This window comes from Burkholderia sp. BDU5 (genome assembly GCF_001522845.1).
GTDB classification, from domain to species: domain Bacteria; phylum Pseudomonadota; class Gammaproteobacteria; order Burkholderiales; family Burkholderiaceae; genus Burkholderia; species Burkholderia mayonis.
Window position 1 is genome coordinate 1 of sequence record NZ_LOWC01000053.1, and the last position, 57,386, is coordinate 57,386.

The window sequence follows — 57,386 nt, forward strand, 5'->3', positions numbered from 1 at the left end:
CTACCGCGGCGCCGTCAGATAAAAAACTGGGGAAAATTACTTCGACGAAAGTGGGGAGTATCTATCCGACGCTGACAGGGGCCAGAGGGCTGCAGCGATGTACAGCCTGATCGGCACGTGCAAGCTGAACGGGATCAACCCGCGCGCTTACCTCGAATATGTGCTGACCCATATCGCTGACCACCCCATTAACCGCATCGACGAATTACTACCGTGGAACGTGGCAAGTAAGCTGCCAGGCAAGCCTTGCCCGCCTGCCTCCACGGGCTGATTGCCAGCGGGCGAACCCGAGCGACCGATACCCAATCATGCCTCACGTGCGCGTCGCATTGCGAACGGCCTTCGCGAGGTGCTTACTTTATACACGACCTCTTGGAAGGCGAAATTTCAGGAGAAGCTCAGCCTATTCGACATCCGGCCTCGAAAATTTTTGTTCTTTCCAAGCGTAAAATCGCCAAATCGACAAAAATCAGCGCGATAAAACATGAATCCCATCGCACAATTCGCTCGAGCCGTTTGTCCGCACGATTGTCCCGATACGTGCGCCATTCGTGTCACGGTCGAGAACGGTAAAGCCACCAAAATTGCTGGCGACCCCAATCATCCGCCGACGCAAGGCGTTCTCTGCACGAAAGTGAGCAGATATGCGGATCGTGTCCATCATCCGGAGCGGCTGACGATGCCGCTCAAGCGAGTCGGACGGAAAGGAGAGGGGCGATTCGAGCCGATCAGTTGGGACGAGGCGAACCGACTGGCGGCGGAGCGGCTCGCGGAAATTGCCCGCCGAGCTCCGGAAGCCATCGTCCCCTACAGCTATGCGGGAACAATGGGACTGATCCAGGGGGAGAGCATCGCGCAGCGCTTCTTCAACATGCTCGGTGCGTCGCGTCTCGAAAGAACGATTTGCTCGGCGGCCGGCGCCGCGGGGCTGCGTTATACGTACGGCGCCAGCGTCGGGATGCATTTCGAATTCTTCGAAGAAAGCGAATTGATCCTGATCTGGGGTGGGAATCCGATTGCCTCGAATCTTCACTTCTGGACGCGCGCTCAAGAAGCCAAGCGACGCGGCGCACGCTTGATCGCAATCGATCCGTACCGGTCGCTGACGGCGGAGAAATGCCATCAGCACATCGCACTGAAGCCGGGTACGGATGGCGCGTTTGCGCTCGGAATGATGTATGTGCTGATCAACGAGAACCTCCTCGATCAGAACTATATCCGCGACCATACGCTCGGTTTCGATGCGTTGAAGGCGCGCGCGATGACTTTTCCACCCGAACGCGCGGCCGACATCTGCGGCGTGACGGCTGAATTGATCGTCGAACTGGCTCGCCTTTACGGGCACACACGCAAGGCGTCGATCCGTCTTAATTACGGCATGCAGCGTGTGCGCGGCGGCGGCAATGCGGTTCGCGCAATCGCCAGCTTGCCCGCGCTAACCGGAGCGTGGCGCGACCGTGCGGGCGGGCTGCTCCTGTCCTCGTCCGAATGGGCACCGGTCGATGCAGTCGCACTCGGGCGCCCCGATTTGCTGCCCGATTGGCCGAATAAGCTGCCACGATCGATCAATATGAATACAATTGGCGACGCGTTGCTGCATCCCGGCGATGCGGATTTCGGGCCGAAGGTCGAGGCGATCATCGTCTACAACTCGAATCCGGTCGCGGTTGCGCCCGACTCGGAGAAGGTCGCCGCCGGCTTCGCGCGGGAAGACCTGTTCACGATCGTTTTGGAGCAGTTCAAGACAGATACCGCCGATTACGCCGATCTTTTGCTGCCGGCCACGACTCAGCTCGAGCATCTCGACGTCCATAAATCGTACGGTCACACCTACGTGATGGCGAACTTGCCATCGATTGCGCCGATCGGCGAAGCGCGGCCGAACACGGAAATTTTCCGCGGCATCGCACGCAGCATGGAGTTCGACGAGCCCGCGCTCTACGACGACGATGAAGCGCTCGCGAAGGCGTCGCTACGCTGGGACGATTCGTCGCTGCAAAGCGACTGGGACACGCTCAAGCAAGCCGGCTGGCTCAAGCTGAAGCTCGCCGACGCGCCGTTCGCAAACGGCGGCTTTCGGACGCCGTCCGGAAAGTGCGAGTTCTACAGCAAGCGTCTCGCCGAAATGGGGCTCGATCCATTGCCGGACTACCTGCCGCCGTATGAATCGGCGGACGGCGCGCCCGAACTGGCCGCCCGCTATCCGCTTGCGATGATCTCGCCACCTGCGCGTCATTTCCTGAACAGCACGTTCGTCAACGTTGCGAGCCTGCGCGCGACGGAGGGCGAGCCGCACCTCGACATCCATCCGGCCGATGCCGCGCAGCGCGGCATCGCCGACGGCGACGCGGTGCGAATCTTCAACGACCGCGGCTCGCTGCGCGCAATGGCTCGCGTGACCGACCGCGCGCGGGAAGGGCTCGTCGTCGGCCTGTCTATCTGGTGGAAGAAGCTCGCGCCGGACGGGCGCAATGCGAATCAAGTGACGAGCCAGGCGCTGACCGATCTCGGCCGCGGCGCGACGTTCTACGATTGCCTGGTCGAGGTCGAGCGAGGGTGACGCGGTTCGCCGGCTGGCGCCCGGATATCGTTACCGGAGTTGGAAAGGAGTGTCTAACCCGGTTGTATCGAAGGGGCCGACCCGTTACGATGCCATTTTTTAGCACGACCATTCGAAAATCAATGAGGAGACGCGCCGCATGGACAGAATTTGGCTGAAATCGTATCCGCCCGGCGTCCCGGCCGAAATTGACGCGTCCCAGTATTCGTCCGTCCCCGATCTGCTCGACGAGAGCTTTCGTCTTTATCGGGACCAGAAGGCGTTCATCTGTATGGGCAAGGCGATCACGTACAGCGAGCTGGATACGCTGTCGCGCAAGCTCGGCGCGTGGCTCCAGTTCCGCGGCCTGTCGCGCGGCGCGCGGGTCGCGATCATGATGCCGAACGTGCTGCAATATCCGGTGGCGATCGCCGCCGTACTGCGCGCGGGCTACACGGTCGTCAACGTCAATCCGCTCTACACGCCACGCGAACTCGAGCATCAGTTGAAGGACAGCGGCGCCGAGGCGATCATGATCCTCGAGAACTTCGCGACGACGCTGCAGTCGGTGATCGCAAAGACGTCGGTCAAGCATGTCGTCGTCGCCTCGATGGGCGATCTGCTCGGCATGAAGGGCGTCCTCGTCGACTACGTCGTGCGCCGCGTGAAGAAGATGGTGCCAGCATGGAGCCTGCCGTCGTACACGCGCTTCAACGCGGCGCTTGCCGCGGGTGGCCGGCAAACCTTCAAGCCGGCGAAGCCGGGACCCGACGACGTTGCCTTCCTCCAGTACACGGGCGGTACGACCGGCGTCGCGAAGGGCGCGACGCTGCTTCATCGCAACATTGTGTCGAATGTGCTGCAGGCGCAGGCTTGGCACGAGCCGGCGCACGCGAAACGGTCGGAAGTGAAGCAGTTCATTACCGTGATCGCGCTGCCGCTTTATCACGTGTTCGCGCTGACGGTCTGCGGGCTGCTGACGCTGCGCACGGGCGGCACCGGGATCCTGATCCCGAATCCCCGCGACATCGCTGGCATGATCAAGGAACTGAAGGGCTACCAGATCACCACGATCCCGGCCGTCAACACACTCTACAACGCGCTGCTGAACCATCCGGATTTCGATCAGCTCGACTTCTCGAAGCTCGCGGTCGCCAATGGTGGCGGGATGGCGATCCAGGAAAGCGTCGCGAAGCGTTGGTACGAGAAGACGAAGACGCCGATCGTCGAAGGCTACGGCTTGTCCGAGACATCGCCCGTCGCGACTTGCAACCCGGTCACTGCGACCGAATATAGCGGCACGATCGGCCTGCCGTTGCCGTCGACCGAAATCGCGATTCGCGACGACGCGGGCGACGACGTGGCGCTCGGTCAGCCCGGCGAGATTTGCATCCGCGGTCCGCAGGTGATGGCGGGCTACTGGAACCGCCCGGACGAAACCGAGAAGGTCATGATGCCGGACGGCTTCTTCAAGACGGGCGACGTCGGCGTGATGGACGAGCGCGGATACGTGAAGATCGTCGATCGTAAGAAGGACATGATTCTCGTGTCCGGCTTCAACGTCTATCCGAACGAGGTCGAGGACGTCGTCGCGTCACACCCGGGCGTGTACGAAGTCGCGGCGGTCGGCGTGCCTGACGAGCATTCGGGCGAGGCAGTGAAGCTCTTTGTCGTGAAGAAGGATCCGGCGCTCACCGACAAGGACGTGCTCACCTATTGCAAGGACCGCCTCACCGGTTACAAGCGGCCGAAGTACGTCGAATTCCGCACCGATCTGCCGAAGACCAACGTTGGCAAGATCCTGCGTCGCGAGCTGCGCGACGGCAAGGCGTAACGCGCAGCCGTTGCCATCCGCTTCGGGCGGGGTGCCGTCGTCGTCCGGCTCGACGCCCCCGCGACGCGCAACGGCCTTGATTCGCTTGCTTCTTTCCTGCGCGAGCGGTTCCTCGGCTCCCCGGCAATTGCATCGATAAAAAAGGCGCCCGAGGGCGCCTTTTAAGTTACTGCAGAGAGTGTTACCCGCTTATTAGAACTTGTGGCGGATGCCGACGCGCGCAGTGAACTGGTTGCTGTTCGACGACGGCGTCAGGCCGTTGATCGCGGCGGTCGCCGGGCCGACCGTGTTGCCGTCGGCTTCGATCACGTTGCCCGAAGCATGCTGGTACACCCCGATCACGTAGACGTCGGTGCGCTTCGACAGGAAGTAGTCGACGCCGACTGAGCCTTGGTGATACTTGGCGGCCGACGAACCGGCGATCTTGCTGCCTTGCGTGTAGTCATACGCCGCGCCGGCGAGGAGCGCCGGGGTCAACTGATACTTGAAGTTGATTTCCGCGTTGTTGAACGTCGCGGTCTGGTTCGGGAACACCGTGCTCGCGAACTTCATGAACTTGATGTTCGAGTACGTGACGCCGACCGTCGCCGCGCCGAACGAGTAGGCGCCGCCCGCACCGATCACCTGGTACGTGTGGGCCGACGCGTAGCCAGCGTAGACCGGGGTCGTCACGGCAGCCGGCGTGCTCGACGTCGTGTTGTTGCCGAACAGGCCGCCAGCCGTCGACGGCGTGCGCGCGTTCAGGTAGCCGACGCCCAACACGAGCGGGCCGTTCGTGTAGCCGGCGCCGAGCGACCACGTCTGGTTGCGGCTGAAGTCGCCGGCGACGCCGCCGAAGCTGTACAGGCCGCCGAACGTAAGACCGCCGTAGTTCGCGCTCGTGAACTTGACTGCGTTGTTCACGCGATAGGCGTTGTTGAAGTTGTCGAGGTCGCCCGGGTGAGCGGCGATGTAGCCGCCCCACTGATCGCCCGCTTCAAGCGGACCGACGAAGTCGACGACGGAGTCGTACTGACGGCCGAGCGTGACGGTGCCGAAGCCGCTTGACAGGCCGACGTAGGCCTGACGGCCAAATTCGAGGCCGCCCTGGTTCAGCTTGCCAGAATTCACATCGAAGCCGTTTTCGAGGACGAACAGAGCCTTCAGGCCGCCGCCCAGGTCTTCCGTACCACGCAGGCCCCAGCGGCTACCTTGCATGACGCCGCTCGACAGGTTGTACAGGTGTTTGCCACCTGCGTTGGTGTTGATGTTGAAGCCTTCATCGATGATACCGTACAGCGTCACGCTGCTTTGCGCATGAGCCGCGCCAGCAAACGCGCTCAGCGCGACGAGCGCGAGAAGCGACTTTTTCATTAAAAGATCTCCAAGGATGACAAATTTATTGTGGCGGGGCCGGTGGTTGTTTTTGATGGCGATACCCGCTTGAACTTCGTATGAAGCCGCTCGTAATGTAGCAAAAGGACTTTTTGGGACAAAGAGAAAGCGCAGTGCGCGCGTTCCTCATGTTTCCTTTACGCAACAATGGTTAAAATCACGGGTTAACCGCTATTTTCGAGCGCTACCTTGGTGAGTAGCCGCAATAAAATTGTTACGAAATCCTTACGGCGTGCAATGTGCCCGCGCGGAGAAACGTGATGGTGTTTGACGAATTGATCAGTGAATTTGACCGGGGTCTGCGCTCCATTACGGGCGTGAGCCGGATGAGCCGCCCGGTGCCCGCGTCCGCCGCTGCGGCGCCCGCCGAGCTCACGGCTGCCGAGCGCAAGCATGCGGCAGGGCTGATGCGGGTGAATCACGTCGGCGAAGTGTGTGCGCAGGCGCTCTATCAGGCGCAGAAGCTCACGACGCCGTCGTCCGAATTGAAGGAGGTGTTCGAGCATGCCGCGCGCGAGGAAGAGGATCATCTCGCGTGGACCGCGCATCGTCTGAAGGAGCTCGATTCGCGGCCGAGCCTGCTGAATCCGCTGTGGTATGCGGGAGCGCTCGCGATCGGCGTCGTCGCCGGACGACTCGGCGACAAGGTGAGCTTGGGCTTCATGGCCGAGACGGAGCGCCAGGTCGAGAGCCATCTCGACAGCCATCTGTCGGAGTTGCCGGCGGCCGACGTCGAGTCGCGCGCGATCGTCGAGCAGATGCGCGCCGACGAGGTCAAGCACGGCAAGGCCGCGACCGACGCGGGCGGCATCGAGCTGCCGATGCCGGCGCGCATGCTGATGCGCGCCGCGTCGAAAGTCATGACAAGCACTGCATACTATCTATGAGACATACGCCGGGACGGCCGCACGCGCGGCGTCCCGGCAGACGACGGAAACCCGCCTCTTTTCCCGCGCCGTTCCCCCCGCCGAAATGCCTGCTGCCGCGCCCATCTGGGGCGCGCTTCTCATGTACCACATTCACAAGATGCACTAGCCCATTCATTTATAACGCTTTTTAGTATGAGGGTCAGTTTGAGGGGGTGAGCGTAAGTCCTTGTTCTGACTAACAAAATTCGTCAAAAAAACGAATGTCTCCCTTGACCGCCCATAGGCGTTCCTCTAAAGTGGGAGACAGTGTGAGAAAGTGTATTTTTGTGTGATTTGCCGGGTTTTTCCGGCTAGATTCGCAGCATTGGGCGGGTACTTCGGTGCCCTGATCGGGAGAGCGGAAAAGTGTTCCAAGGGGCGTCGGCGCTGACGCTCGATGCGAAAGGGCGGATGTCGGTGCCGTCTCGCTATCGCGAAGCGCTGCAAGGACAGGCAGAAGGACGGGTGACTGTGACCAAGCACCCGGACGGCTGCCTGTTGCTGTTTCCGCGCCCCGAGTGGGAGGTGTTCCGCGCGAAGATCGCTGCGCTGCCGATGGATGCGCATTGGTGGCGCCGTATTTTTCTCGGCAACGCGATGGATGTCGATCTCGACAGCGCGGGCCGGATTCTGGTGTCTCCCGAGCTGCGGATGGCGGCCGGGCTGGAAAAGGAAGTCATGTTGCTGGGAATGGGTAGTCACTTCGAGCTGTGGGACGCGCAGACCTACATCGCGAAGGAGCAGGCGGCGATGGCGCAGGGCATGCCCGACGCGCTGAAGAATTTCACGTTCTGATTGCGGTGACGGAGACGCCCGCGATGGGAAACGAATTGCAGCATCTCACGGTGCTGTTGGATGAAGCGGTCGATGCGCTCGTGACGCGGCCCGACGGCGTCTACGTCGACGGCACGTTCGGACGCGGCGGCCATAGTCGCGCGGTGCTCGGGCGCCTGGGCGCGGCGGGCCGGCTGATCGCGTTCGACAAGGATCCGCGCGCGATCGAGACGGCGAAGGGCATCGAGGATGCGCGCTTCGAGATCGTCCATGACAGCTTCGCGGCGTTGAAGGACGCGCTCGAAGCGCGTGGGGTAGGGCGAGTGTCCGGTGTGCTGCTGGACCTGGGCGTGTCGTCGCCGCAGGTCGACGACCCGGAGCGCGGCTTCAGTTTCCGCGCGAACGGTCCGCTCGACATGCGGATGGATCCGACGCGCGGCGAGTCGGCGGCGGAGTGGCTCGCACGGGCGTCGGTGCAGGAATTGACGGAGGTGATACGAGATTATGGGGAAGAACGGTTTGCTTTTCAGATTGCAAAGGCGATTGTTGCTCGCCGGGCAGAGTCCGACCGTCTCGGGCCTCTCGACAGCACGGGCGAGCTTGCCCAAATCGTGGGTCACGTCGTCAAGACCCGTGAGAAGGGCAAGGATCCGGCAACCCGCACCTTTCAAGCTATACGGATTCACGTCAATCAAGAGCTTGCGGACCTGCAAGTCGTTCTAGAGGCAGCACTGTCGTCGTTGGAGCAAGGGGGCCGGCTGGTGGTCATCAGCTTTCATTCGCTCGAGGATCGGATCGTCAAGCGATTCATGCAGACGCACGCCAGCGCGCCTGTGGTCGATCGCCGCTTGCCGATCCGCGCCGTCGACCTGCCCAGCCCGCCGCTCAAGCTGCTCGGTCGCAAGTTCCCGAGCGACGCGGAAGTCTTGGCCAATCCGCGTGCCCGTTCGGCGGTGATGCGCATCGCGGAGCGCGTCGCGCCATGAGCCGCCTCAACATCTTCCTGCTGATCATCGTGATGGGATGCGCGCTGTCGGTCGTCAATTCGACGAATCAGCAGCGGCAGATCTTCATTCAGTTGCAGCGCGCGCAATCGCAGGAGCATCAGCTCCAGCAGGACTACGCGCAGCTTCAATATCAACAGAGCGCACTGTCGAAGACGTCGCGCATCGAGCAGCTCGCGACGAGCTCGCTGAAGATGCAGTCGATCACGACAGGGCGCACGCAGTACCTCGCGCTTTCGCCTGGCGCGGCGAAGGCGGTCGACGCGCCGCTGCCGGCGTCCGCGGCATCGCAGGGGGGCGCGCGATGAAGCCCGCGTCGAAGCGCACGCAAGGCGTGAAGTTCGCATCGAGCCCGGTGCTGTCGGTCCATCTGCCGATGTGGCGCTCGAAGCTCGTCGTGTTCATGCTGTTCATGGCGTTCGTCGCGCTCGCCGTGCGCGCGTTCTGGATCCAGGGGCCCGGCAACGCGTTCTATCAGAAGCAGGGCGAAAGCCGCTATCAGCGCACGCTCGAATTGCCGGCGACGCGCGGCAAGATTCTCGATCGCAACGGTCTCGTGCTCGCGACGAGCCTGCCCGTGCGCGCGATCTGGGCGATTCCGGCCGACGTGCCCGACGACCTCGGCGCGGACAAGGTCGACGCGCTCGGCAAGCTGCTGGGGATGACGACGAAGGAGCTGAAGGCAAAGCTGTCGGAAGACAAGACATTCGTCTACGTGAAGCGCCAGGTGCCGCTCGACGTCGCCGACCAGGTCGCGAAGCTCGACATCCCCGGCGTCTATCAGCGCGGCGAATACAAGCGCTTCTATCCGGAAGGCGAAATCACCGCGCACCTGATCGGCTTCACGAACGTCGAGGACGAAGGGCAGGAGGGCGTCGAGCTCGCCGATCAGAAGCTGCTCGTCGGCACGCCGGGCAGCCGTCACGTGATCAAGGACCGCGTCGGGCACATCGTCGAGGACGTCGACGCGCAGGTGCCGCCGCACAACGGCAGCGACGTCGGCCTGTCGATCGACAGCAAGATCCAGTACATCACGTACACGAACCTGAAGGCGGCCGTCGAGAAGTTCCACGCGAAGGCGGGCGCGGCGATGGTGATCGACGTGCAGACGGGCGAGGTGCTGTCGCTCGTCAATTATCCGACGTATAACCCGAACGATCGCTCGCACCTGACGGGCGAGCAGCTACGCAACCGCGTGCTGACCGACGTGTTCGAGCCGGGCTCGATCATGAAGCCGTTCACGGTGTCGCTCGCGCTCGATTTGCATCGCGTGACGCCGAACACGCTCGTCGACACGGGCAACGGCCATTTCGTGCTCGACGGCGCGCCGATCACCGACGACTCGGGCTTCGGCACGCTGACGGTCGGCGGTGTGATCCAGAAGTCGAGCAACATCGGCGCGACGAAGATCGCGATGACGATGAAGCCCGAGGAAATGTGGAATATGTATACGAGCATCGGCCTCGGGCAGGCGCCGAAGGTCGGTTTCCCCGGCGCGGCCGCGGGCCGGCTGCGTCCGTGGAAAAACTGGCGGCGGATCGAGCAGGCGACGATGTCGTACGGCTACGGCCTGTCGGTGTCGCTGTTCCAGCTCGCGCGCGCGTACACCGCGATCGCGCACGACGGCGAGCTGATGCCCGTCACGATCTTCAAGACGAACGACGCGCAACCCGCGACCGGTCCGCGGATCTTCTCGCCGACGACGGCCCGCGAGGTACGCGCGATGCTCGAGTCCGTCGTGTCGCCGCAGGGTACGTCGCCGAACGCGGCGGTGCCGGGCTATCGCGTCGGCGGCAAGAGCGGCACCGCTTACAAGCAGGTCGGCCGCGGCTATGATCACAAGAAGTATCGCGCGTCGTTCGTCGGGATGGCGCCGATGCCGAATCCGCGCATCGTCGTCGCGGTGTCGGTCGACGAGCCGACGATGGGCGGCCACTTCGGCGGCCAGGTGTCAGGCCCCGTGTTCTCGGCGATCGCCGGCGATACGCTGCGCGCGCTGAACGTGCCGCCCAACATGCCGGTCAAGCAGCTCGTCGTGTCGGACGACACGGCGAGCGCCGCCGCCCCGCAGAAGCTGGCCGGCGCCGCGCCTGCAAAACACATGATCGTGTCGAGCACGACACACAACCGTCCTGGAGTAGTTCGATGAGCGCCGCGCGCAGTTCTCATCCGGCGCATCAACAGATCGCAGCCGCGCTCGCGTGGCTGCGCGCCCATGTCGCGTCCGGCGCGCAGTTGCACGCCGACACGCGCAGCCTGCAAGCGGGCGACGCGTTTGTCGCCTATGCGGTCGACGGCGCGGACAATCGTCCGTTCATTGCCGACGCGCTCGCGCGCGGCGCCGCCGCCGTGCTGTACCAACCCGAAGGTTTTGCGGCAGCCGGCCTCGATCCGGCGACGTCGCTCGCCGTGCCCGCGCTCGACGAACTCGCGGGCGAGATCGCGAGCGGCTGGTACGGCGATCCGAGCGACGCGCTCTTCGCGGTTGGCGTGACGGGCACGAACGGCAAGACCTCGTGCACGCAATGGATCGCCGCCGCGCTCTCCGCGCTGCATCAGCCGTGCGCGGTGATCGGCACGCTCGGCAGCGGAATGCCTGGCCAGCTCGTGCACACGGGCTTCACGACGCCCGACGCGCCGCAGCTGCAGCGCAGCCTCGCGCAGCTGCGCTGCGCGGGCGCGCAGGCGGTTGCAATGGAAGTGTCGTCGCACGCGCTGCATCAGGGGCGCGTGAACGGCACCGCGTTCGACGTCGCGGTATTCACGAACCTGACGCAGGACCACCTCGATTACCACCGCACGTTCGAAGCGTACGAGGCGGCGAAGACGAAACTCTTCGCATGGCGCGGGCTGCGCTTGGCGGTCGTTAATCGCGACGATCCGGCCGGCCGCCGCCTGCTCGCGAATCTCGCCGGGCGCGTGCGGACGATCGCATACGGAATCGACGCGCAGCCGGCTGCGTCCGATGCGGACCGTGAGCTCGTCGCGACGAGGGTCCGCGCGACCGCGACGGGCACCGCATTTCATCTGACTTCTTCGTGGGGAGACGCGGACGTCGAGGTCGGCACGCTCGGCACGTTCAACGTGAGCAATCTGCTCGCGGTGCTCGGCACGCTGCTCGCGGCCGACGTGCCGTTCGACGCTGCGCTCGCCGAAATCGAGAAGCTCGAATCGGTCAACGGCCGGATGCAGCGGCTGGGCGGGCGGCTGCAGAACGACGAGCCGCTCGTCGTCGTCGACTACGCGCACACGCCGGACGCGCTCGAGAAGACGCTCGACGCGCTGCGCCCGATCGCGCGCGCGCGCGGCGGCGAGCTTGTCTGCATGTTCGGCTGCGGCGGCGACCGCGACGCGACGAAACGTCCGCTGATGGGCGCAATCGCCGAGCGCCTCGCGGACAAGATCGTCGTGACGAGCGACAACCCGCGCAGCGAGGATCCGCAGAAGATCATCGACCAGATCGCCGCCGGCATGCAGGACGCCGCGCGGGCGCGCCGCATCGAGGACCGCGCGAGCGCGATCCTGCAGGCGGTGCGCGGCGCCGCGCGCGAGGACGTCGTGCTGCTTGCCGGCAAGGGACACGAGGCGACGCAGGAAATCATGGGCAAGAAGCGCGCGTTCTCCGATCAGGATCACGCGCGCCTCGCGCTCGCCGCGCGCACCACGCAAACTCGCGGAGGCGGCGAATGACGATGCTGACCTTGCGTGAAGCCGCAGCGATGATTCCCGGCGCGACGGTGCTCGGCGACGAGCGCGTGTCGTTCGAGCGGGTGTCGACGGACAGCCGCACGGCGGGCCCGGGCGATCTGTTCGTCGCGCTGAAGGGTGAGCACTTCGATGCGCACGATTTCGTCGGCGATGTCGCTGCGCACGGGGCGAGTGCCGCGATCGTGTCGCGCAGCCCGGCCGAATGGAATCTGCCCGCGCTGAAGGTCGCCGACACGCGCGGCGCGCTCGGCGCGCTCGCGCACGGCTGGCGGATGCGCTTCGCGCTGCCGGTCGTCGCGGTGACGGGCAGCAACGGCAAGACGACCGTGAAGGAGATGATCGCGTCGATCTTCGCGGCGGCGGCGGGCGCCGATGCGCGGCTCGCGACAGCGGGCAACTTCAACAACGACGTCGGCCTGCCGCTCACGCTGCTGCGCCTCACCGCCGCGCACCGGCTCGCGGTCGTCGAGCTCGGGATGAATCATCCGGGCGAGACCGGGACGCTCGCGCGGATCGCCGCGCCGACGGTCGCGCTCGTCAACAACGCGCAGCGCGAGCATCAGGAATTCATGGCGACCGTCGAGGCCGTCGCGCTCGAGCACGCGGCCGTCATCCATGCGCTCGGACCGGACGGCGTCGCCGTGTTTCCGGCCGACGACGCGTACGCGAGCATCTGGCGCGTCGCGGCCACCGGCAACCGGATCGTCGATTTCGCGTTGCACGGCGCCGGCCGCGACACGCCTGCCGCCGTGATGGGCGTGCTCGACGGCAGCCGGCTTGCGATCGATACGCCGGACGGCCGCATCGACGTGCAGCTCAACGCGCTCGGCGAGCACAACGCACGCAACGCGCTCGCTTCGACGGCGGCGGCGCTCGCGGCCGGCGTGCCGCTCGCCGCGATCAAGCAGGGGCTCGAGGCGTTCGAGCCGGTGAAGGGGCGGCTGCAGGTGACGCGCGTGACGGTCGGCTCGCTCGCGGGCGCGACGGTGATCGACGACACCTACAACGCGAATCCCGATTCGATGCGCGCCGCGATCGACGTGCTCGCCGTGCAGTCGGCGCCGCGTGTGCTCGTGATCGGCGAGATGGGCGAAGTCGGCGACGAAGGGCCGGCGTTCCATCGCGAGATCGGCGCGTACGCGCGCGAGCGCGGGATCGACGCGCTTTACGCGCTCGGCGCGGCGACGCAGCCCGCATGCGAAGCATACGGCGCGGCCGCGCGGCGCTTCGACGATGCAGCGGCGCTGACCGCCGCGTTGCTCGCCGCGAATGTCGGCGCGCACGCGACGCTGCTCGTGAAGGGCTCGCGATTCATGAAGATGGAGCGCGTCGTCGGCGCGCTCGCGAACGAAACCGCGTCGGGCGCAGCGCCCGGCGCACATTGAGGAAGGAAGTAAGCATGCTGCTGGCGCTGGCGCAATGGCTGCAAGGTGACGCAAGCTTTTTGCGCTTGTTCACGTATCTGACGTTCCGGGCGGTGATGGCTACCATCACGGCGCTCGTGATCGGTCTCGTCTGCGGTCCGTGGGTGATTCGCAAGCTCACGGAGATGAAGGTCGGTCAGGCGGTGCGCAAGGACGGCCCGCAGACGCACCTCGTGAAATCAGGCACGCCGACGATGGGCGGCGTGCTGATCCTGATCGGCATCGCGGTCGCGACGCTCCTTTGGGGCGATTTGACGAACCGCTTCATCTGGATCGTGATGCTCGTCACGTTCGGCTTCGGCGTGGTCGGCTGGGTCGACGATTATCGCAAGGTCGTCTACAAGGACCCGCGCGGCATGTCGTCGCGCGAGAAGTATTTCTGGCAATCGGTGATCGGCCTTTTTGCGGCCGTCTATCTCGCGTTCAGCGTGTCCGAGGCGAGCAACGTCCGCGTGTTCGATCTCTTCATGGCGTGGGTGCGAAGCGGCCTGTCGATGGGCTTGCCCGCGCGCGCCGACCTGATGCTGCCGTTCCTCAAGTCGATCAGCTATCCGCTCGGCGTGTGGGGCTTCATCGCGCTCACCTATCTCGTGATCGTCGGCGCGAGCAACGCGGTGAACCTGACCGACGGCCTGGACGGCCTCGTGATCATGCCGGTCGTGCTCGTCGGCGCGTCGCTCGGCGTGTTCGCCTATGTGATGGGCAGCGCCGTCTATTCGAAATACCTGCTGTTTCCGCACATTCCGGGCGCGGGCGAGCTGCTGATCTTCTGCTCGGCGATGGGCGGCGCGGGGCTTGCATTCCTCTGGTACAACACGCATCCGGCGCAGGTGTTCATGGGCGACGTCGGTGCGCTCGCGCTGGGCGGCGCGCTCGGCACGGTCGCCGTGATCGTGCGCCAGGAAATCGTGCTGTTCATCATGGGCGGCATTTTCGTCGCGGAGACGCTGTCCGTGATGCTGCAGGTCACGTGGTTCAAGTACACGAAGCGCCGTTACGGCGAAGGGCGACGCATCTTCAAGATGGCACCGCTGCATCACCATTTCGAGTTGTCGGGCTGGAAGGAAACGCAGGTGGTGGTGCGTTTCTGGATCATCACGTTGATGTTGTGCCTGTTCGGTTTGTCCACCCTCAAGCTGCGGTAAAGGGAAGGTAAGGATGTTTGGCGAGATGTTCGGAGATCGGCAGCGGCCGATGGTGCTCGTGCTGGGGCTCGGCGAATCGGGCCTCGCGATCGCGCGGTGGTGCGCGAGGCACGGTTGCCGGTTGCGCGTTGCCGATACGCGCGAGGCGCCGCCCAACCTTGCCGAGCTGACGGCGGCCGGGATCGACGCCGAATTCGTCGGCGGTGCGTTTTCGCCTGCGCTGCTCGACGGCGGGATCGAACTCGTCGCGCTGAGCCCCGGCCTGTCGCCGCTCGCCGAAAACCTCGCGCCGCTTCTCGCCGCCGCCCGCGAGCAGGGCATTCCCGTGTGGGGCGAACTCGAGTTCTTCGCGCAGGCGTTGAATACGCTCGGTGCGAACGGCTACGCGCCGAAGGTGATCGCGATCACCGGCACGAACGGCAAGACCACGACGACGAGCCTCGCGGGCCTGTTGTGCGAGCGCGCGGGCAAGCAGGTGGCAATCGCGGGCAACATCAGCCCGGCGATGCTCGACAAGCTCGCCGAAGCGATCGACGCGGCGGCGCTGCCGGACGTGTGGGTGCTCGAGCTGTCGAGCTTTCAGCTCGAAACCGCGCACACGTTCGCGCCCGACGCCGCGACGATCCTCAACATCACGCAGGACCATCTCGACTGGCACGGCGGTTTCGCCGCGTATGCGGCCGCGAAGGGGCGGATCTTCGGGCCGCGCACGGTGCGCGTGCTCAACCGCGACGACGCGGAAGTGATGAAGTTCGTGCCGGCCGCAGCCGCCGATGCGCCGCGCGCGATTACGTTCGGCCTGAACGAGCCTGCCGCAGATGGCGACTTCGGCCTTTTGCGCGAGAACGGGATCGCGTGGCTCGTCGAGGCGGTCGATCGCGACGCGGCCGATGCACCGACGCCGTCGCGCCGCCGCAAGCAAGAAGCGGCGCACCCGCCCGACATCGCGCTGAAGCGTCTGATGCCCGCCGACGCGCTGCGCATCCGCGGGCTGCACAACGCGGCGAACGCGCTTGCCGCGTACGCGCTCGCGCGCGCGATCGACCTGCCGGCAGCGCCGCTCCTGCACGGCCTGCGCGAGTACCGCGGCGAGCCGCACCGCGTCGAAGTGATCGCGACGGTCGACGGCGTCGATTATGTCGACGACAGCAAGGGCACGAACGTCGGCGCGACAGTTGCAGCGCTCGATGGCCTCGCGCAGCGCGCGGTGCTGATCGCGGGCGGCGACGGCAAGGGCCAGGATTTCGAGCCGCTCGCGGCGCCCGTCGAGCGGTGGTGCCGGGCGGTGATGCTGATCGGCCGCGACGTGCCCGCGATTCGCGCGGCGCTCGCCGACACCGGCGTGCCGCTCGCCGACCACGCGACGCTCGAAGCCGCGGTGCGCGCGGCGAGCGCGCTCGCTCAGCCGGGCGACGCGGTGCTGCTGTCGCCTGCGTGCGCGAGCCTCGATATGTTCCGGAATTACGCGCATCGGGCCGACGTGTTCCGCAGCGCGGTCGAAGACATCGCCCTGGAAAAAGGAACGACGCTATGAACTGGTCCGACCGCCTTGTTTCCCGCTTCAACAACGCACGAGACGCGGGCGGCGGTGCGCCGCGCACGGTCGCGCGCGCGGCGTCCGGTGCCGCGGCGGGCGGTCTCGCGAGCGTCGTCAACGGCGCGCGCCCGACCCGCTCGCGGATGCTTGACTTCGACTATTCACTGCTGTGGGTGTCGATTGCGCTGCTCGGGCTCGGCGTCGTGATGGTGTATTCGGCGTCGATCGCGATGCCCGATTCGCCGAAATACGCGTCGTATCACGATTACGCGTTCCTGCTGCGCCACGTCGTGTCGCTCGTCGTCGCGTTCGTCGCGGCGGTGATCGCGTTCCGCGTGCCGGTGTCGACGTGGGACAAGTACGCGCCGCATCTCTTCCTGATCGCGCTCGTCGGCCTCGTGATCGTGCTGATTCCGCATGTCGGCAAGGGCGTGAACGGCGCGCGCCGCTGGATTCCGCTCGGCATCACGAACATGCAGCCGTCGGAAATCATGAAGCTCGCGGTGACGATCTACGCGGCGAACTACACGGTCCGCAAGCAGGAATACATGCAGAGCTTCGCGAAGGGCTTCCTGCCGATGGCGTTCGCGGTCGGCCTCGTCGGCGCGCTGCTGCTGCTCGAGCCGGACATGGGCGCATTCATGGTGGTCGCTGCGATCGCGATGGGTGTGTTGTTCCTCGGCGGCGTGAACGGCAAGCTGTTCGGCGGTCTCGTCGCGACTGCGGTCGGCACGTTCACGATGCTCGTCTGGCTGTCGCCGTGGCGGCGCGAGCGGATCTTCGCGTATCTCGATCCGTGGGACGAGCGCTACGCGCAGGGCAAGGCGTATCAGCTCACGCATTCGCTGATCGCGTTCGGGCGGGGCGAATGGTTCGGCGTTGGCCTTGGCGGCAGTGTCGAGAAGCTCAACTATCTGCCGGAAGCGCATACCGACTTCATTCTCGCGGTGATCGGCGAGGAACTCGGCTTCGTCGGCGTGCTCGTCGTGATCCTGCTGTTCTATTGGATCGTGCGCCGCGCATTCGAGATCGGCCGCCAGGCGCTCGCGCTCGACCGCACGTTTGCGGGTCTGATGGCGAAGGGCGTCGGCATCTGGTTCGGCGCGCAGGCGTTCATCAACATGGGCGTGAACCTCGGCCTCCTGCCGACCAAGGGACTCACGCTGCCGCTCGTCAGCTACGGCGGCTCGGGCATTCTGCTCAACTGCGTCGCGCTTGCGGTGCTGCTGCGCGTCGATTACGAAAATCGCGTGCTGATGCGGGGAGGGAAGGTATGACCTCCCCGCGTCAGCACGCGATTTCGGCGAAGGCTGGCTTCGTGCGCACAGCGCGCGAAGTCAAGCGCAGCGGCCGTAGCCAAAACGTTCGTTCATTCCAGCTGATGCGAGGAGGGAAGGTATGACGTCGACTCAGCGCACGCTGATGGTGATGGCTGGCGGCACCGGGGGCCACGTGTTCCCGGGGCTCGCGGTCGCGCATCGGATGGAGGCGCAGGGCTGGCGCGTCGTGTGGCTCGGCAATCCGGCCGGCATGGAGGCGACGCTCGTGCCGAAGCACGGGATCCCGATGGAGTACGTGCGCTTCGGCGGGTTGCGCGGCAAGGGGCTGAAGACGAAGTTCGCGCTTCCGTTCAACCTGCTGCGCGCGTGCACGCAGAGCCTGCACGCGCTGCGCCGCGTGCAGCCCGACGTCGTGCTCGGAATGGGCGGCTACATCACGTTCCCGGCCGGCCTGATGACCGTGCTGACCGGCCGACCGCTCGTGCTGCATGAACAGAACTCGATCGCGGGCCTGACGAACAAGGTGCTCGCGAAGCTCGCGAAGCGCGTGCTCGTCGCGTTCCCGGGCGCGCTGCCGAACGCCGAATGGACGGGCAATCCGATTCGCGCGGAACTTGCGCACGCGGAACCGCCCCAAGCACGCTACGCGGCGCGCAGCGGGAAGCTGAAGCTGCTCGTCGTCGGCGGCAGTCTCGGCGCCGCGGCGCTGAACGAAGTCGTGCCGCGGGCGCTCGCGCTCCTCGCGCCCGACGAGCGGCCGAAGGTCGTGCATCAGGCGGGCGCGAAGCACATCGATACGCTGAAGGAAAACTACGAAGCCGCGGGCCTCGCGTGCGGCAGCGACGTGGAGCTCGTGCCGTTCATCGACGACATGGCGGTCGCCTACGCGAACGCGGATCTCGTGATCTGCCGCGCGGGCGCGATGACGGTCGCGGAGATCGCGGCAGTCGGCGTCGCAGCGCTGTTCGTGCCGTTCCCGCACGCGGTCGACGATCATCAGACGACCAACGCCGAATTCCTTGCCGAGCAAGGCGCAGCGGTGCTGGTGCAACAACGCGATCTGTCGGCCGAATTGCTCGCCGATTGGTTGCGCGGTCAGTCGCGGGAATCGCTCGCGGCAATGGCCGAACGTTCGCGCTCGCTCGCGAAGCCGGACGCCACCGACGAAGTCGCGCACGTGTGCGCGGCGGTGGCAGGCGCGAACCTGGAAGGAAAGCAATGAAACACATCGTCAAACACATTCATTTCGTCGGGATCGGCGGCGCGGGCATGAGCGGCATCGCCGAAGTGCTCGTGAACCTGGGCTACCAGGTGAGCGGCTCCGATCTCGCGCGCAACGCGGTGACCGAACGCCTCGAGGCGCTCGGCGCGTGCGTGTCGATCGGCCACGATGCGGCGAACATCGAAGGCGCGAACGCGGTCGTCGTGTCGACTGCGGTGCGCTCGGACAACCCGGAAGTGCTCGCCGCGCGCCGTCTGCGCGTGCCGATCGTGCCGCGTGCGGTGATGCTTGCGGAGCTGATGCGCCTGAAGCAGGGGATCGCGATCGCCGGCACGCACGGCAAGACCACGACGACGAGCCTCGTCGCGAGCGTGCTCGCGGCGGGCGGGCTCGATCCGACGTTCGTGATCGGCGGGCGCCTCACGAGCGCCGGCGCGAACGCACGGCTCGGCACGGGCGATTTCATCGTCGCCGAGGCGGACGAATCGGACGCGTCGTTCCTGAATCTGTATCCGGTGATCGAAGTCATCACGAACATCGACGCCGATCATATGGATACCTACGGCCACGACTTCGCGCGGCTCAAGCAGGCGTTCATCGAATTCACGCAGCGGCTGCCGTTTTACGGCAGCGCGGTCGTGTGCATCGACGATCCGAACGTGCGGCAGATCGTGCCGCTGATCTCGAAGCCCGTCGTGCGCTACGGCTTCGCGTCGGACGCGCAGGTGCGCGCGGAGAATGTCGAGGCGCGCGACGGCCGGATGCATTTCACGGTGCTGCGCGAAGGGCGCGCGCCGCTGCCCGTCGTGCTGAACCTGCCCGGGCTGCACAACGTGCAGAACGCGCTCGCCGCGATCGCGATCGCGACCGATCTCGACATGGCCGACGCGGCGATCCAGCAGGCGCTCGCCGAGTTCAACGGCGTCGGCCGGCGCTTCCAGCGCTATGGCGAGATTCCGGTCGCAGGCGGCGCGTACACGCTGATCGACGACTACGGCCACCATCCGGTCGAGATGGCGGCGACGATCGCGGCCGCGCGCGGCGCGTTCCCGGGCCGCCGGCTCGTGCTCGCGTTCCAGCCGCATCGCTATACGCGCACGCGCGACTGCTTCGACGATTTCATCAACGTGCTGTCGACCGCCGACGCGCTCGTGCTGACCGAGGTGTACGCGGCGGGCGAGGCGCCGATTACGACGGCGAACGGCGATGCGCTGTCGCGCGCGCTGCGCGCGGCGGGCAAGGTCGAGCCGGTGTTCGTCGCAACGGTCGACGAGGTGCCGGACGCGCTCGCGAAGATCGCGCGCGCCGGCGACGTGGTGATCACGATGGGCGCGGGCTCGATCGGCGGAGTGCCGGGCAAGCTCGCGCAAGACACGCAACAGAAGGGATGACATGAGCGGGATCGATCCGAAACGTTTCGGCAAGGTGGCGGTGCTGCTCGGCGGGGAATCCGCCGAGCGCGACGTGTCGCTGAACTCCGGCCGGCTGGTGCTGCAGGGCTTGCGCGACGCGGGCATCGACGCGCATCCGTTCGACCCGGCCGAGCGGCCGCTGTCGGCGCTCAAGGACGAAGGATTCGCGCGCGCGTTCAATGCGTTGCACGGCGGCTACGGCGAGAACGGCCAGATTCAGGGCGCGCTCGATTTCTACGGCATCCGCTACACGGGCAGCGGCGTGCTCGGCTCGGCGCTCGGGCTCGACAAGTTCCGCACGAAGCTCGTCTGGCAGCAGACGGGCATCCCGACGCCGCCGTTCGAGACGGTGATGCGCGGCGACGATTACGCGGCGCGCGCGAAGGACATCGTCGCGAAGCTCGGCGTGCCGCTCTTCGTGAAGCCGGCGAGCGAGGGCTCGAGCGTCGCGGTGCTGAAGGTGAAAAGCGCCGATGCGTTGCCCGCCGCACTGGAAGAAGCGGCGAAGCACGACAAGATCGTGATCGTCGAGAAGAGCATCGAAGGCGGCGGCGAGTACACCGCGTGCATCGCTGCGGATCTCGAACTGCCGCTCATCAAGATCGTGCCCGCCGGCGAGTTTTACGACTATCACGCGAAGTACATCGCAGACGACACGCAGTACCTGATTCCGTGCGGCCTCGACGCCGCGAAGGAAGCCGAGCTGAAGCGCATCGCGCGCCGCGCGTTCGACGTGCTCGGCTGCACGGACTGGGGCCGCGCGGACTTCATGCTCGACGCCGCCGGCAACGCGTATTTCCTCGAAGTGAACACCGCGCCGGGGATGACTGACCATTCGCTGCCGCCGAAGGCAGCGCGCGCGGTCGGCATCAGCTATTCGGAGTTGGTGGTGAAAGTGCTGTCGCTCACGCTCGACTGATGCAGGACCGGATTTGAACCATGTGGAATAACGTTCGCCAACTCAACTTTGCCGCCAGCGCGTTGTACGCGCTGCTGCTGCTCGTGTTGGCGGCGGCCGGCTGCTATTGGCTGATCCAGCGCCCGGCATTCGCGCTGCGCGAGATCCGGATCGACGGCGACACCGAGCACATCAACGCACCGACCGTGCGCGCAGGCGTCGTCGGGCGGCTGAAGGGCAACTTCTTCACCGTCGATCTCGACCTCGCACGGAGCGCGTTCGAGCAGATGCCGTGGGTGCGCCACGCGAGCGTGCGCCGGGTGTGGCCGAACGCGCTCGCCGTCACGCTCGAGGAATACAAGCCGCTCGGGACGTGGGGCAACGACCAGCTCGTGAGCGTCGACGGCGAGCTCTTCACAGCGAACCAGGGCGAGCTCGACGAAGAACTGCCCGTGTTCGACGGGCCCGAGGGCAGCGCGAAGGAAGTCGTCGCGCGCTATCGCGACTTCGCGAAATGGTTTGCGCCGATTCACGCGACGCCGGAGGAAGTGACGCTGTCGCCGCGCTACGCGTGGACGGTGAAGCTGTCGAACGGCATGCAGGTCGAACTCGGCCGGGAGCGCAACAGCGATTCGCTGCCCGATCGGATCCAGCGCCTCGTCGCCGCGTGGCCGTCCGTCACGCAGCGCTGGGGCAGCGACATCGAGTACGCGGATCTGCGTTATCCGAACGGATTCGCGATCCGCGCGGCGGGCATGCGGTTCCTGAGCGACACCGACAAGGGCAAGAAGTAACACGACATCACACGCAAGAGCACTCTATGAGCAAAGACTACAAGGATCTGCTGGTTGCCCTCGACATCGGCACGTCGAAGGTGGTGGCCGTCGTCGCCGAGCTGAAGGGCGAGGGCCACTATGAGGTCATCGGCCTCGGCCAGAGCGAGTCGAAGGGGCTGAAGAAAGGCGTGGTGGTGAACATCGAGGCCACCGTGCAATCGATTCAGCGCGCGCTCGAGGAAGCCGAGCTGATGGCCGATTGCAAGATCACCAACGTCTTCACTGGCATCGCCGGCAGCCACATCCGCAGCTTCAACTCGAGCGGGATGGTCGCGATCAAGGAGAAGGAGGTCACGCAAACCGACGTCGCGCGCGTGATCGAAACCGCGAAGGCGATCAACATTCCGACCGACCAGCAGGTGCTGCACATCCTCACGCAGGAATTCATCATCGACGGCCAGGAGGACGTGCGCGAGCCGATCGGCATGAGCGGCATCCGCCTCGAGGTGAAGGTGCACATCGTGACGGGCGCGGTGAGCGCCGCGCAGAACATCGTCAAGTGCGTGCGCCGCTGCGGGCTCGAAGTGAACGACCTGATCCTGCAGCCGCTCGCATCGTCGCTCGCGGTGCTGACGGAAGACGAGAAGGATCTCGGCGTCGTACTCGTCGACATCGGCGGCGGCACGACCGACATCGCGATCTTCGCGGAAGGCGCGATCCGCCATACGGCGGTGATTCCGATCGCGGGCGACCAGATCACGAGCGACATCGCGATGGCGCTGCGCACGCCGACGCCCGATGCGGAAGACATCAAGGTCGGCTACGGGATCGCGAAGCAGGCGCTCGCTGATCCGGACGAGATGGTCGAAGTGCCGGGCCTCGGCGAACGCGGTCCGCGCACGCTGTCGCGGCAGGCGCTCGCGGCCGTCATCGAGCCGCGCGTCGAGGAGCTGTTCTCGCTCGTGCAGCAGGTCGTGCGCGAGTCCGGTTACGAAGAGTTACTCAGTTCCGGTGTTGTGCTGACAGGCGGTGCTGCGATGATGCCCGGCATGGTCGAGCTAGGCGAAGACATATTCCTGAAGCCGGTGCGCATCGGCGCGCCGGAATACGCGGGCGGCCTCGCGGACGTCGTGCGCAATCCGCGCTATTCGACGGCGATGGGCCTGCTCGTCGAAGGCAGTGCTCAGCGGATGCGCGGCCGCAAGGTCGCCGTGCAATCCGGTTCCGCGGGACAGATCTTCTCGCGGATGAAGGAGTGGTTCCTGAGCAATTTTTAAGCGCCCCCAGACCTGGCGCTGTGCGTCAGGTCATCCGAAGGGGCAAGAAAACCTGGGGCGGCCCAGCGTTTTCTTGGAACGATTTCGAAATTCGCGCCGGTGCCGGCGGCCGGCGCGCGACGGAAGGTTGCCCGATCTTCCGCCGAATAACGGCCGAGTAGCGGTTCTTTTCTTGACGGAGGCAACAATGGAATTCGAAATGCTGGAAACCGAGACCAACGGCACGATCATCAAGGTGATCGGCGTTGGCGGCGCAGGTGGCAACGCGGTGCAGCACATGATCAACAAAGGCGTGCAGGGCGTCGATTTCATCGTGATGAACACCGACGCACAGGCGTTGTCGCGCGCGCGTGCGCCGTCCGTGATCCAGCTTGGCAACACCGGCCTCGGCGCCGGCGCGAAGCCGGAAATGGGCCGTGCGGCGGCCGAAGAAGCGCGCGAGCGCATCGCCGACGCGCTGCGCGGCGCGCACATGGTGTTCATCACGGCCGGCATGGGCGGTGGCACCGGCACGGGCGCGGCTCCGGTCGTCGCGCAGATCGCGAAGGAAATGGGCATTCTGACCGTCGGCGTCGTCAGCAAGCCGTTCGAGTTCGAAGGCGGCAAGCGCATGCGCGTTGCGGAAGCAGGTTCGCAGCAACTGGAGGATCACGTCGACTCGCTGATCGTCGTCCTGAACGACAAGCTGTTCGAGGTGATGGGCGACGACGCCGAGATGGACAAGTGCTTCCAGTGCGCTGACGACGTGCTCAACAACGCGGTCGCGGGCATTGCCGAGATCATCAACGTCGACGGCCTCGTGAACGTCGACTTCGAAGACGTGAAGACGGTGATGGGCGAGCAGGGCAAGGCGATGATGGGCACGGCGACGGTTGCCGGCGTCGATCGTGCGCGTCTTGCGGCTGAGCAGGCGGTCGCGAGCCCGCTGCTCGAAGGCGTCGATCTGTCGGGCGCGCGCGGCGTGCTCGTCAACATCACGTCGAGCCGTTCGCTGCGTCTGTCGGAAACGCGCGAAGTGATGAACACGATCAAGAGCTACGCGGCCGACGACGCGACCGTGATCTTCGGTGCTGTGTACGATGACGCGATGGGCGATGCGCTGCGCGTGACGGTCGTCGCGACGGGCTTGGGCCGCGCGGCGAAGAAGCAGCAGTCCGCGCCGATGACGCTCCTGCGCACCGGCACGGACAACCAGCCGGTCGGCGCGGTGTCGCACGGCTACGCGTCTTCGCATCACGTGAACACGGGCGATTACGGCGCGTTCGACACGCCGGCCGTGTGGCGCAATTCGCGCGAGACGGCTGCATCGCACGTGCAGGCGCTGCAGGAGAAGGGTGTCGACACGTACGACATCCCGGCATTCCTGCGCAAGCAGGCCGACTGACGCGCGAGGCTTCGCGCCGCGCAATGCAGCGCGCGGCACGAGCCGACGTAACGGATGAAACGGCTGACGACAGGCCGCGTCGCTCGCGACGCCGGGCCGGGCAAGTTGCCCTCTTCGCTCGCGCGAGGCTGGGTCGGGCCGTATTGTCGGTTGCGAACGACCGTATCGCTTTGAAGGACCAGGCATGATTCAAGTGGGCGACACGCTGCCCGACGCGGAGCTCTTCGAGTATCTCGACGATGCGCGCGCGGGCTGCACGCTGGGGCCGAACGCCTTCAGCGTGCGCGAGCAGACGGCGGGTAGGCGCGTGGTGATCTTCGGATTGCCGGGCGCGTTCACGCCGACCTGCTCGGCGCAGCATGTGCCGGGTTACGTCGTGCATGCCGAGCAATTGCGCTCGGCGGGTATCGACGAGATCTGGTGCGTTGCCGTCAACGACGCATTCGTGATGGGCGCTTGGGGACGCGATCTGCACACCGCGGGCAAGGTGCGCATGATGGCGGACGGCAGCGCGGCTTTCACTCATGCGCTGGGACTGACGCAGGACCTGTCGGCGCGTGGCATGGGGGTGCGCTCCCGACGCTACGCGATGGTGATCGACGATGGCGTGGTCAAGACGCTATTCGTCGAAGCGCCGGGCAAGTTCGAAGTCAGCGATGCGGCAAGCGTGCTGGCGAGTTTGACGCGCTGACAGACGCGCGCGGCGTTGCCTTCCAGCAACGCCGCAGCGCGCCCGATGCACAGTTGTAACACGGGCTGACGACCGGGAACGCCTCCGTTCCGGGCGTCGGCCCGTCTCGCATTGCCGCCGGGTAATGTGTCGAAACAGTTTGAAACGCCGATCATCACGACGCGAAATAGGGATTTACGCTATAATCTCTTCTATCGAATAAAACTCCTGATTGATATCCTCAATCAAGAAGACTTTGACCATGTTGAAGCAGCGCACCATCAAATCGGTCGTCAAGACCGTCGGCATCGGCCTGCATTCCGGCCGCAAGGTCGAACTGACGCTTCGCCCTGCGGCGCCCGGCACGGGCATCGTGTTCTCGCGCGTCGATCTGCCGACGCCCATCGACATCCCGGCTTCGGCGCTGTCGATCGGCGACACGCGGCTTGCGTCCGTGCTGCAGAAGGACGGCGCGCGCGTGTCGACGGTCGAGCACCTGATGTCGGCGTGCGCGGGCCTCGGCATCGACAACCTCTACGTCGACGTGACGGCCGAGGAAATCCCGATCATGGACGGCAGCGCAGCTTCGTTCGTGTTCCTGATCCAGTCGGCCGGCATCGAAGAGCAGAACGCGGCGAAGAAGTTCATCAAGGTGACGAAGCCCGTCGAGATCCGCGACGGCGACAAGTTCGCCCGCCTCGATCCGTACTTCGGCTTCAAGCTCAAGTTCACGATCGATTTCCGCCACCCGGCCGTCGACAAGACGGGCCAGGAGCTCGAGGTCGATTTCGCGAATACGTCGTACGTGCGCGAGATCGCGCGTGCGCGCACTTTCGGCTTCGCGCACGAGGTCGAGATGATGCGCGAGCTCGGGCTCGCGCGCGGCGGCAGCATGGACAACGCGATCGTGCTCGACGAGTACCGCATCCTGAACAACGACGGGCTGCGTTACGACGACGAGTTCGTGAAGCACAAGATGCTCGACGCGATCGGTGACCTGTACGTGGTCGGTCATCCGCTCCTCGCGTCGTACACGGCATACAAGTCGGGCCACGGGCTGAACAACGCGCTCCTGCGCGAACTGCTCGCGCACGAGGACGCGTACGAAATCGTCACGTTCGACGATCCGAAGGCGGCGCCGACGGGCTTCGGCTTCGACGCGCAGACGGCGTTCGCGTAATGCGCTTACGCGCGTCCATGGCGCGAAGATGATAAGAAAGGCGGCCTTCGGGCCGCTTTTTTTTATCGCCTCGAGCATTTTGCGGGGTGGCGACGGCGTCGTCGCGCGCTGCGGTCCCGTTTGCGGTCTCACGGCGGCGGCTGGATTTGTCGCCGCGCGCTGTGCGTCAATGAGCCGCGCCTTCGGTGTCGTGCGCGGCGCGCCGTCCGGCGATCGGGTTCGTGTTTCCAGTTCCGCGTGCGGACGCGTTGCGGCGAGGGACTGATTAGCGAGGTGCTTTCGTGTGACGCGCAGCCATCCGCGCGAGTGCGCTTTGCAGCGGCGACGGCTCGAGCGTGTCTGCGAGCTGACGCAGTGCGTCGGTGCCGGCTGCCGACATCCGCGCTTGCTTGACGCGCGGCGGTTCGGGGGCGGGCTGCGGGCGCACGCGCACCTTCAGTGCAGCCACGGCCCAGCCGCGCACCTGCAGCTCGGACAGGAGCCGCGGTTCGACCTGCCGCAGCCGTGCGGCGAGCGCGTTGTGCGCGGCGAACAGCGTGAGCGTGCCGTCCTTGATGAAGCCCGGCTCGACGTGATTCGCCAGATAATCGGGGAGCAATGCGGTGAGATCCCGCTGCAGCGCCGCGACTTGCTCGACGCCTGCGCGCAGCGCGGCAAACGCGTCGGTGCGCTTGAGGACGTCGGCGGCGGCTTGCGGCCGCGACCAGTCGTTGGGACGAAATTGCTTCGGCGGTCGGTTCATGACGGAAGTCGGAGCGCCGCGTGGTTTGGCGCGTGACGGGCGACCGGGTGGTGGAGCGATGCGCCGATTGTACCGCGATGTCATTTGGCGGCCGCGGGTATCGACTGTCGGGTGTTGAGTCCCGAGTTCACCGCCAATACTGGCTTCCGGAGCTGGAACTAGAATCAACACCGCTCATGCCCGTGGGCGAACCGTGGCCCAAGCCCAAGCCCAAGCCCAAGCCCAAGCCCAAGCCCAAGCCCAAGCCCAAGCCCAAGCCCAAGCCCAAGCCCAAGCCAAAGCCCAAGCCAAAGCCCAAGCCCAAGCCCAAGCCCAAGCCCAAGCCCAAGCCCAAGCCAAAGCCAAAGCCAAAGCCAAAGCCAAAGCCGACTGCGGATGCCGATCTCGAACCACCGTTCGCCGCGTTCCCTGCCCGCCCGTCCATGGTCATTCACGTTCCCGTCCATCGCGTTGGCGCGGCCGCCACCACGGCGCTTCACGCGCTTCCCGGTGCCGGGCGGGAGCGCTGCGCCGGTCCCGCCCGCCGGTCATTTTTTGCCCGCCCATGCGGCCGAACCGCGCCCCGCGGCGACGGCTGCCGCCGACGCCGGCGCGCCCTGGCGCGCGTGCTAAAATTCGACGTTTGAATTCACTTCTACGCTAAGCCGCCGAGGCTCGGCGCGCCGGGGAGGGCGTACACCGCTCCGGGGCCGTTGCACCGACGCACACTCGATCCGATGACAACCGGTTTTCTTCAGAAAATTTTTGGCAGCCGCAATCAGCGGCTCGTCAAGCAATACCAAAAGACCGTCGTGGCGATCAATGCGCTCGAAACGCAGATCGAGACGCTGACGGACGACCAGTTGCGCGGCAAGACAGGGGAGTTTCGTCAGCGCATCGCGGCCGGCGAAGCACTCGACAAGCTGCTGCCCGAAGCGTTCGCCGTGTGCCGCGAAGCGAGCCGCCGCGTGCTGAAGATGCGCCACTTCGACGTGCAGCTGATCGGCGGGATGGTGCTGCATTACGGCAAGATCGCCGAAATGCGCACGGGCGAAGGCAAGACGCTCGTCGCGACGCTCGCCGCGTACCTGAATGCGCTCGCGGGCCGCGGCGTGCACGTCGTGACGGTCAACGACTACCTCGCGCAGCGCGACGCCGAGTGGATGGGGCGGCTCTACAACTTCCTCGGGCTGTCGGTCGGCATCAACCTGTCGGGGATGGAGCACGACCAGAAGCAGGAGGCGTACGCAGCCGACATCACGTACGGCACGAACAACGAATTCGGCTTCGACTACCTGCGCGACAACATGGTCTACGAGACCGATGCGCGCGTGCAGCGGCCGCTCAACTTCGCGGTCGTCGACGAAGTCGACTCGATCCTCATCGACGAAGCGCGCACGCCGCTCATCATCTCGGGCCAGGCGGAAGACCACACCGAGCTGTACGTGCGGATGAATGCGCTGCCGCCGCTCCTCGAACGTCAGATCGGCGAAGAGAAAGCGGACGGCACGGGCGTCGAGAAGCCGGGCGACTACACGCTCGACGAGAAGGGCCGCCAGGTGTTCCTGACCGAGTCGGGCCACGAGAAGGCCGAACGGATGCTCGCCGAATGGGGCCTCATCGGCGACGGCGAGAGCCTCTACGCGCCGCAGAACATCACGCTGATGCACCACGTGTATGCGGCGCTGCGCGCACACACGCTGTTCCATCGCGATCAGCACTACGTCGTGCAGAACGACGAAGTGATCATCGTCGACGAATTCACGGGCCGCCTGATGCCGGGCCGCCGCTGGTCCGACGGTCTCCATCAGGCGGTCGAGGCGAAGGAGCACGTGAAGATCCAGAGCGAGAACCAGACGCTCGCGTCGATCACGTTCCAGAACTACTTCCGGATGTACGCGAAGCTCTCGGGCATGACCGGGACGGCGGACACCGAAGCGTACGAATTCAACGAGATCTACGGCCTCGAGACGGTCGTGATCCCGACCAACCGGCCGCCTAAGCGGCTCGACAAGCAGGACCAGATCTACAAGACCGCGAAGGAACGCTACGACGCGGTGATCCGCGACATCCGCGAATGCTACGAGCGCGGCCAGCCGGTGCTCGTCGGCACGACGTCGATCGAGAACTCGGAGCTGCTGTCGCACCTGCTCAAGCAGGCGGGCCTGCCGCATGAAGTGCTGAACGCGAAGCAGCATGCGCGCGAAGCGGCGATCGTTGCCGAAGCGGGCCGGCCGAAGCGCATCACGATCGCGACGAACATGGCGGGCCGCGGCACCGACATCGTGCTCGGCGGCAACGCCGAGAAGCAGGCCGCGTTCATCGAGGCCGACGAATCGATTCCGGCCGACGACAAGGCGCGCCGGATCCAGAAACTGCATGACGAGTGGGAAACGTTGCACGAACAGGTGAAGGCCGCAGGCGGCCTGCACATCATCGGCACCGAGCGTCACGAATCGCGCCGGATCGACAATCAGCTGCGCGGCCGCGCGGGCCGTCAGGGCGATCCGGGCTCGTCGCGCTTCTATCTGTCGCTCGAGGATCCGCTCCTGCGCATCTTCGCGGGCGACCGCGTGCGCGCGATCATGGAGCGCCTGAAGATGCCGGAGGGCGAGGCGATCGAGGCGGGCATCGTCACGCGTTCGATCGAGTCGGCGCAGCGCAAGGTCGAGGCGCGCAACTTCGACATCCGCAAGCAGTTGCTCGAATACGACGACGTCGCGAACGATCAGCGCAAGGTGATCTATCAGCAACGCAACGAGCTGCTCGAGGCGCACGACATCGCCGAGACGATCGGCGCGATGCGGCACGGCGTGATGTCGGAAGTGGTTCGCCAGTTCGTGCCGGCGGGCAGCATCGAAGAGCAGTGGGATCTTCCGGAGCTCGAAGAGGCGCTGCGCAACGACTGGCAGCTCGATCTCGCGATCCAGGAAATGGTGAACGAGTCGTCGTCGATCAATGCGGACGAGATTCTCGACGCCGTCACGACGGCGGCCGACGAGCACTACGAAGCGAAGGTCGCGCTGGTCGGCCGCGAGTCGTTCAGCGCGTTCGAGCGCTCGATCATGCTGCAGACGCTCGACCGCCTGTGGCGCGAGCATCTCGCGGCGCTCGATCATCTGCGCCAGGGCATCCACCTGCGCGGCTACGCGCAGAAGAACCCGAAGCAGGAATACAAGCGCGAGGCGTTCGAACTATTCGCGGCGATGCTCGACGCGGTGAAGCAGGAAGTCACGCGGATCGTGATGAACGTGCAGATCCAGTCGCCCGAGCAGCTGGAGGAAGCGGCCGAGCAGATAGAGGAGCAGGGTGGTCATCTCGAGAACGTCGAATTCCAGCACGCCGATTTCGCGGCAGCGGCGGGCGCGGGCGGCGTGGCGGTCGCGGATGCGGCGGCCGAGATGGTCGGCCACGCGATGAGCCACAGCGGCCCGGCGGGCGAAGTGCCGCGGGTCGGCCGCAACGATCCGTGCCCGTGCGGCAGCGGCAAGAAGTACAAGCACTGTCACGGCAAGCTGAACTGACGTGATCGAAGGCGGCGCGCGATGAGCGCGCCGCATCGTCTGTGCGCAAGATTTTTGAGGTGTGATGCGCGGCGGCGCGCGCGAGCGGCCGCCGGTTCTTCAATCCAATCGATGCCGGCTCGAACGCCGGCATTTTCCTTCGGGGCAGGTGCTTCAGATGGCTGTCAATTTTCCCTCGATCGATCCCGCGCAGTTGCATTCCGTCGCCGGCGTGACGCTCGGCTGGGCGGAGGCGAACATTCGCAAGCCGAACCGCAAGGATGTGCTCGTCGTCTCCGTCGACGAAGGCGCGACCGTGTCGGGCGTGTTCACCGAGAACCGTTTCTGCGCGGCGCCCGTGACGGTCTGCCGCGAGCATCTGGCGAAGGTGCGCGCGGGCGGCGCAGGCATTCGCGCGCTCGTCGTCAACACGGGCAACGCGAACGCAGGCACGGGCGAGCCGGGTCTCGCGCATGCGCGCGAGACCTGCGTGGCGCTCGCGAGCCTTGCGGGCATCGCGCCCGAGCAGGTGCTGCCGTTCTCGACGGGCGTGATCCTCGAGCCGCTGCCGATCGACCGCCTGAAGGCCGGCCTCCCCGCCGCGCTCGCGAACCGCGCGGCCGCGCACTGGTACGACGCCGCGCAGTCGATCATGACGACGGACACGCTGCCGAAGGCGGCATCGCGCCAGGTGACGATCGACGGCCACACGATCACGCTGACGGGCATCAGCAAGGGCGCCGGGATGATCAAGCCGAACATGGCGACGATGCTCGGCTTCCTCGCGTTCGACGCGAAGGTCGCGCAGCCGGTGCTCGACGCGCTCGTGAAGGACGTCGCGGACCGCTCGTTCAATTGCATCACGGTCGACGGCGACACGTCGACCAACGACTCGTTCATCCTGATCGCGTCGGGCAAGGCGAGCCTGCCCGAGATTGCGTCGGCCGATTCGCCCGCCTACGCGGCGCTGCGCGACGCGGTGACCGCAGTCGCCCAGACGCTCGCGCAACTGATCGTGCGCGACGGCGAAGGCGCGACGAAATTCATGACGGTGAAGGTCGAAGGCGGCAAGAGCGTCGCCGAGTGCCGCCAGATCGCGTACGCGATCGGCCACTCGCCGCTCGTGAAGACGGCGTTCTACGCGTCGGACCCGAACCTCGGCCGGATTCTCGCGGCGATCGGCTACGCGGGCGTCGCGGACCTCGACGTCGGCAAGATCGATCTGTATCTCGACGACGTGCTCGTCGCGAAGGCGGGCGGCCGCAATCCCGCGTATCTGGAAGAGGACGGCCAGCGCGTGATGAAGCAAAGCGAGATTGCGATCGGCGTGCTGCTCGGCCGCGGCGACGCGCAAGCGACGATCTGGACTTGCGATTTGTCGCACGATTACGTGAGCATCAACGCCGACTATCGTTCGTAAGTCATACGGGGCACGACATCATGGACCCACTCGAGCAGTTCCTCATCCGCGCCGAAGCGCTGCTTGGGCGCCTCGAAGCGATTCTTCCGCCGCCGCCGTCGGCAATCGACTGGACGTCCGCGTTCGCGTTTCGCTGGCGCAAGCGCCAGGGACGCGGCTATCTGCAGCCGGTCGCCGCGCGTTCGATGATCGCGCTCGACGATCTGCGGAACATCGATCGGCAGAAGGCGCTGATCGAGCAGAACACGCGTCAGTTCGTGAACAGGAAGCCCGCGAACAACGTGCTGCTGACGGGCGCGCGCGGCACCGGCAAGTCGTCGCTGATCAAGGCGTGCCTGAACGCCTACGCGGCGGACGGGCTGCGGCTCATCGAAGTCGACAAGGAAGATCTGCACGATCTGGGCGACATCGTCGAGCTGATCTCCGCGCGTCCCGAGCGCTTCATCGTGTTCTGCGACGATCTGTCGTTCGAAGAGGGCGAATCGGGCTACAAGGCGCTCAAGGTCGCGCTCGACGGGTCGGTCGCCGCGCAGTCCGACAACGTGCTGATCTATGCGACGTCGAACCGCCGCCATCTGCTGCCCGAGTACATGAGCGACAACGAGACGTACAAGCATCTGCCGGACGGCGAGATCCATCCGGGCGAGGTCGTCGAGGAGAAGATCTCGCTGTCGGAACGCTTCGGCCTGTGGGTCAGCTTCTATCCGTTCAAGCAGGACGACTATCTGACGATCGTCGGCCACTGGCTCAAGCATTTCGGCTGCGACGACGCCGAGATCGATACGGCGCGCGGCGACGCGCTCGTCTGGGCGCTCGAGCGCGGCTCGCGCTCCGGCCGGGTCGCATGGCAGTTCGCGCGCGATCGCGCGGGCCGCAAGGAGAACGCATGAGTATCGAAGTATCGAACGACGCGGCGCCGGCCGGCGTCGCCCGCAAGGTGACCGAGGTCGCGGTCGGCGTGCTGGTGCAGCCGGACGGCCGCTATCTGCTCGCGCAGCGTCTGCTCGGCAAGCCTTATGAGGGTTACTGGGAGTTCCCGGGCGGCAAGCTCGAGGCGGGTGAGAGCGTCGAAGCGGCGCTCGCCCGCGAACTGCACGAGGAGCTCGGCATCGTCGTGACCGAATGCCATCGCTGGCATACGCTTGAGCACGACTATCCGCACGCGTACGTTCGCCTGTATTTCTGCAAGGTGACGGGCTGGACGGGCGAGCCGCATAGCCGCGAAGGGCAGGCGTTCGTCTGGCAGCGTCTGCCCGTCGACGTCGCGCCGCTGCTGCCCGCGGCGCTGCCCGTGCTCGAACTGCTCGCGCGCGAGCAGGGCGGCGAGCAGCAATAAACGTGCGCGGGCCCTTGGTCCGCCGGCTTTCCTTCCATCCAGTCACGGCTTTTGGGGGACGCAGCCTGCGGCGCCTGCCGCATCCGGCCTCGGCTGTTCGATGCGGCCGGCGGTCAGCCGCGGCCGCCGTCTTCCCGATGGCCTGCGTCGTCGTCGGACGGCGCTTCGTCATCCGTTCCGCCGATCCTGTACTTCTCGGCTGCCCAGGCACCGAGATCGAGCTGCTTGCAGCGGGCGGAACAGAACGGGCGGAAACGGTTTTCGGGCGTCCAGCGGACTTCCTTGCCGCAAGACGGGCATTTCACGACGGTAACCATACGGATGGAATGATTGATGCGGCGCGAGGCCGCCGTTACAGATTGCAGAGCGTGAGCTGGAACGGTACGTCGATGTCGACCGCGCGCGGCCGAACGTCGCCGTCCTGCGCGGTGAAGCGCACCCACAGCATGTACTTGTTTGCGCTCGCCTCGGGAATCACGTGCAACTCGGGGGGGATGCGCACCTGCATCAGCTGATACGTGCGTCCGGACAGCATCTGCTGATAGCTGCCCTGCATCGCCATCACCTTCGAGGCTTGCCCGGATTCGCGCGCGAGGCGCAGCACGATCATCGCGGCGTCGCGCAGCGGCAAGAGCGGCATTGCCCATTTGGCGATGTCCCGGCGGCGCTGCTCGGCGGGCCACTGCTGCCACGCGTAGTACGATGGGAGATCGAATTTGCAGGTGCCGCCGGGGATGACCGCGCGGCTACGGATGCTTGCGAGCCATTCGTTGTCGATCAGATGCTGGCCGGTCTTGCCTTGCATCTGCGCGAGGTTCGCGAGCGTCTGCTCGATTTCGCCGAGCACCGCTTCAAGCGCATTCTGCTCGATGCCGGGATTGCCGCGAAACGGCGCGAGCGTCTGCCGCTGGCGCTCGAGTTCCTTCATCAGATCCGATTTCAGATCTGCGCGGCCCGCGACTTCGGAGATTTCGAACAGCGTCGTCAGCGCGACATGATGCTCTCTCGCGTCCTCTTGAGCCACGAAGAACGTGAAGCGTTCGAACAAATCTTCGAGACGCAACAGCGTGCGGATTCGCTCGTTGAACGGATACTCGTAAAGAATCAAGCGCGCTCGCCTCTCGCGTAGGGGGTGACCAAAATTGCAGGGACATTCTAATGCTCACTGCCTACCCTAGCAATCGCGCCATTTTTCGGGACGCATGACGGCGTGTTGCAGTTCCGTGCATCGGATGCGACGTATGCGCCGCAGGCTCGTCAATTCTTCGCCGCGGCTGCGTATGCGAGATAGCGTTGGTGCAGTGCGGCAACGTTGGCTGCGAGTTCGTCGTGCGACGCATTGTCGTTGACGATCACGTCGTCGGCGGCGGCAAGCCGTGCGTCGCGCGACGCCTGTCGTGCGACGATCGCCTCCACTTGCTCGCGGCTGAAGCCGTTGCGGCGCATCACGCGCGCGATTTGCGTCTCGACGTCGCAATCGACGGCGAGCACGCGGTTCACACGCGCCTTCCACGCTCCCGATTCGACGAGGAGCGGCACGACGAAGACGACGTACGCACCTCGCGCCGCGATAGCCTCGCGCTCGGTCTCTTCGCGGATCAGCGGATGGGTGATCGTTTCGAGTCGCTTGCGCGCGAATTCGTCGCTGAAGATCAGCGCGCGCATCTTCGCGCGATCGAGCGAACCGTCGGCTGCGATGAACTCCGCGCCGAACTCGCGCTCGATGAGCGGCATCGCGAGGCCGTGCGGCGCGGTGATGCGGTGCGCGATCAGATCGGTATCGACGATCGATGCGCCGAGCTCGCCGAACAGATTCGCGACGGTCGTCTTGCCGCTGCCGATTCCCCCCGTCAATCCCACCGAAAACATAGATCAGCCTCCGAGCAGCAGGTAGAACGGCGTGCCGAAAAAGAGGGTCGCCGCGCCGCCTGCCGCGAGGAACGGGCCGAACGGCAGCGGTTCCTCGAAGCGCATGCGGCCGCGCCAGGTCGCGACGAGACCGATCGTCGCGCCCGCGACGGCGGCGATCAGCACGATTTGCGGCAACGCTTCCCAGCCGAGCCACGCGCCGAGCGCGGCGAGGAGCTTCAGGTCCCCATAGCCGATCCCTTCGATGCCGCGCAGCAATTTGAACAGCCACAGAATGCACCAGAGGAACAGGTAGCCGGCGATTGCGCCGATCACCGCAGTGCGCAGGTTCACGAACGTATCCCACAGATTGACGCAGAGACCCGCCCACAAGAGCGGCAGCGTCAGCGAATCGGGCAGGAAGCCGGTCTGCATGTCGATCGCGCTCATGGCGAGGAGCGCCGCGCACAGGCCGAACGCGGCGAGCGCAGCGCCGCTCGGCCCGAAGAGCGCGAGCGCGCCGGCGGCGAGCGCGCCGCTCGCGAGTTCGATGAGCGGATAGCGGACGCCGATCGGCGCACGGCAGCGGCGGCAGCGACCGCGCAACGCGACGTAGCTGAGGACCGGAATGTTCTCCCACGCGCGGAGCACATGGCCGCAGTGCGGGCACGCGCTGCGCGGCACGCAGAGGTTGTAGCGCGGCGGCAGGCCGTCGTCGGCGGGCGGCTCGTCCGTCGCTTCGGCGATTTCCGCGAGCCACGCGCGTTTCATCATGATCGGTAGCCGATGGACGACGACGTTGATGAAGCTGCCGACGACGAGGCCGAACACGATCGCGAACGCAAGCTGCATTCCCGCGGGGAGCGTCGTGAACGCGGCGAGCGGCCCGGCGGCAGCGTGCGCGGCCGGATCGGGAAGGAACGGATTGGGCGTCATCGAGGCGGTTGGCATCGTAAATGGAGTCGGATTCGGCTGCGATGCTACACCACGTTGCCGAGCTGGACGATTGGCAAGTACATCGCGATCACGAGTGCGCCGATCAGTGCGCCCAGCACGACGATCACGACGGGCTCGCACAGGTTCGCAAGCACGCCGATCTGTTCGTCGATGCGGCGATCGCAGAGCGTCGCGACGTCGATGAGCATCGTATCGAGCGTTCCCGATTCCTCGGCGACGGCGATCGGCTGCACGACGTCGTCCGGAAAACAGTCTTCGGCGCGCATCGCGCGAGCGAGCCGCTCGCCATGCTGCAGGCGTGCGGCGATGCCGGCCGTCGCGCGATCGAAGCACGCGTTGCCGGTCGCGTTCGACAGCGCGGCGAACGCGTCGGTGAGCGGCGTGCCGGCAGCGAGCAGCGTGCCGAGCGCGCGGCTCCAGCGCGCAGCGGCGAGCGCGCGCACGAGCGGTCCGGCGAACGGCGTGCGCAGCAGCGCCTGCGCGAGTGCAAGGCGCGCGGCTTCGGAGCGATGTGCTGCGTAGCGGGCGGTGAAGCAGACGAGCAATGCGACCGCGGCGGCAGGCGCGCTCCAGCGTGTCACGCTGGCAGAAAGCGTCAGGATGAAGCGGGTCGGCGCAGGCAGTGCGGCGCCAAAGCCCGCGAAAATCTGTTCGAACGTCGGCACGACCCAAATCAGCAGGGCCGCTGTGATCGCGAGCGCGAACAGCAGCACGGCGAGCGGATAAGCGAGCGCGCCCCTGACCCGTGCATACTGGGCAGCCGCGCGTTCTCGATCGTCGGCGAGCCGCGCGAGCACCGCGGCGAGCGCGCCCGCCGTTTCGCCGACCGCGACCAGTTGGCAGAAGAGCGGATCGAACTGGCGAGGGTAGCGGCGCAGGGCGGCGGAGAACTGCCGTCCTGCGATGATTTCCCGCGCGAGCCCCGCCGCGATGCGGGGCATTTCGCTTCGCTGCGTCGCTTGCGCGAGCAGTTCGAGCGACGGCGCGAGCGCGAGCCCCGCGTGCAGAAGTCCTGCGAGTTGACGCGCGAAACGTGTGACGTCGCGTGCATGCACGCCGGGCTGCGGCGCCGTGCCGCGCGCTTCGATATGCAGCACCGTGACGCCCATGCGTTTGAGCGCCGTGCGTGCGGCGGACGGATTGACGGCGATCAGCGTGCCGCGGCGTCGCGCGCCATCGGTCGTCACGCCCGCCCAGCGGTAACGGGCCTCGATCGGCGTGGCCGGGCTGTGTCCGCTCATTCAGCCTCCGTCGCGCCGAGCGCTTCGTCCAGGCTCGTCGTGCCATCGCGCACGCGTGCGAGCGCCGCATCGCGCAAGCTCGTCATGCCTTCGACGTGCGCCTGCCGCGCGAGTTCGGCGCTGCTCGCGCGTGCAACGATCAGGTTGCGTTGCGCGGCAGACAGCGGCATCACCTGATGAATGCCGATACGTCCCCGATAGCCGATTCCGTGGCACGCGGCGCAGCCCGTCGCCGCATAAGGGCGCCAGCCGGCGTCGAGCGAAGCGGCGTCGAGGCCCGCCGCGCGCAGCGCATCGGGCGCCGCGCCGGACGGCGCGCGGCACGCGGCGCAGAGGCGGCGCACGAGCCGCTGGGCCGTCACGAGTCGCAGGGCGGCCGCGAGGTTGTACGGCGCGACGCCGATGTCGAGCAATCGAGCAACCGCTGCGGGCGCGTCGTTCGTATGCAGTGTCGACAGCACGAGGTGGCCAGTTTGCGCAGATTTCAGCGCAACGTCGGCAGTTTCTGCGTCGCGTATCTCGCCGACCATGATGACGTCAGGATCCTGGCGCAGGAACGCACGCAGCGCGACCGCGAAGGTCAGGCCCGCCTTCTCGCGCACGCCGACCTGATTGATCCCGTCGAGTTCGATTTCGGCCGGATCTTCGACCGTGCAGACGTTTCGCGACACGTCGTTCAGCATTTGCAGGAAGCAGTACAGCGACAGCGTCTTGCCGCTGCCCGTCGGTCCCGTGACGAGGACGAGGCCGTGTGGCGCGCCGATCGCCGCCTCGACGCGGTGCGCCTGCGCGGCGTCGAAGCCGAGTGCGCCGAGCGACAGATCGGCGGGAAGCGTCTCGAGACGCCGCAGCACGAGCTTTTCGCCGTGCAGCGTCGGCAGCGAGCTGACCCGGTAGTCGCCCGCGCGCCCTGGCGCAAGCGCGAGCCGCAGCCGGCCGTCTTGCGGCACGCGACGCTCGGCGATGTCCATCCGCGCGAGCACCTTGATGCGCGTCACGCATGCGTCGCGCAGATGGGCGGGCGGCCGGGCGAATTCGTGCAGCACGCCGTCGATCCGCAGGCGCACGCGCCAGCCCGATTCGCCTGGCTCGATGTGAATGTCGGACGCGTCGCGCTCGTGCGCGGCGCGCAGCATGTCGGCGACGATACCGACCGCGGGCGCGTCGTCGGCGAGTTCGGCGGCGCGGTGACGGGGCGGGGCGGCCGCCGCGGGCGGAAGCGGCGTCGTCGGCCACGCGGAAGAAAAAGAAGGGGAAGATGGCGTTGCGGACATCGGACTCGGCCTCGTGGCCGCCTGCTCGACACGATGGAGCGATCATCGCGCGTCGCGCAGGGCGGCCGCCAGTCGGTCGATCGGCCAACCGCGCCGCGCGTCAAACGCTCAGCGCGCGTCCCCCGCGCGACGTGCGCGGCTTGAACAGCTTGACCGTGCGCACGCCCTGATCGTCGCTGCGCATCACTTCGATCATCACGTCGCTGATCTTCAGGCAGACGTCACCTTCGGGAATCTCCTCGAGCATTTCGAGGATCAGGCCGTTGAGCGTCTTGGGTCCCTTGGTCGGCAGGTTCAGGTGCAGCCAGCGGTTCAGCTCGCGCAGCGGCATGCTGCCCGCGACGATGCATTCGCCGTTCGCGTCCCAGCCGCTCTTCGAATTCTCGCTTCTCGGCATCGTCGTCGTGAATTCGCCGATCAGCTCCTCGATGATGTCCTCGGGCGTGACGAGCCCCTGCAACTCGCCGTACTCGTTGACGACGAGCGCCGTGCGCTGCCGGCTTTCCTGGAAGTACTGCAATTGCTGGAACACGGGCGTGCCGGACGGCACGTAGTACGGTTCCGTGAGCAGCTCGCGCAGCGTGCCGCGGTCGAAATCCTGGTTGTGGAGCGCGGCGAGCGTCTTGCGGACGTGCAGCACGCCGAGCACGCGGTCGATGTCGCCTTCGTAGACGACGAGCCGGTTGTGATAGCAGGTCTCGAGCTGATGCAGCACGTCGTCGAGCGGCGCAAGGATGTTGAGCGCCTCGATCTGGCGGCGCGGGATCATCACGTCGTCGACGGTGATGTTCTCGAGATCGAACAGGTTGAGCAGGATGCTGCGGTGCTTGGTCGGCATGAAGCTGCCCGATTCGAGCACGAGCGAGCGCAACTCCTCGGTCGACAGCCGCTGGTCGCGCCCCCCCTTCGTGTTGATCCGCAGCGCCGCGAGGATCGAGCCCGACAGCGTATTGACGAACCACACGATGGGCATCATCACGCGCATCAGTGGCGCGATCACGACGCTCGCCGGCAGCGCGATCCGTTCGGGGAACGTCGCGCCGACGATCTTCGGCGTGATTTCGGCGAACACGATGATGAGAAACGCGACGATGCCGGTCGCGATCGACAGCACGAAATTGTCGTGGCCGAACGTGCGCAGCGCGATCGACGTCGTCAGCACCGGGATGATCGTGTTGAAGAGGTTGTTGCCGATCAGGATCACGCTCAGCAGCTGATCGGTCCGCGCGAGGAGCCTCTGCGTCGTTTTCGCGCCGAGCGCGCCTTGGCCCGCGAGGTGTTTGAGCCGATGGCGGTTGAGCGCCATCATCGCGGTTTCAGAAATGGAGAAGAAGCTGGAGCAGAGAAGAAGCAGGAAGATGGCGCCGATTTGCGCCCATAAGGGAATTTGGTCCACGCGTCGGAGAGTCGGTGAATGACAGGAATGGGAAAGACTATAGCAGAGGGGCGCGGTTGGTTCGCGTATGGCGTCGCCCCGCGGGGCGACGCCGCCGTTGCGCAAAAAAAAACCGCGCATCGTTTGCGCGGTTTTCTGCAAATCTGGTCGGGGTGAGAGGATTCGAACCTCCGGCCTCTACGTCCCGAACGTAGCGCTCTACCAGGCTAAGCTACACCCCGATTTGGACTCTTTCGTCGCTTCAGTCTAGTTCAAGACTGGCGTGACGTCGAGTAAGAAGATAATTCTAGCAGGCTCTCTTTGAAAATGGAAGCGGGGAATGAAGAAATTGCTGCGGCCGCAGCCTCGGCCTCTTGGCGAGCGCATTCGAGCGTGTGATCGAGCGCGCCCGAACGCGTGATTGCGTCGAAGATCGTGTCGAAGCGGTCGGTGCCGCCTTGCTCGATCGCTTCGCGCGCGAGCGCCGACTGCTCGGGCGTGCCGCGTTCGATCAGATAGATGAGCGGCAGCGTCGGCTTGCCTTCGCGCAGGTCGTCGCCGGCGTTCTTGCCCATTGACTCGGCGGTGCCCGCGTAGTCGAGCCAGTCGTCCATGATCTGGAACGCAGTGCCGATCCGGCGGCCATATTCGGCGGCGGCGGCCTCGGTCGGCGCGTCGGCGCCCGCCAGTACCGCGCCGAGGCGCGCCGAGGCCTCGAACAGCTTCGCGGTCTTGTAGCGGATCACCTGCATGTAGCGGGTTTCGTCGACGTCGGCGTCGTGCATGTTCAGGAGCTGCAGCACTTCGCCCTCGGAGATGATCGTCGTCGCTTCCGACAGGATCTCCATCACGCGCATCTTGCCGACGCCCACCATCATTTCGAACGAGCGCGAGTAGAGGTAATCGCCGACGAGCACGCTCGCCGCGTTGCCGAACAGCGCGTTCGCGGTCTTGCGGCCGCGCCGCAGCTCCGATTCGTCGACGACGTCGTCGTGCAGCAGCGTCGCCGTATGGATGAACTCGACGACGGCCGCGAGCACGTGCTTCTGGCTCGTGTTTTCGCCGAGCGCGCCCGCGACGAGAAGGAGAAGCGCCGGTCGCAGCCGCTTGCCGCCCGCGCCGATAATGTACTCGGCGATCTGGTTGATCAGCAGCACGTCGGACGCGAGGCTTTGCCGAATGACGCGATTCACCTGCTCCATATCGCTTGCGATCGGGGCGAGCAGGTGGGTGGCGCTGAGGGAGGGGGTGGCAGTCGACGACATGATCATGGAAATGGGTAGTGCCGCGGATTATAAGGCGAATCGCCCGCGAGCCGGGCTGTCGTGCGACTTCTTCATGCGTTTTTCGGCCGCTCGGCCGATGTTCGCGCCACGATCGGGCGCGGCAGACGCGGATGGACTTTGACCGAAGCGCTAACTCCATGTATAATCACGCGTTTTCCGCGCACGGTGCACGGAAAAATGGATCCAGAGTGAGGTTCTCAATGTACGCGGTCATAAAAACCGGCGGCAAGCAGTACAAGGTTGCCGTTGGCGAAAAACTGAAAGTAGAACAGATGCCGGCAGACATTGACGCAGAAATCACGCTCGACCAGGTTCTCGCAGTGGGCGAAGGCGAATCGATTAAGTTCGGTACGCCGCTGGTCAGTGGGGCTTCCGTCAAGGCCACCGTCATATCGCACGGTCGTCATGCCAAGGTCACCATCTTCAAGATGCGTCGCCGGAAGCACTACCAAAAGCACGGCGGCCACCGCCAGAACTACACCGAGCTGCGCATCGACGCGATCAACGCGTAAGCGCCTCCCTCGGTAAAGGAGCAATCAGATGGCACACAAAAAAGCAGGCGGCTCGTCCCGGAACGGCCGCGACTCCGAGTCGAAGCGTCTCGGCGTCAAGGTGTATGGCGGCCAGGCGATCAACGCGGGCAGCATCATCGTGCGTCAGCGCGGCACGCGCATGCACGCAGGCGAAAACGTCGGCATGGGCAAGGACCACACGCTCTTCGCGCTGGTCGACGGCCATGTGAAGTTCACGACGAAGGGCGCCGCCAAGAAGCACACGGTCGTCGTCGTCCCGGCCGCTGCCTGAGTTCAGGCGCGACGGGCTTCGTAGCCAAGAAAGGCCCCGCGGTAACAGCGGGGCCTTTTTTATTTTGTGCGCGAATTTTGCGCGCAGGCATTCGCCGCGCGCATCGGCTGTTCGGCCGATTGGTCAAGCGCGGCGCCGCACGGCACAATAGCGGGAATAGCAGCAAATACTGGACGGAGTGACGGATGAAGTTCATTGACGAAGCGCGAATCGAAGTCATCGCCGGCGACGGGGGCGATGGCAGCGCGTCGATGCGCCGCGAGAAATTCGTTCCGTTCGGCGGGCCGGACGGCGGCGACGGCGGCCGCGGCGGCAGCGTATACGTGATCGCGGATCGCAACATCAACACGCTGATCGACTACCGATACGCGAAGAAGCACATGGCGCGCAACGGCGAGAACGGCCGCGGCTCCGATTGCTACGGCAAGGGCGGCGACGACATCACGCTGCGCATGCCGGTCGGCACTGTCATCAACGACATGGACACGGGCGAGCTGATCGCCGATCTGACTGAGCACGACCAGAAGGTGCTCGTCGTGAAGGGCGGCGCGGGCGGCCTCGGCAACCTGCATTTCAAGTCGAGCACGAACCGCGCGCCGCGCCAGAAGACGGACGGCAAGCCGGGCGAGCGGCGCATGCTGAAGCTCGAGTTGAAGGTGCTTGCGGACGTCGGCCTCCTCGGGATGCCGAACGCCGGCAAGTCGACGTTCATCGCGTCGGTGTCGAACGCGAAGCCGAAGATCGCCGACTATCCGTTCACGACGCTCGCGCCGAATCTCGGCGTCGTGCGCGTCGGGCCGGGCAAGAGCTTCGTGATCGCCGACATTCCGGGCCTGATCGAAGGTGCGGCGGAAGGCGCGGGCCTCGGCCATCAGTTCCTGCGGCATCTGCAGCGCACCGGTATCCTGCTGCATCTCGTCGATCTCGCGCCGTTCGACGAAAACGTCGATCCCGTCGCCGAGGCGAAGGCGATCGTCGGCGAGCTGCGCAAGTACGACGAATCGCTGTACGAGAAGCCGCGCTGGCTCGTCTTGAACAAGCTCGACATGGTGTCGGAGGACGAGCGCGGCGCGCGCGTCGCCGACTTCATCGAGCGCTTCGGCTGGGCTGGCCCCGTATTCGAGATTTCCGCGCTGACGGGGCAGGGCTGCGAAGGCCTCGTCTACGCGATCTACGACTATCTCTCCGTGCATTCGGATGCGCATCGCGCCGAGATCGCCGAGGATCTGGCGTCGGACGTGCGCTTCCGCGACGTGCCGTCCGCCGCCGGCGAACCGCGCGAGCGCGAAGCCGACGCGCCGTAAGCGCCGCCGCGGCACCGCAAGCCGCGCCGCGCGGTCCGCACGGCGCGCGAGATATTCGCGCATCACTCACAGGAGGCAGCGCACGATGCGTTCGATCATCGCCGATTCGAAACGCTTGGTAGTGAAGGTCGGCTCGAGCCTCGTCACCAACGATGGCCGCGGGCTCGACCATGACGCTATCGGCCGATGGGCTGCCCAGATCGCCGCGCTGCGCGGCGCGGGCAAGGAAGTGGTGCTCGTCAGCTCGGGCGCGATCGCGGAAGGGATGCAGCGCCTCGGCTGGAGCAAGCGGCCGCGGGAAATTGACGAATTGCAGGCGGCTGCGGCCGTCGGGCAGATGGGGCTCGCGCAGGTGTACGAGAGCCGCTTCGCCGAGCACGGCATCCGCACCGCGCAGATTCTCCTCACGCACGCGGACCTCGCCGACCGCGAACGCTACCTGAATGCACGCTCGACGCTTCTCACGCTGCTGCGGCTCGGCGTCGTGCCGATCATCAACGAGAACGACACCGTCGTCACCGACGAAATCAAGTTCGGCGACAACGATACGCTCGGTGCGCTCGTCGCGAACCTGATCGAAGGCGACGCGCTCATCATCCTTACTGACCAGCAGGGGCTCTTTACGGCCGATCCGCGCAAGGATCCGAGCGCGACGCTCGTCGGCGAGGCGAGCGCCGGCGCGCCCGAACTCGAGGCGATGGCGGGCGGCGCGGGGTCGAGCATCGGCCGCGGCGGCATGCTGACGAAGATTCTCGCGGCGAAGCGCGCCGCGCACAGCGGTGCGAACACCGTGATCGCGAGCGGCCGTGAGCATGAAGTGCTCGTGCGGCTTGCGTCGGGCGAGACGGTCGGCACGCAGCTGATCGCACGCACCGCGCGGATGGCGGCGCGCAAGCAGTGGATGGCGGACCACTTGCAGGTGCGCGGCCACGTCGTCATCGATGCAGGCGCGGTCGACAAGCTGACGGCGGGCGGCAAGAGCCTGCTGCCGATCGGTGTCGTCGCGGTGCAGGGCGTGTTCGCGCGCGGCGAAGTCATCGCGTGCGTCGACGACACGGGCCGCGAAGTCGCACGCGGCATTACCAATTACAGCAGCGCCGAGACGAAGCTGATCCAGCGCAAGCCGAGCGGCGAGATCGAAGCGGTGCTCGGCTACATGCTCGAGCCCGAGCTGATCCATCGGGACAACCTCGTGCTCGTCTGACGCGGTGCCGTTGTGGCGCGGGGCTTCGAGCGAAGCCGACAAACAAAAATGCCGCGCAAGCGGGCATTTTTGTTTTCGCCATCCTGTCCGGCACGCAGTTGTGCGGCCCGCGCGGCCGGTTGCATCCGCGCGTTGGTGCGCCGGCGTGCCTCGATCGGCACGCACCGGCCGCGCCGGATCAGCGGATCTGATTGAGCGTCGTCCGGTTGTAGCGGATGTTCTCGATGATCGCCGAGCGCTTGCCCGTCGGCATCTTGTTCGCGCAGAAGAAGTCCTGATAGAGCGCCGCGTGGTACGCGTTCAGTTCGCCGTTCTCGATCCGCTGCCAGTCGGTTGCGACCGTGCGGTCCCAGCCGTCGTGATCCGCGTTCAGACCCGCGTACTGGCGCCATTCGTACGTGTCGCAGCGAATTCCTTCGTAGTTGACGTTGCGCGCGCCCGCGGGGCTCGTGACGACGACAATGTAGCGGACGACGCCGTCCGTGCCGACGTCGAGCGACTTCGAATCGACGGAGAACTTGAGCGGCGTGTTCTGCGACACGTTGAACGACAGCAGATCGCTCGTCTGCGGCAGCGGCGGCAGCGTCTCGACCTTGTTTTCAGTCCATTGCGGCTGACGGTCGAGCAGGTAGGTGAATGCGCTGTCGTCCTTGTTGGTCGGAGTGTTCGAATGGGCGCAGCCGGCCAGCGCGGCGGCCGCGACGATCGACGCAGCGGCAAGAGCAATCGATTTCAATATGCGTACCTCGTAAAAAAGCGCGGCATCCTTCAATGCCGCGCCCGGTCATGCGTTTTTCATTCCCGTCGGACGAGCTCGTGCGTCAATCGCGCAAGGTCAGGCGGGGAGGGTTTTCGTCGAGCGCGCTCGCGCCCGGCTCGACTTCCGAACAGACTGCCGACATGTCGATCGCTGCTGGTGTTTCCGCGATCTCGTGTCCGTTCGCAACGCGCGGAAAGCGCGACGCGCGCGGACCGCGCGGCTTGTCGGAACGCTGCGCCGGGCGGCGCAGGAAACGCGACAATTCGGTCAACGCCAACTGATACACATCCCGCTTGAACTCGATCACCGCGTCGAGTGGCACCCAGTATTCGTTCCAGCGCCATGCGTCGAACTCCGGATGATCCGTCGCGCGCAGGCAGATGTCGCAATCGCGCCCGACCATTCGCAGCAGGAACCAGATCTGCTTCTGGCCGCGATAATGTCCGCGCACTTCGCGCTTGATGAACTTGTCTGGCACCTCATAACGCAACCAGTCGCGAGTGCGGCCGATGATCTTGACGTGTTCCGGCAGCAGCCCGGTTTCCTCGTGCAGTTCCCGGTACATTGCCTGCATCGGGGTCTCGCCGTACTTGATGCCCCCTTGCGGAAACTGCCAGGAATGCTCGCGGAGCCGCTTGCCCCAAAACACCTCGTTGCGCGCGTTCAAGAGGATGATGCCGACGTTCGGGCGAAAGCCTTCACGATCCAGCATACAACCACCTTCGAATCCTTTAAAATTGCTTTGATTATAAACAGATAACGGGCGCCGCGCACCGGAACGGAGCGAATCCGGGCGAGGTGCGTCATCTACACTGTCCCCGATTTGTCTGGTATGTCACCTGCGCCGCACGCCACCGCGCAGCCGTTAATTCACCTTTAGACTTTTTTCGGGCGGCCCGCGTTGGCCGCCGCTAATGGAACCGTTCGCATGAAAGCCTCTCGTTTCTTTATCGGCACCCTGAAGGAAGCACCCGCCGACGCCGAGATCGTCAGCCACAAGCTGATGGTGCGAGCCGGCATGATCCGCCGCGTTGCCGGCGGCATCTATAACTATCTGCCGATCGGCTTGCGCTCGATTCGCAAGGTCGAGGCGATCGTGCGCGAAGAGATGAACCGGGCGGGCGCGATCGAGCTGCTGATGCCCGCCGTGCAGCCCGCCGAGCTGTGGCAGGAGTCGGGGCGCTGGGAGCAGTTCGGCCCCGAGCTGCTGCGCTTCAAGGATCGCAAGCAGAACGACTTCGTGATCGGACCGACTCACGAAGAGGTGATCACCGACATCGCGCGCAACCAGATCAAGAGCTATCGGCAGATGCCGGTGAACTTCTATCAGATCCAGACGAAGTTCCGCGACGAGATCCGCCCGCGCTTCGGCGTGATGCGCGGCCGTGAGTTCATCATGAAGGACGCGTACTCGTTCGACAGGGATCACGAAGGCCTCAAGGAGTCGTACAGGAAAATGTATGACGCATACGTGCGGGTCTTTACGCGGATCGGCCTCGAATTCCGTCCGGTCGCGGCCGACAACGGCTCGATCGGCGGCAGCGGTTCGCACGAATTCCATGTGATCGCCGACACCGGCGAGGACGCGATCGCCTACTGCCCGACGTCCGACTTCGCGGCGAACGTCGAGGCGGCCGAGGCGCTGCCGCTGTTCGCGAGCCGTGCGGCGCCCGCCGAGGCGATGCAGAAGGTCGCGACGCCCGGCAAGGCGAAGTGCGAGGCGGTCGCCGAGCTTCTGAGCATCCCGCTCGAGCGCACGATCAAGTCGATCGTGCTCGCGACCGACAACGACGGCGCCGAGCCGTCGATCTGGCTGCTGATGCTGCGCGGCGACCACGACCTGAACGAAATCAAGACGGCGAAGCTGCCGGGCCTGGCCGGCTACCGCTTCGCGACCGAGACGGAGATCGTCGAGTGGTTCGGCACGCCGCCCGGCTACCTCGGCCCGATCGGCACGAAGAAGCCGGTGCGCGTGATCGCCGATCGCACGGTCGCGAACATGAGCGACTTCGTCGTCGGCGCGAACGAAGTCGATTACCACGTCGCCGGCGTGAACTGGGGCCGCGACTTGCCGGAGCCCGTGATCGCCGACATCCGCAACGTGAAGGCGGGCGATCCGTCGCCGGACGGCAAGGGCACGCTCGACATCTGCCGCGGCATCGAAGTCGGCCACGTGTTCCAGCTCGGCGCGAAGTATTCGGAGGCGATGGGCGCGACGTTCATCGACGAATCGGGCAAGGCGCAGCCGATGGTGATGGGGTGCTACGGGATCGGCGTTACGCGGATCCTCGGCGCGGCGATCGAGCAGAACTTCGACGACAAGGGGATCATCTGGCCCGAGGCGATCGCGCCGTTCGAGGTCGTGCTGTGCCCGATGGGCTATGACCGCAGCGATGCGGTGCGCGAAGCGGCCGACAAGCTCTACGCGGATCTCGCCGCGGCGGGCGTCGACGTGATCCTCGACGATCGCGGCGAGCGTCCGGGCGTGATGTTCGCGGACTGGGAACTGATCGGCGTGCCGCATCGCCTCGTGATCGGCGAGCGCGGCCTGAAGGACGGCATGGTCGAGTACCAGGGGCGCCGCGACGTCGAAGCGACGCTGCTGCCCGCCGATTCGGCCGCGGCGGCGATCGCCGAGAAGGTTCGCGCGGTGCTCGGCCGCTGATCGTCGGCGAAACGGGGCGCGCGTTGGAGTCGAATTTCCTGTCGGCGACGGTGCTCCTCATCCTCATCACCGATCCGCTCGGCAACATCCCGCTCGTCATCGCGGCGCTGCGGGACGTGCCGGGCGAACGGCGCGTGAAGGTGATCCTGCGCGAAGTGGCGATCGCGTTCGTGATCCTGCTGTTCTTCATGGTCGTCGGCGACCGCTTCCTGCGGATGATGAGCCTGACCGATGTGTCGCTGCGGATCGGCGGGGGAATCGTGCTGTTCCTGATTGCGCTCCGGATGATCTTTCCGCATCCGGACGGCGCGCTCGGCAGCGATCCGCGCGCGGGCGGCGAGCCGTTCATCGTGCCGCTCGCGATTCCGGCGCTCGCCGGGCCGTCGGCGCTCGCGACGGTGATGCTGCTCACGTCGCAGGCGCCCGGCAAGATGTTCGAATGGGCGGGCGCGCTGACGGTGACGATGCTCGTGTGTGCGGTGACGCTCGTGCTCGCCGAACGGATTCAGCAGTGGCTCGGCGAGCGCACGGTGCTCGCGTTCGAGCGGCTGATGGGGCTCGTGCTCGTCGCGATCTCGGTCGAGATGATGATGGCGGGCGTTCGCGCGTTCGTTCACCAGTTGTGATGGGCTGACCGACTGCGGCGCTGCGGGATCTTCGATCGCCAAGCAAGAAAAAGCGGCCCGCGCATTACACGCGAGCCGCTTTTCCATGATGTCTTTGGTGCGCCGGGCCGGTGCCGCCGTGCCGCCGTGCCGGCGTCAGACGTCCGCCGTCAGCGCGCGGATCGTCGGCAGGTTGCGCCAGTAGCCCTTCGCGTCCATCCCGCAGCCGAACACGTAGCGGTCCGGTACCGCGAACCCGCAGAAGTCCGGGTGCAGCGGCTTCGCCTTCGCGAGCGTCTTCTCGCACAGCACCGCGGACAGGAAGCGCTTCGCGCCCATCTCGAGGATGCGGTCGCGGATCGCAGCCATCGTTTCGCCTTCGTCGAGGATGTCGTCGAGCACGAGCACGATGCGGTCCTTCACCGATTCGCGCGGCGCGACGCGCCAATGCATCTCGGGGCTGCCCTTCGTCGTGTTGCGATAGCGGGTCAGGTGGATGTAGTCGAACTCGAGCGGGAAATCGAGGTGCGGCAGCAGCATGCCGGTGAACACCGCCGCACCGCCCATCACCGACAGCACGAGCGGGAACTCCTCGCCGATCTGGTCGCGGATCTCTGCAGCCATCCGACCGATCGATGCGTTGACTTCGTCGGCGGAGACGATCTCTTCGGAGTGTTGGAAAATGTGGAGGGCTTCTTCTCGATTCATGAGGTCTGGCGAGCGGTCTCGTCTGGGATACCAATAAGAATGAAACAATGCGGCGCCACGCGCTACAGCATATACCCGTGCGCGGCGCCGCGGCGAATCAGCGCATGCCGGGCATCATGCCCTTAATGCCGCGCATCATCTTCTGCAGGTTGCCGCCCTTCAGCTTCTTCATCATCGTGCGCATCTGGTCGTACTGATTCAGCATCCGGTTGACTTCCTGCACCGGGACGCCCGCGCCCGCCGCGATCCGGCGCTTGCGCGTCGCCTTGATGATCTCGGGCTTCGCGCGCTCCGCGGGCGTCATCGAATTGATGATGCCTTCCATCCGGCGGATCTGCTTTTCGGCCTGGCTCATGTCGGCGCCCGCCGCAGCCTGCTGGAACTGCGCGGGCAGCTTGTCCATCAGCGACGACAGCCCGCCCATGTTCTTCATCTGCGAGATCTGCGCGCGGAAATCGTTCAGGTCGAAATCGCCGCCTTTCTTGACCTTGTTGGCCAGTTTCTCCGCTGCCTTGATGTCGACGCCGCGCTGCGCTTCCTCAACGAGCGCGAGGATGTCGCCCATCCCGAGGATCCGGTTTGCCATCCGGTCCGGGTGGAAGATCTCGAGGCCGTCGAGCTTCTCGGCGACGCCGACGAACTTGATCGGCTTGCCCGTCACATGGCGCACCGACAGCGCGGCGCCGCCGCGCGAGTCGCCATCGAGCTTCGTCAGCACGACGCCCGTGAGCGGCAGCGCGTCGTTGAACGCCTTCGCGGTGTTGACGGCGTCCTGGCCGAGCATCGCGTCGACGACGAAGAGCGTCTCGACCGGCTTGAGCGCCGCGTGCAGCGCGGTGATCTCCTGCATCATCGCTTCGTCAATGCCGAGGCGGCCCGCGGTATCGACGAGCAGCACGTCGTGATAGTGGCGCTTTGCCCAGTCGACGGCCGCGTTCGCGATGTCGACGGGCTTCTGGTCGGGCGTCGACGGGAAGAAGTCGGCGCCGACCTGCTCGCTCACCGTTTTCAGCTGCGCGATCGCGGCGGGGCGGTAGACGTCGCACGAGACGGTGAGTACCTTCTTCTTGTACTTCTCGCGCAGCAGCTTCGCGAGCTTGCCGACGGTCGTCGTCTTGCCGGCGCCCTGCAGGCCGGCCATCAGGATGATCGCCGGCGGCGTGACGGCGAGGTTCAGCTCGGCCGCCTTGCCTTCGTAGTCGCCGCCGATCACGGCGGTCAGTTCCTTCTGGACTACGCCGACGAGCGCCTGACCGGGCGACAGGCTGCCGACCACGTCCTCGCCGAGCGCCTTTTCCTTGACCTTCGCGATGAAATCGCGGACGACGGGCAGCGCGACGTCGGCTTCGAGGAGCGCGAGCCGCACCTCGCGGAGCATCTCCTGGGTGTTCGCCTCGGTGAGCCGGGCCTCGCCGCGCAGCGTCTTGACGACGCGCGCCATCCGTTGGGTGAGATTGTCGAGCATGGGGAGCGATGGACAGTGAAGCCCGCAGGCGCGAGTGGGACAAAAAGCCGACCGTCGCGGGTAGGGGGCCTAGTGTAAACTTCGAACATGGATATTGTACTGTATGCCCTCACTGCGCTCTTATATGGCGGCCTCGCCGTCGCCAGCTGGCGCACGCGCCGCGTCGGCGCGGCGCGGCCGCTCGTCGCGAGCGTGCCGGCCGTCCCGCACGCGCGCGAATCCGTCTCGGCCGGGATGGGGGGGCTTGGGCGCACGATCCTCTGCGCCGCGCTGCTCGCGCATGGGGTGCTGCTGCACATGACGATCTTCCCGCACGACGCGATGGTGTTCGGCTTTGCGTTCGCGCTGTCGGCGATGTTCTGGCTCGGCGCCGGCATCTACTGGATCGAGAGCTTCTTCTTCCCGCTCGACGGCATGCGGCTCCTCGTGTTGCCGCTGGCGTGCGGCGCGTCGCTCCTGCCGCTGGCGTTCGGCGGCGTGCACGTGCTGCCGTATGCGGCCGCGCCGCTCTTCAAGTTGCACTTCCTGATCGCGAACATCGCGTACGGGCTCTTCGCGATCGCGGCGCTGCACGCGGTGTTGATGCTGATGGTCGAGCGGCGTCTGCACGCGCTGCGGCACGACGGGCTGCGCGAGTCGTCGAGCTGGGTCGCCGGCTGGCTCGATACGCTGCCGCCGCTCCTCACGCTCGAGAAGCTGCTGTTCCGCCTGATCGGCGCGGGCTTCGTGCTGCTCACGCTGACGCTCGCAACGGGCATCCTGTTCAGCGAGCAGATCGACGCGCGCGCGCTCAAGCTTGATCACAAGACCGTGTTCGCGATCCTGTCCTGGCTGATGTTCGGCGGGCTCCTGGTCGCGCACAAGGCGTCCGGCTGGCGCGGCCGCGGCGTCGCGCGCTGGGTGCTCGCGTCGTTCGTCGCGCTGCTGCTCGCGTACGTCGGCAGCCGCTTCGTTCTCGAGGTGCTGCTGCACCGCTCCGTGGTTTGAACACCTGATCTCGATGCGACAAATCCTTCTCCTTATCGTGTTGTTCTTCGCGAGCTCGTGGCTCGCGAGAAAGATCCGCCAGGCGCAGGCGCGCGGCAACGGGCCGTTTGCAGGCGGCGGAGCGGGCACCGCAGGCCCCGCGCCCGAACAGGGCGATGCGGGCCGCGCGGGCGACGGCGGCGCGCTGCCCGAGCCGATGGTCCGCTGCGCGGAATGTGGCGTGCATGCGCCGAAGAGCGATGCGGTCGCGGCGGGCGGCGTGTATTTCTGCAGTCCGGAGCACGCGGCGCGTCACGCCGCGCATTCGGGCAGCCGCAGCGAGTGATGAGCGGCGCGAGGCGCTTCGCCGTCGATGTCGGCGGCTGGGTCGACGGCGCGCTGCGCGAGCCGTCGCCGAATTTCGATGCGCGGCCAGAAGGCGTCGCGCCTTCGCTCGTCGTGATCCACAACATCAGCCTGCCGCCCGGCGAGTTCGGCGGCGATGCGATCGTCGAGCTGTTCCAGAATCGCCTCGACTGCGACGCGCATCCGTTCTACGACGCGCACCTGCGCGGCGTGCGGGTATCCGCCCATTTCCTGATTCGGCGCGACGGCGTGCTGATCCAGTTCGTGTCGTGCGACGCGCGCGCATGGCACGCGGGCGCGTCGAGCTTCTTCGGCCGCGAGCGCTGCAACGATTTCTCGATCGGCGTCGAGCTTGAAGGCGCGGACGACGTCGCATTCGACGCGCCGCAATATGCGACGCTCGCCGCGCTTGCGCGCGCGCTTGCCGCGCATTACCCGATCGATGCGTTTGCGGGCCACGAGCACGTCGCGCCCGGACGCAAGACCGATCCCGGTCCGCATTTCGATTGGCAACGTCTCTCTGACGATGCTGGTTTTCCGGCTCGATACTTTCCCTACCGGAAGCACTGAGGGCGAGGTCTTTTTGACGCGCATCGCACTGTTTCGCCGGGCGTGCCTTGTCGTGTCGGCGTATCGCGCTTGTCAATAGACTTCGAGCAAATTTTTCCTTTGGCGCTTCCGCGAGGCTCCACTATACTTGGGGCCAGTCGAGCAGTTCGGCACTACATATAGTGTGTCGATCGGGGGCATTTCCCGTTCCCGACCGCGGTCCCCGGCGTCATCGCCGGAGCGCGACATTCTCAGTGCGGCGCATCTGGCCAGCGGTCCGGCGCGCTGCGACCCGCGTGGAAAAGTGTAGCCAGAGGCGCGATGCGCATGACGAAGACCAATGTCGAATCGAGCGCGTCGCGTGGGCCCAACCGGCAAGGCAGCCGCTTCTTCCGCGTCTTACCGCTCGCGCACGTCGTGGCGCACCGTCCGTATTAATCCGCGGTCCCTTCCGCATCACCCAACACCAGGAGTTTTGCCCATGCAAACCACCGACAACGCGACGTCCCAATTCGAGAGCGCGGCGAGCCGCCCGCTCGCCGGTGGCGCACAAGGCGCGCCGGCACTTGCGTCGCAGACGACGTACGCCGACTACAAGGTGATCCGCCGCAACGGCAGCGTGGTGTCGTTCGAACCGTCGAAGATCGCGATCGCGGTGACGAAGGCATTCCTGGCCGTCAACGGCGGCCAGGGCGCCGCGTCGGCCCGTGTGCGCGAGCTCGTCGAGCAACTGACGCAGAACGTCGTGCGCGCGCTCGTGCGCAGCCGCCCGAACGGCGGCACGTTCCATATTGAAGACATTCAGGATCAGGTCGAGCTCGCGCTGATGCGCGGCGGCGAGCACAACGTCGCACGCGCGTACGTGCTGTACCGCGAGAAGCGTCACCTCGAGCGCGTCCACGCGGGCGAGGCGGCGGACGTCGAAACGTCGACGGGCGGCGGCATCAACGTGACGGACAACGGCGTCACGCGTCCGCTCGACATGAGTGCGCTGCACGCGCTGATCGTGTCGGCATGCGAAGGGCTCGGCGACGCGGTGAGCCCGGAGCCGATCGTCTCGGAAACGGTGAAGAACCTGTACGACGGCGTGCCGATGACCCAGGTCTACGATTCGGCGATCCTGGCCGCGCGCACGATGATCGAGAAGGACCCGGCGTACAGCCAGGTCACGGCGCGCATCCTGCTGCACACGATCCGCCGCGAGATCCTCGGCGAGGAAGTGACGCAGGCGGAAATGTCGACGCGCTACGCCGAATACTTCCCGCAGTTCCTGAAGCGCGGCGTCGAAGCCGAGCTGCTCGACGACAAGCTGCTGCAGTTCGACCTGAAGCGCCTGGGCGATGCGCTCGACGCGAGCCGCGACCTGCAGTTCGGCTATCTCGGCCTGCAGACGCTGTACGACCGCTACTTCCTGCACGTCGATGGCGCCCGCATCGAGATGCCGCAGGCGTTCTTCATGCGCGTCGCGATGGGCCTCGCGCTGAACGAGATCGACCGCGAAGCGCGCGCGATCGAGTTTTACAACGTGCTGTCGAGCTTCGACTTCATGAGCTCGACGCCGACGCTCTTCAACTCGGGCACGCGCCGCTCGCAGCTGTCGTCGTGCTACCTGACGACGGTCGCGGACGACCTCGACGGCATCTACGAAGCGCTGAAGGACAACGCGCTGCTGTCGAAATTCGCCGGCGGCCTCGGCAACGACTGGACCCGCGTGCGTGCGCTCGGCTCGCATATCAAGGGCACGAACGGCAAGTCGCAAGGCGTGGTCCCGTTCCTGAAGGTCGTCAACGACACGGCGGTCGCGGTGAACCAGGGCGGCAAGCGCAAGGGCGCGGTGTGTGCGTACCTGGAGTCGTGGCACCTCGACATCGAGGAATTCCTCGAGCTGCGCAAGAACACGGGCGACGACCGTCGCCGCACGCACGACATGAACACGGCGAACTGGATTCCCGACCTGTTCATGAAGCGCGTGATGGAAGGCGCCGACTGGACGCTGTTCTCGCCGTCGACCTGCCCGGATCTGCACGACAAGTTCGGCGCCGAGTTCGAGACGGCGTACGTCGGCTATGAAGAGAAGGTCGCGCGCGGCGAGATCAAGCTGTTCAAGAAGATTCCGGCACAGCAGCTCTGGCGCAAGATGCTCGGCATGCTGTTCGAGACTGGCCATCCGTGGATCACGTTCAAGGATCCGTGCAATGTGCGCTCGCCGCAACAGCACGTCGGCGTCGTCCACTCGTCGAACCTGTGCACGGAAATCACGCTGAACACGAGCGACACCGAGATCGCCGTCTGCAACCTGGGCTCGGTGAACCTCGTTGCGCACCTCGCAAAGCAGGCCGACGGCGGCTACGCGCTCGACCAGGAGAAGCTGAAGCGCACGGTCCGCGTCGCGATGCGGATGCTCGACAACGTCATCGACATCAACTACTACGCGGTCGCGAAGGCGCGCAACTCGAACCTGAAGCACCGTCCGGTCGGCCTCGGCATCATGGGCTTCCAGGACTGCCTGCACCTGCTGCGCACGCCGTACGCGTCGGAGGCGGCGGTCGAGTTCGCCGATCGCTCGATGGAAGCGGTCTGCTACTACGCGTACTACGCGTCGACCGAGCTCGCCGAAGAGCGCGGCCGCTACTCGAGCTACCGCGGCTCGCTGTGGGATCGCGGCATCCTCCCGCAGGACACGCTGAAGCTGCTGACGGAAGCCCGCGGCGGCTACGTCGAAGTCGACACGAGCGCGACGCTCGACTGGCCGGTGCTGCGCGCGCGGATCGACTCGTTCGGCATGCGCAACTCGAACTGCGTCGCGATCGCGCCGACGGCGACGATCTCGAACATCATCGGCGTGTCCGCGTGCATCGAGCCGACCTTCCAGAACCTGTACGTGAAGTCGAACCTGTCGGGTGAATTCACGGTGGTCAACGAGTACCTGGTGCGCGACTTGAAGGAGCGCGGCCTGTGGGACGAGGTGATGGTCGCCGACCTGAAGTACTTCGACGGCATGCTGTCGCGCATCGACCGCGTCCCGGCCGACCTGCGTGCAATTTACGCGACCGCGTTCGAAGTCGATCCGAAGTGGCTTGTCGAGGCGGCGTCGCGTCGTCAGAAGTGGATCGACCAGGCGCAGTCGCTGAACATCTACATGGGAGGCGCGTCGGGCAAGAAGCTAGACGAGGTCTACAAGCTCGCGTGGCTGCGCGGCCTGAAGACCACTTACTACCTGCGCACGATGGCGGCGACGCACGTCGAGAAGTCGACGGTCGCGCACGGCGCGCTGAATGCGGTGCCGACTTCCGGCGGCTCGAGCGGCGGTGCGGCGGGCGGCGTGCAAGGCGCGGCAGGCGGCTTCGGCGCGGCGGGTGGCGATGCGCAGTCGGGCGCGATGAACGCGGCGCCGATCGAAGCGGACGGTCCGGTGTGCACGATGCGTCCGGGCGATCCGGGCTTCGAAGAGTGCGAAGCGTGCCAGTGATGCGGCGCGCGTAGCGCTCGACGAATGCGAGCGGCGCGCGACGAAGACCGATAAAGGTTGAAGTGCGCGCCGCTCTCTACTAAAAAAATGATAAGGAATCTGTAACGCAGCGAACGCGTTGCAGGCAGCAAGAAGCAAGAAGCGTGATCGAAACATCCCCGACGACGTCGCGTTTCGATCCGCGTTCGATGCGTCGAGCGCACCTCGCAAATCACGCGCGGCACACATCGCGCGCTGCATGAATGACGATGCGTTGCTCAAAGTGTTGTATCGAGGTCGCAACGCGAATCGAAAAAAGGATTTTTCATGAGCGAACCCTTTTATCGCTCAGGAAAAGATGGTACAAACCGATCTAAATTGATGGTGAGAATTTATGCTCAACTGGGATGACGAGAAGACTGCCGTAACTCCCGCGAGCGGAGCGCAGCACAACGCGCTGCGCGACCCCGCAGGAATGGCTGTCGGATTGCAGGCCGCGGTGCCTGCCGCTCATCAAGCTTCGTCGGCGCGCGACATCTTCGCAGGCGATTTCGCCGTGGCGCCGCATGCGTCCGCAGCGGTCGCGTCGGAAGCGCGGGTCAACGTCGCCGACAAGCGCATCATCAACGGCCAGACCGACGTCAACCAGCTCGTCCCGTTCAAGTACAAGTGGGCGTGGGAGAAGTACCTGGCCGGTTGCGCGAATCACTGGATGCCGCAGGAAATCAACATGTCCCGCGACATCGCGCTGTGGAAGGACCCGAACGGCCTGACCGAGGACGAGCGCCGGATCGTCAAGCGCAACCTCGGCTTCTTCGTGACTGCCGATTCGCTCGCCGCGAACAACATCGTGCTCGGCACCTACCGCCACATCACGGCGCCGGAGTGCCGGCAGTTCCTGCTGCGCCAGGCGTTCGAAGAGGCGATCCACACGCACGCGTATCAATATATTGTCGAATCGCTCGGCCTCGACGAAGGCGAGATCTTCAACGCGTACCACGAGGTGGCGTCGATCCGCGCGAAGGACGAGTTCCTGATTCCGTTCATCCATACGCTGACCGACCCGGCCTTCAAGACGGGCACGCTGGAAGCCGATCAGAAGCTGCTGAAGTCGCTGATCGTGTTCGCGTGCATCATGGAAGGCCTGTTCTTCTATGTCGGCTTCACGCAGATTCTCGCGCTCGGCCGGCAGAACAAGATGACGGGCGCGGCGGAGCAATACCAGTACATCCTCC

Annotated in this window: 49 protein-coding genes, 1 tRNA gene and 2 pseudogenes (1 of these 52 running past the window's edge); 36 read left to right on the forward strand and 16 right to left on the reverse strand. The window is 65.7% G+C overall.

Going from position 1 to position 57,386, the window contains the following annotated elements:
* Window positions 1–79 precede the first annotated feature (79 nt).
* The 3 genes and pseudogenes from WS69_RS30670 to WS69_RS10200 form a co-directional block, all read left to right on the forward strand.
* Window positions 80–271: pseudogene (locus tag WS69_RS30670) on the forward strand (transposase domain-containing protein); the annotation flags it as partial.
* A gap of 213 nt (window positions 272–484) precedes the next feature.
* On the forward strand, window positions 485–2,560 hold the full coding sequence (locus tag WS69_RS10195) for a molybdopterin-containing oxidoreductase family protein (RefSeq protein ID WP_059470659.1): 2,076 nt from the start codon (window positions 485–487) through the stop codon (window positions 2,558–2,560).
* Window positions 2,561–2,699: 139 nt separating this feature from the next.
* Complete coding sequence (locus WS69_RS10200) at window positions 2,700–4,373, forward strand: long-chain fatty acid--CoA ligase (RefSeq protein ID WP_059470660.1); 1,674 nt, start codon at window positions 2,700–2,702, stop codon at window positions 4,371–4,373.
* A gap of 192 nt (window positions 4,374–4,565) precedes the next feature.
* Here WS69_RS10200 and WS69_RS10205 read toward each other — a convergent pair whose 3' ends face one another.
* On the reverse strand, window positions 4,566–5,726 hold the full coding sequence (locus WS69_RS10205) for a porin (RefSeq protein ID WP_059470661.1): 1,161 nt from the start codon (window positions 5,724–5,726) through the stop codon (window positions 4,566–4,568).
* A 281-nt stretch (window positions 5,727–6,007) separates the two neighbouring features.
* On the opposite strand from WS69_RS10205, the gene coq7 reads away from it, so the two are divergent.
* The 18 genes from coq7 (at window position 6,008) to lpxC (ending at window position 26,346) form a co-directional block, all read left to right on the forward strand.
* Window positions 6,008–6,634, forward strand: a complete 627-nt coding sequence (coq7, locus tag WS69_RS10210; protein ID WP_059470662.1) for a 2-polyprenyl-3-methyl-6-methoxy-1,4-benzoquinone monooxygenase — start codon at window positions 6,008–6,010, stop codon at window positions 6,632–6,634.
* 387 nt (window positions 6,635–7,021) lie between these two features.
* Window positions 7,022–7,450 carry a division/cell wall cluster transcriptional repressor MraZ gene (gene mraZ, locus WS69_RS10215; protein ID WP_010106631.1) on the forward strand — a complete coding sequence of 143 codons (429 nt, stop codon included), beginning with the start codon at window positions 7,022–7,024 and terminating at the stop codon, window positions 7,448–7,450.
* 23 nt (window positions 7,451–7,473) lie between these two features.
* Complete coding sequence (gene rsmH / locus WS69_RS10220; RefSeq protein WP_059470663.1) at window positions 7,474–8,415, forward strand: 16S rRNA (cytosine(1402)-N(4))-methyltransferase RsmH; 942 nt, start codon at window positions 7,474–7,476, stop codon at window positions 8,413–8,415.
* Window positions 8,412–8,741, forward strand: a complete 330-nt coding sequence (gene ftsL / locus WS69_RS10225; protein WP_059470664.1) for a cell division protein FtsL — start codon at window positions 8,412–8,414, stop codon at window positions 8,739–8,741. The genes rsmH and ftsL overlap by 4 nt, the downstream gene beginning before the upstream one ends.
* The gene (locus tag WS69_RS10230; protein ID WP_059470665.1) at window positions 8,738–10,582 is read left to right on the forward strand and encodes a peptidoglycan D,D-transpeptidase FtsI family protein; all 1,845 of its coding nucleotides are present in this window, start codon (window positions 8,738–8,740) and stop codon (window positions 10,580–10,582) included. The genes ftsL and WS69_RS10230 overlap by 4 nt, the downstream gene beginning before the upstream one ends.
* The gene (locus tag WS69_RS10235; protein ID WP_059470666.1) at window positions 10,579–12,123 is read left to right on the forward strand and encodes a UDP-N-acetylmuramoyl-L-alanyl-D-glutamate--2,6-diaminopimelate ligase; all 1,545 of its coding nucleotides are present in this window, start codon (window positions 10,579–10,581) and stop codon (window positions 12,121–12,123) included. Before WS69_RS10230 ends, WS69_RS10235 begins: the two co-directional genes overlap by 4 nt.
* Window positions 12,120–13,526 carry a UDP-N-acetylmuramoyl-tripeptide--D-alanyl-D-alanine ligase gene (locus WS69_RS10240; protein WP_059470667.1) on the forward strand — a complete coding sequence of 469 codons (1,407 nt, stop codon included), beginning with the start codon at window positions 12,120–12,122 and terminating at the stop codon, window positions 13,524–13,526. The genes WS69_RS10235 and WS69_RS10240 overlap by 4 nt, the downstream gene beginning before the upstream one ends.
* Before the next feature lie 14 nt (window positions 13,527–13,540).
* Window positions 13,541–14,710 carry a phospho-N-acetylmuramoyl-pentapeptide-transferase gene (gene mraY / locus WS69_RS10245; RefSeq protein ID WP_059470668.1) on the forward strand — a complete coding sequence of 390 codons (1,170 nt, stop codon included), beginning with the start codon at window positions 13,541–13,543 and terminating at the stop codon, window positions 14,708–14,710.
* A gap of 25 nt (window positions 14,711–14,735) precedes the next feature.
* Window positions 14,736–16,244: a UDP-N-acetylmuramoyl-L-alanine--D-glutamate ligase gene (gene murD, locus WS69_RS10250; RefSeq protein WP_059470888.1), complete on the forward strand. Its 1,509-nt coding sequence runs from the start codon at window positions 14,736–14,738 to the stop codon at window positions 16,242–16,244.
* The gene (gene ftsW / locus WS69_RS10255; RefSeq protein ID WP_059470669.1) at window positions 16,241–17,524 is read left to right on the forward strand and encodes a putative lipid II flippase FtsW; all 1,284 of its coding nucleotides are present in this window, start codon (window positions 16,241–16,243) and stop codon (window positions 17,522–17,524) included. The genes murD and ftsW overlap by 4 nt, the downstream gene beginning before the upstream one ends.
* 121 nt (window positions 17,525–17,645) lie before the next feature.
* The gene (murG, locus tag WS69_RS10260; protein WP_059470670.1) at window positions 17,646–18,749 is read left to right on the forward strand and encodes an undecaprenyldiphospho-muramoylpentapeptide beta-N-acetylglucosaminyltransferase; all 1,104 of its coding nucleotides are present in this window, start codon (window positions 17,646–17,648) and stop codon (window positions 18,747–18,749) included.
* Window positions 18,746–20,140, forward strand: coding sequence for a UDP-N-acetylmuramate--L-alanine ligase (gene murC, locus WS69_RS10265; protein ID WP_059470671.1), 1,395 nt, complete (start codon window positions 18,746–18,748; stop codon window positions 20,138–20,140). The genes murG and murC overlap by 4 nt, the downstream gene beginning before the upstream one ends.
* Window position 20,141: 1 nt before the next feature.
* Window positions 20,142–21,080: a D-alanine--D-alanine ligase gene (locus tag WS69_RS10270; protein ID WP_059470672.1), complete on the forward strand. Its 939-nt coding sequence runs from the start codon at window positions 20,142–20,144 to the stop codon at window positions 21,078–21,080.
* Between the two features lie 20 nt (window positions 21,081–21,100).
* Entirely contained in the window at window positions 21,101–21,853 is a 753-nt protein-coding gene (locus tag WS69_RS10275) for a cell division protein FtsQ/DivIB (RefSeq protein ID WP_059470673.1), read from the forward strand.
* Window positions 21,854–21,879: 26 nt separating this feature from the next.
* The gene (gene ftsA, locus WS69_RS10280; protein ID WP_010106614.1) at window positions 21,880–23,112 is read left to right on the forward strand and encodes a cell division protein FtsA; all 1,233 of its coding nucleotides are present in this window, start codon (window positions 21,880–21,882) and stop codon (window positions 23,110–23,112) included.
* Between the two features lie 187 nt (window positions 23,113–23,299).
* Window positions 23,300–24,496, forward strand: coding sequence for a cell division protein FtsZ (ftsZ, locus tag WS69_RS10285; protein ID WP_059470674.1), 1,197 nt, complete (start codon window positions 23,300–23,302; stop codon window positions 24,494–24,496).
* 184 nt (window positions 24,497–24,680) lie between these two features.
* Window positions 24,681–25,187 carry a peroxiredoxin gene (locus WS69_RS10290; RefSeq protein ID WP_059470675.1) on the forward strand — a complete coding sequence of 169 codons (507 nt, stop codon included), beginning with the start codon at window positions 24,681–24,683 and terminating at the stop codon, window positions 25,185–25,187.
* Window positions 25,188–25,428: 241 nt separating this feature from the next.
* A complete protein-coding gene (lpxC, locus tag WS69_RS10300) occupies window positions 25,429–26,346 on the forward strand; it encodes a UDP-3-O-acyl-N-acetylglucosamine deacetylase (protein WP_059470677.1) in 918 nt (305 codons plus the stop codon).
* Between the two features lie 265 nt (window positions 26,347–26,611).
* On the opposite strand, the gene WS69_RS10305 is transcribed toward lpxC, so the two are convergent.
* A complete protein-coding gene (locus WS69_RS10305; RefSeq protein ID WP_059470678.1) occupies window positions 26,612–27,088 on the reverse strand; it encodes a DUF721 domain-containing protein in 477 nt (158 codons plus the stop codon).
* Between the two features lie 716 nt (window positions 27,089–27,804).
* Between WS69_RS10305 and secA the strand changes: the two genes are divergently transcribed.
* The 4 genes from secA (at window position 27,805) to WS69_RS10330 (ending at window position 33,326) form a co-directional block, all read left to right on the forward strand.
* Window positions 27,805–30,591 carry a preprotein translocase subunit SecA gene (secA, locus tag WS69_RS10315; protein WP_059470679.1) on the forward strand — a complete coding sequence of 929 codons (2,787 nt, stop codon included), beginning with the start codon at window positions 27,805–27,807 and terminating at the stop codon, window positions 30,589–30,591.
* Between the two features lie 157 nt (window positions 30,592–30,748).
* Entirely contained in the window at window positions 30,749–31,990 is a 1,242-nt protein-coding gene (gene argJ / locus WS69_RS10320; protein WP_059470890.1) for a bifunctional glutamate N-acetyltransferase/amino-acid acetyltransferase ArgJ, read from the forward strand.
* Between the two features lie 20 nt (window positions 31,991–32,010).
* Window positions 32,011–32,880 carry an ATP-binding protein gene (locus WS69_RS10325; protein WP_059470680.1) on the forward strand — a complete coding sequence of 290 codons (870 nt, stop codon included), beginning with the start codon at window positions 32,011–32,013 and terminating at the stop codon, window positions 32,878–32,880.
* Window positions 32,877–33,326 (forward strand): NUDIX domain-containing protein, encoded by a 450-nt coding sequence (locus WS69_RS10330; RefSeq protein WP_059470681.1) that lies wholly within the window; start codon window positions 32,877–32,879, stop codon window positions 33,324–33,326. Before WS69_RS10325 ends, WS69_RS10330 begins: the two co-directional genes overlap by 4 nt.
* A gap of 113 nt (window positions 33,327–33,439) precedes the next feature.
* Here the strand turns inward: WS69_RS10330 and WS69_RS10335 are convergent, their stop codons facing one another.
* The 9 genes from WS69_RS10335 to WS69_RS10375 all read right to left on the reverse strand — a co-directional run bounded on the left by WS69_RS10335 (window position 33,440) and on the right by WS69_RS10375 (window position 41,286).
* Window positions 33,440–33,643 carry a DNA gyrase inhibitor YacG gene (locus tag WS69_RS10335; RefSeq protein WP_059470682.1) on the reverse strand — a complete coding sequence of 68 codons (204 nt, stop codon included), beginning with the start codon at window positions 33,641–33,643 and terminating at the stop codon, window positions 33,440–33,442.
* Between the two features lie 35 nt (window positions 33,644–33,678).
* Complete coding sequence (gene zapD, locus WS69_RS10340; protein WP_059470683.1) at window positions 33,679–34,434, reverse strand: cell division protein ZapD; 756 nt, start codon at window positions 34,432–34,434, stop codon at window positions 33,679–33,681.
* 149 nt (window positions 34,435–34,583) lie between these two features.
* Window positions 34,584–35,195, reverse strand: coding sequence for a dephospho-CoA kinase (gene coaE, locus WS69_RS10345; protein WP_059470684.1), 612 nt, complete (start codon window positions 35,193–35,195; stop codon window positions 34,584–34,586).
* A gap of 3 nt (window positions 35,196–35,198) precedes the next feature.
* Entirely contained in the window at window positions 35,199–36,110 is a 912-nt protein-coding gene (locus tag WS69_RS10350) for a prepilin peptidase (RefSeq protein ID WP_059470685.1), read from the reverse strand.
* 44 nt (window positions 36,111–36,154) lie between these two features.
* On the reverse strand, window positions 36,155–37,372 hold the full coding sequence (locus WS69_RS10355; protein WP_059470686.1) for a type II secretion system F family protein: 1,218 nt from the start codon (window positions 37,370–37,372) through the stop codon (window positions 36,155–36,157).
* The gene (locus WS69_RS10360) at window positions 37,369–38,646 is read right to left on the reverse strand and encodes a GspE/PulE family protein (RefSeq protein ID WP_059470687.1); all 1,278 of its coding nucleotides are present in this window, start codon (window positions 38,644–38,646) and stop codon (window positions 37,369–37,371) included. Before WS69_RS10360 ends, WS69_RS10355 begins: the two co-directional genes overlap by 4 nt.
* A gap of 100 nt (window positions 38,647–38,746) precedes the next feature.
* Window positions 38,747–39,955, reverse strand: a complete 1,209-nt coding sequence (locus tag WS69_RS10365; RefSeq protein WP_231747110.1) for an HlyC/CorC family transporter — start codon at window positions 39,953–39,955, stop codon at window positions 38,747–38,749.
* Window positions 39,956–40,186: 231 nt separating this feature from the next.
* Window positions 40,187–40,263: transfer RNA gene (locus WS69_RS10370), tRNA-Pro, on the reverse strand.
* 30 nt (window positions 40,264–40,293) lie between these two features.
* Window positions 40,294–41,286, reverse strand: coding sequence for a polyprenyl synthetase family protein (locus tag WS69_RS10375; RefSeq protein WP_059470689.1), 993 nt, complete (start codon window positions 41,284–41,286; stop codon window positions 40,294–40,296).
* Between the two features lie 221 nt (window positions 41,287–41,507).
* On the opposite strand from WS69_RS10375, the gene rplU reads away from it, so the two are divergent.
* The 4 genes from rplU to proB all read left to right on the forward strand — a co-directional run bounded on the left by rplU (window position 41,508) and on the right by proB (window position 44,619).
* Complete coding sequence (rplU, locus tag WS69_RS10385; RefSeq protein WP_059470690.1) at window positions 41,508–41,819, forward strand: 50S ribosomal protein L21; 312 nt, start codon at window positions 41,508–41,510, stop codon at window positions 41,817–41,819.
* 28 nt (window positions 41,820–41,847) lie between these two features.
* Window positions 41,848–42,111: a 50S ribosomal protein L27 gene (gene rpmA / locus WS69_RS10390; protein ID WP_059470691.1), complete on the forward strand. Its 264-nt coding sequence runs from the start codon at window positions 41,848–41,850 to the stop codon at window positions 42,109–42,111.
* 185 nt (window positions 42,112–42,296) lie between these two features.
* Entirely contained in the window at window positions 42,297–43,415 is a 1,119-nt protein-coding gene (cgtA, locus tag WS69_RS10395; RefSeq protein WP_059470692.1) for an Obg family GTPase CgtA, read from the forward strand.
* 85 nt (window positions 43,416–43,500) lie between these two features.
* On the forward strand, window positions 43,501–44,619 hold the full coding sequence (gene proB / locus WS69_RS10400; protein WP_059470693.1) for a glutamate 5-kinase: 1,119 nt from the start codon (window positions 43,501–43,503) through the stop codon (window positions 44,617–44,619).
* A gap of 178 nt (window positions 44,620–44,797) precedes the next feature.
* Here the strand turns inward: proB and WS69_RS10405 are convergent, their stop codons facing one another.
* Window positions 44,798–45,355, reverse strand: coding sequence for a CNP1-like family protein (locus WS69_RS10405; protein WP_059470694.1), 558 nt, complete (start codon window positions 45,353–45,355; stop codon window positions 44,798–44,800).
* An 85-nt stretch (window positions 45,356–45,440) separates the two neighbouring features.
* Window positions 45,441–46,091 carry an RNA pyrophosphohydrolase gene (locus tag WS69_RS10410; RefSeq protein WP_059470695.1) on the reverse strand — a complete coding sequence of 217 codons (651 nt, stop codon included), beginning with the start codon at window positions 46,089–46,091 and terminating at the stop codon, window positions 45,441–45,443.
* 216 nt (window positions 46,092–46,307) lie between these two features.
* Between WS69_RS10410 and WS69_RS10415 the strand changes: the two genes are divergently transcribed.
* Both WS69_RS10415 and WS69_RS10420 read left to right on the forward strand, forming a co-directional pair.
* Window positions 46,308–48,044 carry a proline--tRNA ligase gene (locus tag WS69_RS10415; RefSeq protein WP_059470696.1) on the forward strand — a complete coding sequence of 579 codons (1,737 nt, stop codon included), beginning with the start codon at window positions 46,308–46,310 and terminating at the stop codon, window positions 48,042–48,044.
* Between the two features lie 23 nt (window positions 48,045–48,067).
* Window positions 48,068–48,670 (forward strand): MarC family protein, encoded by a 603-nt coding sequence (locus WS69_RS10420; protein WP_059470697.1) that lies wholly within the window; start codon window positions 48,068–48,070, stop codon window positions 48,668–48,670.
* Between the two features lie 135 nt (window positions 48,671–48,805).
* Here the strand turns inward: WS69_RS10420 and WS69_RS10425 are convergent, their stop codons facing one another.
* Both WS69_RS10425 and ffh read right to left on the reverse strand, forming a co-directional pair.
* Complete coding sequence (locus WS69_RS10425) at window positions 48,806–49,357, reverse strand: hypoxanthine-guanine phosphoribosyltransferase (RefSeq protein WP_059470698.1); 552 nt, start codon at window positions 49,355–49,357, stop codon at window positions 48,806–48,808.
* A 97-nt stretch (window positions 49,358–49,454) separates the two neighbouring features.
* On the reverse strand, window positions 49,455–50,822 hold the full coding sequence (gene ffh / locus WS69_RS10430) for a signal recognition particle protein (protein WP_059470699.1): 1,368 nt from the start codon (window positions 50,820–50,822) through the stop codon (window positions 49,455–49,457).
* An 87-nt stretch (window positions 50,823–50,909) separates the two neighbouring features.
* Between ffh and WS69_RS10435 the strand changes: the two genes are divergently transcribed.
* From WS69_RS10435 to ampD, 3 genes are read left to right on the forward strand one after another with little or no spacing between them, the layout of a single operon-like run.
* Window positions 50,910–51,809, forward strand: coding sequence for a cytochrome C assembly family protein (locus tag WS69_RS10435; protein WP_059470700.1), 900 nt, complete (start codon window positions 50,910–50,912; stop codon window positions 51,807–51,809).
* Between the two features lie 13 nt (window positions 51,810–51,822).
* Window positions 51,823–52,134 (forward strand): PP0621 family protein, encoded by a 312-nt coding sequence (locus tag WS69_RS10440; protein ID WP_059470701.1) that lies wholly within the window; start codon window positions 51,823–51,825, stop codon window positions 52,132–52,134.
* Window positions 52,134–52,724, forward strand: a complete 591-nt coding sequence (ampD, locus tag WS69_RS10445; RefSeq protein WP_059470702.1) for a 1,6-anhydro-N-acetylmuramyl-L-alanine amidase AmpD — start codon at window positions 52,134–52,136, stop codon at window positions 52,722–52,724. Before WS69_RS10440 ends, ampD begins: the two co-directional genes overlap by 1 nt.
* Window positions 52,725–52,876: 152 nt before the next feature.
* Here ampD and WS69_RS35475 read toward each other — a convergent pair.
* A pseudogene (locus WS69_RS35475) lies at window positions 52,877–53,160 on the reverse strand (hypothetical protein).
* A 24-nt stretch (window positions 53,161–53,184) separates the two neighbouring features.
* On the opposite strand from WS69_RS35475, the gene WS69_RS10450 reads away from it, so the two are divergent.
* Window positions 53,185–56,172: a ribonucleoside-diphosphate reductase subunit alpha gene (locus tag WS69_RS10450; RefSeq protein WP_059470703.1), complete on the forward strand. Its 2,988-nt coding sequence runs from the start codon at window positions 53,185–53,187 to the stop codon at window positions 56,170–56,172.
* A gap of 373 nt (window positions 56,173–56,545) precedes the next feature.
* Window positions 56,546–57,386 carry the 5' portion of a ribonucleotide-diphosphate reductase subunit beta gene (locus WS69_RS10455; RefSeq protein ID WP_059470704.1) on the forward strand. 374 nt of this gene lie beyond the right edge of the window, so 841 of the gene's 1,215 nt are visible here — the first part of the coding sequence; it begins with the start codon at window positions 56,546–56,548; its stop codon lies off the right edge, out of view.

Coding starts and splice junctions, on each gene's coding strand:
- cgtA (WP_059470692.1), top strand. CDS start 42,297: ATGAAGTTCATTGACGAAGCGCGAATCGAAGTCATCGCCGGCGACGGG.
- WS69_RS10290 (WP_059470675.1), top strand. CDS start 24,681: ATGATTCAAGTGGGCGACACGCTGCCCGACGCGGAGCTCTTCGAGTAT.
- WS69_RS10425 (WP_059470698.1), bottom strand. CDS start 49,357: ATGAATCGAGAAGAAGCCCTCCACATTTTCCAACACTCCGAAGAGATC.
- coq7 (WP_059470662.1), top strand. CDS start 6,008: ATGGTGTTTGACGAATTGATCAGTGAATTTGACCGGGGTCTGCGCTCC.
- WS69_RS10350 (WP_059470685.1), bottom strand. CDS start 36,110: ATGACGCCCAATCCGTTCCTTCCCGATCCGGCCGCGCACGCTGCCGCC.
- WS69_RS10410 (WP_059470695.1), bottom strand. CDS start 46,091: ATGCTGGATCGTGAAGGCTTTCGCCCGAACGTCGGCATCATCCTCTTG.
- WS69_RS10440 (WP_059470701.1), top strand. CDS start 51,823: ATGCGACAAATCCTTCTCCTTATCGTGTTGTTCTTCGCGAGCTCGTGG.
- WS69_RS10235 (WP_059470666.1), top strand. CDS start 10,579: ATGAGCGCCGCGCGCAGTTCTCATCCGGCGCATCAACAGATCGCAGCC.
- ftsA (WP_010106614.1), top strand. CDS start 21,880: ATGAGCAAAGACTACAAGGATCTGCTGGTTGCCCTCGACATCGGCACG.
- ffh (WP_059470699.1), bottom strand. CDS start 50,822: ATGCTCGACAATCTCACCCAACGGATGGCGCGCGTCGTCAAGACGCTG.
- proB (WP_059470693.1), top strand. CDS start 43,501: ATGCGTTCGATCATCGCCGATTCGAAACGCTTGGTAGTGAAGGTCGGC.
- WS69_RS10200 (WP_059470660.1), top strand. CDS start 2,700: ATGGACAGAATTTGGCTGAAATCGTATCCGCCCGGCGTCCCGGCCGAA.
- WS69_RS10360 (WP_059470687.1), bottom strand. CDS start 38,646: ATGTCCGCAACGCCATCTTCCCCTTCTTTTTCTTCCGCGTGGCCGACG.
- WS69_RS10365 (WP_231747110.1), bottom strand. CDS start 39,955: ATGATGGCGCTCAACCGCCATCGGCTCAAACACCTCGCGGGCCAAGGC.
- WS69_RS10435 (WP_059470700.1), top strand. CDS start 50,910: ATGGATATTGTACTGTATGCCCTCACTGCGCTCTTATATGGCGGCCTC.
- WS69_RS10355 (WP_059470686.1), bottom strand. CDS start 37,372: ATGAGCGGACACAGCCCGGCCACGCCGATCGAGGCCCGTTACCGCTGG.
- lpxC (WP_059470677.1), top strand. CDS start 25,429: ATGTTGAAGCAGCGCACCATCAAATCGGTCGTCAAGACCGTCGGCATC.
- WS69_RS10330 (WP_059470681.1), top strand. CDS start 32,877: ATGAGTATCGAAGTATCGAACGACGCGGCGCCGGCCGGCGTCGCCCGC.
- WS69_RS10415 (WP_059470696.1), top strand. CDS start 46,308: ATGAAAGCCTCTCGTTTCTTTATCGGCACCCTGAAGGAAGCACCCGCC.
- murD (WP_059470888.1), top strand. CDS start 14,736: ATGTTCGGAGATCGGCAGCGGCCGATGGTGCTCGTGCTGGGGCTCGGC.
- argJ (WP_059470890.1), top strand. CDS start 30,749: ATGGCTGTCAATTTTCCCTCGATCGATCCCGCGCAGTTGCATTCCGTC.
- WS69_RS10450 (WP_059470703.1), top strand. CDS start 53,185: ATGCAAACCACCGACAACGCGACGTCCCAATTCGAGAGCGCGGCGAGC.
- rplU (WP_059470690.1), top strand. CDS start 41,508: ATGTACGCGGTCATAAAAACCGGCGGCAAGCAGTACAAGGTTGCCGTT.
- ftsL (WP_059470664.1), top strand. CDS start 8,412: ATGAGCCGCCTCAACATCTTCCTGCTGATCATCGTGATGGGATGCGCG.
- secA (WP_059470679.1), top strand. CDS start 27,805: ATGACAACCGGTTTTCTTCAGAAAATTTTTGGCAGCCGCAATCAGCGG.
- rpmA (WP_059470691.1), top strand. CDS start 41,848: ATGGCACACAAAAAAGCAGGCGGCTCGTCCCGGAACGGCCGCGACTCC.
- coaE (WP_059470684.1), bottom strand. CDS start 35,195: ATGTTTTCGGTGGGATTGACGGGGGGAATCGGCAGCGGCAAGACGACC.
- WS69_RS10325 (WP_059470680.1), top strand. CDS start 32,011: ATGGACCCACTCGAGCAGTTCCTCATCCGCGCCGAAGCGCTGCTTGGG.
- ftsW (WP_059470669.1), top strand. CDS start 16,241: ATGAACTGGTCCGACCGCCTTGTTTCCCGCTTCAACAACGCACGAGAC.
- mraY (WP_059470668.1), top strand. CDS start 13,541: ATGCTGCTGGCGCTGGCGCAATGGCTGCAAGGTGACGCAAGCTTTTTG.
- rsmH (WP_059470663.1), top strand. CDS start 7,474: ATGGGAAACGAATTGCAGCATCTCACGGTGCTGTTGGATGAAGCGGTC.
- WS69_RS10205 (WP_059470661.1), bottom strand. CDS start 5,726: ATGAAAAAGTCGCTTCTCGCGCTCGTCGCGCTGAGCGCGTTTGCTGGC.
- WS69_RS10240 (WP_059470667.1), top strand. CDS start 12,120: ATGACGATGCTGACCTTGCGTGAAGCCGCAGCGATGATTCCCGGCGCG.
- WS69_RS10230 (WP_059470665.1), top strand. CDS start 8,738: ATGAAGCCCGCGTCGAAGCGCACGCAAGGCGTGAAGTTCGCATCGAGC.
- ampD (WP_059470702.1), top strand. CDS start 52,134: ATGAGCGGCGCGAGGCGCTTCGCCGTCGATGTCGGCGGCTGGGTCGAC.
- WS69_RS10195 (WP_059470659.1), top strand. CDS start 485: ATGAATCCCATCGCACAATTCGCTCGAGCCGTTTGTCCGCACGATTGT.
- ftsZ (WP_059470674.1), top strand. CDS start 23,300: ATGGAATTCGAAATGCTGGAAACCGAGACCAACGGCACGATCATCAAG.
- murG (WP_059470670.1), top strand. CDS start 17,646: ATGACGTCGACTCAGCGCACGCTGATGGTGATGGCTGGCGGCACCGGG.
- WS69_RS10375 (WP_059470689.1), bottom strand. CDS start 41,286: ATGTCGTCGACTGCCACCCCCTCCCTCAGCGCCACCCACCTGCTCGCC.
- WS69_RS10305 (WP_059470678.1), bottom strand. CDS start 27,088: ATGAACCGACCGCCGAAGCAATTTCGTCCCAACGACTGGTCGCGGCCG.
- WS69_RS10335 (WP_059470682.1), bottom strand. CDS start 33,643: ATGGTTACCGTCGTGAAATGCCCGTCTTGCGGCAAGGAAGTCCGCTGG.
- WS69_RS10270 (WP_059470672.1), top strand. CDS start 20,142: ATGAGCGGGATCGATCCGAAACGTTTCGGCAAGGTGGCGGTGCTGCTC.
- murC (WP_059470671.1), top strand. CDS start 18,746: ATGAAACACATCGTCAAACACATTCATTTCGTCGGGATCGGCGGCGCG.
- WS69_RS10275 (WP_059470673.1), top strand. CDS start 21,101: ATGTGGAATAACGTTCGCCAACTCAACTTTGCCGCCAGCGCGTTGTAC.